Source organism: Sulfitobacter sp. THAF37 (assembly GCF_009363555.1).
In the GTDB taxonomy this organism is placed as follows: Bacteria; Pseudomonadota; Alphaproteobacteria; order Rhodobacterales; family Rhodobacteraceae; genus Sulfitobacter.
Map to the genome: position 1 here is coordinate 1231778 of NZ_CP045372.1, position 57171 is coordinate 1288948.

At 63.7% G+C, this 57171-nt stretch carries 48 protein-coding genes (1 of these 48 running past the window's edge); 23 read left to right on the forward strand and 25 right to left on the reverse strand.

What is annotated here, in order from left to right:
• The first annotated feature begins 65 nt into the window (after nt 1-65).
• Together FIU94_RS06160 and recQ are read left to right on the forward strand one after the other, a co-directional pair.
• Nucleotides 66-353 carry a YggT family protein gene (locus FIU94_RS06160; RefSeq protein WP_152464947.1) on the forward strand — a complete coding sequence of 96 codons (288 nt, stop codon included), beginning with the start codon at nt 66-68 and terminating at the stop codon, nt 351-353.
• 98 nt (nt 354-451) lie between these two features.
• Complete coding sequence (gene recQ / locus FIU94_RS06165; protein ID WP_152464948.1) at nt 452-2506, forward strand: DNA helicase RecQ; 2055 nt, start codon at nt 452-454, stop codon at nt 2504-2506.
• A gap of 6 nt (nt 2507-2512) precedes the next feature.
• On the opposite strand, the gene FIU94_RS06170 is transcribed toward recQ, so the two are convergent.
• Nucleotides 2513-3130 carry a glutathione S-transferase family protein gene (locus FIU94_RS06170; protein WP_152464949.1) on the reverse strand — a complete coding sequence of 206 codons (618 nt, stop codon included), beginning with the start codon at nt 3128-3130 and terminating at the stop codon, nt 2513-2515.
• Between the two features lie 169 nt (nt 3131-3299).
• On the opposite strand from FIU94_RS06170, the gene yaaA reads away from it, so the two are divergent.
• Nucleotides 3300-4079, forward strand: a complete 780-nt coding sequence (yaaA, locus tag FIU94_RS06175) for a peroxide stress protein YaaA (RefSeq protein ID WP_152464950.1) — start codon at nt 3300-3302, stop codon at nt 4077-4079.
• On the opposite strand, the gene FIU94_RS06180 is transcribed toward yaaA, so the two are convergent.
• Entirely contained in the window at nt 4064-6229 is a 2166-nt protein-coding gene (locus tag FIU94_RS06180; protein WP_152464951.1) for a response regulator, read from the reverse strand. The genes yaaA and FIU94_RS06180 overlap by 16 nt on opposite strands.
• Before the next feature lie 135 nt (nt 6230-6364).
• On the opposite strand from FIU94_RS06180, the gene FIU94_RS06185 reads away from it, so the two are divergent.
• The 4 genes from FIU94_RS06185 (at nt 6365) to FIU94_RS06200 (ending at nt 15476) form a co-directional block, all read left to right on the forward strand.
• Nucleotides 6365-11803 (forward strand): alpha-2-macroglobulin family protein, encoded by a 5439-nt coding sequence (locus FIU94_RS06185; protein ID WP_254702625.1) that lies wholly within the window; start codon nt 6365-6367, stop codon nt 11801-11803.
• Nucleotides 11800-13824 carry a penicillin-binding protein 1C gene (gene pbpC, locus FIU94_RS06190; RefSeq protein ID WP_152464952.1) on the forward strand — a complete coding sequence of 675 codons (2025 nt, stop codon included), beginning with the start codon at nt 11800-11802 and terminating at the stop codon, nt 13822-13824. Before FIU94_RS06185 ends, pbpC begins: the two co-directional genes overlap by 4 nt.
• Before the next feature lie 81 nt (nt 13825-13905).
• The gene (locus FIU94_RS06195) at nt 13906-14556 is read left to right on the forward strand and encodes a DUF1007 family protein (protein ID WP_152464953.1); all 651 of its coding nucleotides are present in this window, start codon (nt 13906-13908) and stop codon (nt 14554-14556) included.
• The gene (locus tag FIU94_RS06200; RefSeq protein WP_152464954.1) at nt 14541-15476 is read left to right on the forward strand and encodes a nickel/cobalt transporter; all 936 of its coding nucleotides are present in this window, start codon (nt 14541-14543) and stop codon (nt 15474-15476) included. The genes FIU94_RS06195 and FIU94_RS06200 overlap by 16 nt, the downstream gene beginning before the upstream one ends.
• Here the strand turns inward: FIU94_RS06200 and FIU94_RS06205 are convergent.
• The 4 genes from FIU94_RS06205 to FIU94_RS06220 are packed head-to-tail and all read right to left on the reverse strand — an operon-like array spanning nt 15473 to nt 22213.
• The gene (locus FIU94_RS06205; protein WP_152464955.1) at nt 15473-17518 is read right to left on the reverse strand and encodes a hypothetical protein; all 2046 of its coding nucleotides are present in this window, start codon (nt 17516-17518) and stop codon (nt 15473-15475) included. The genes FIU94_RS06200 and FIU94_RS06205 overlap by 4 nt on opposite strands.
• Nucleotides 17515-20304, reverse strand: coding sequence for a DUF4159 domain-containing protein (locus FIU94_RS06210; RefSeq protein ID WP_152464956.1), 2790 nt, complete (start codon nt 20302-20304; stop codon nt 17515-17517). Before FIU94_RS06210 ends, FIU94_RS06205 begins: the two co-directional genes overlap by 4 nt.
• Nucleotides 20301-21209 (reverse strand): DUF58 domain-containing protein, encoded by a 909-nt coding sequence (locus FIU94_RS06215; protein ID WP_254702626.1) that lies wholly within the window; start codon nt 21207-21209, stop codon nt 20301-20303. The genes FIU94_RS06210 and FIU94_RS06215 overlap by 4 nt, the downstream gene beginning before the upstream one ends.
• Nucleotides 21206-22213: a MoxR family ATPase gene (locus tag FIU94_RS06220; RefSeq protein WP_152464957.1), complete on the reverse strand. Its 1008-nt coding sequence runs from the start codon at nt 22211-22213 to the stop codon at nt 21206-21208. The genes FIU94_RS06215 and FIU94_RS06220 overlap by 4 nt, the downstream gene beginning before the upstream one ends.
• Nucleotides 22214-22282: 69 nt before the next feature.
• On the opposite strand from FIU94_RS06220, the gene FIU94_RS06225 reads away from it, so the two are divergent.
• From FIU94_RS06225 to FIU94_RS06235, 3 genes are read left to right on the forward strand one after another with little or no spacing between them, the layout of a single operon-like run.
• Nucleotides 22283-22867: a DUF1285 domain-containing protein gene (locus tag FIU94_RS06225; RefSeq protein ID WP_152464958.1), complete on the forward strand. Its 585-nt coding sequence runs from the start codon at nt 22283-22285 to the stop codon at nt 22865-22867.
• Between the two features lie 4 nt (nt 22868-22871).
• Complete coding sequence (locus tag FIU94_RS06230) at nt 22872-23627, forward strand: hydroxypyruvate isomerase family protein (protein WP_152464959.1); 756 nt, start codon at nt 22872-22874, stop codon at nt 23625-23627.
• A complete protein-coding gene (locus FIU94_RS06235; protein ID WP_152464960.1) occupies nt 23624-23851 on the forward strand; it encodes a DUF2798 domain-containing protein in 228 nt (75 codons plus the stop codon). Before FIU94_RS06230 ends, FIU94_RS06235 begins: the two co-directional genes overlap by 4 nt.
• A 19-nt stretch (nt 23852-23870) precedes the next feature.
• Here the strand turns inward: FIU94_RS06235 and FIU94_RS06240 are convergent, their stop codons facing one another.
• From FIU94_RS06240 to FIU94_RS06250, 3 genes are all read right to left on the reverse strand, one after another.
• Entirely contained in the window at nt 23871-25334 is a 1464-nt protein-coding gene (locus FIU94_RS06240) for a fused MFS/spermidine synthase (RefSeq protein ID WP_152464961.1), read from the reverse strand.
• A 74-nt stretch (nt 25335-25408) separates the two neighbouring features.
• Entirely contained in the window at nt 25409-28222 is a 2814-nt protein-coding gene (gene polA, locus FIU94_RS06245) for a DNA polymerase I (RefSeq protein WP_152464962.1), read from the reverse strand.
• Nucleotides 28223-28336: 114 nt separating this feature from the next.
• A complete protein-coding gene (locus tag FIU94_RS06250) occupies nt 28337-28516 on the reverse strand; it encodes a zinc-finger domain-containing protein (RefSeq protein ID WP_071973264.1) in 180 nt (59 codons plus the stop codon).
• A 206-nt stretch (nt 28517-28722) separates the two neighbouring features.
• On the opposite strand from FIU94_RS06250, the gene gpmI reads away from it, so the two are divergent.
• The 3 genes from gpmI to FIU94_RS06265 are packed head-to-tail and all read left to right on the forward strand — an operon-like array spanning nt 28723 to nt 32720.
• A complete protein-coding gene (gpmI, locus tag FIU94_RS06255) occupies nt 28723-30240 on the forward strand; it encodes a 2,3-bisphosphoglycerate-independent phosphoglycerate mutase (protein ID WP_152464963.1) in 1518 nt (505 codons plus the stop codon).
• Nucleotides 30237-31379 (forward strand): murein hydrolase activator EnvC, encoded by a 1143-nt coding sequence (locus FIU94_RS06260; protein WP_152464964.1) that lies wholly within the window; start codon nt 30237-30239, stop codon nt 31377-31379. Before gpmI ends, FIU94_RS06260 begins: the two co-directional genes overlap by 4 nt.
• Before the next feature lie 3 nt (nt 31380-31382).
• On the forward strand, nt 31383-32720 hold the full coding sequence (locus FIU94_RS06265; protein ID WP_152464965.1) for a S41 family peptidase: 1338 nt from the start codon (nt 31383-31385) through the stop codon (nt 32718-32720).
• Between the two features lie 244 nt (nt 32721-32964).
• Here FIU94_RS06265 and FIU94_RS06270 read toward each other — a convergent pair whose 3' ends face one another.
• The 6 genes from FIU94_RS06270 to FIU94_RS06295 form a co-directional block, all read right to left on the reverse strand.
• Entirely contained in the window at nt 32965-34578 is a 1614-nt protein-coding gene (locus FIU94_RS06270; protein WP_152464966.1) for a DUF1963 domain-containing protein, read from the reverse strand.
• A gap of 190 nt (nt 34579-34768) precedes the next feature.
• Nucleotides 34769-35140: a hypothetical protein gene (locus FIU94_RS06275; RefSeq protein WP_152464967.1), complete on the reverse strand. Its 372-nt coding sequence runs from the start codon at nt 35138-35140 to the stop codon at nt 34769-34771.
• A gap of 11 nt (nt 35141-35151) precedes the next feature.
• On the reverse strand, nt 35152-35925 hold the full coding sequence (locus FIU94_RS06280; protein WP_152464968.1) for a DUF6478 family protein: 774 nt from the start codon (nt 35923-35925) through the stop codon (nt 35152-35154).
• A gap of 112 nt (nt 35926-36037) precedes the next feature.
• Complete coding sequence (locus FIU94_RS06285) at nt 36038-36616, reverse strand: hypothetical protein (RefSeq protein ID WP_152464969.1); 579 nt, start codon at nt 36614-36616, stop codon at nt 36038-36040.
• A complete protein-coding gene (ilvD, locus tag FIU94_RS06290) occupies nt 36597-38363 on the reverse strand; it encodes a dihydroxy-acid dehydratase (RefSeq protein WP_152464970.1) in 1767 nt (588 codons plus the stop codon). The genes FIU94_RS06285 and ilvD overlap by 20 nt, the downstream gene beginning before the upstream one ends.
• 89 nt (nt 38364-38452) lie before the next feature.
• On the reverse strand, nt 38453-39172 hold the full coding sequence (locus FIU94_RS06295; RefSeq protein ID WP_152464971.1) for a YafY family protein: 720 nt from the start codon (nt 39170-39172) through the stop codon (nt 38453-38455).
• Between the two features lie 86 nt (nt 39173-39258).
• Here FIU94_RS06295 and FIU94_RS06300 point away from each other — a divergent pair, with 86 nt between their 5' ends.
• The 6 genes from FIU94_RS06300 to FIU94_RS06325 all read left to right on the forward strand — a co-directional run bounded on the left by FIU94_RS06300 (nt 39259) and on the right by FIU94_RS06325 (nt 46447).
• The gene (locus FIU94_RS06300; RefSeq protein ID WP_254702627.1) at nt 39259-39657 is read left to right on the forward strand and encodes a RidA family protein; all 399 of its coding nucleotides are present in this window, start codon (nt 39259-39261) and stop codon (nt 39655-39657) included.
• 192 nt (nt 39658-39849) lie between these two features.
• Nucleotides 39850-42957 carry an ABC transporter transmembrane domain-containing protein gene (locus FIU94_RS06305; protein WP_152464972.1) on the forward strand — a complete coding sequence of 1036 codons (3108 nt, stop codon included), beginning with the start codon at nt 39850-39852 and terminating at the stop codon, nt 42955-42957.
• Entirely contained in the window at nt 42954-43847 is an 894-nt protein-coding gene (locus FIU94_RS06310; RefSeq protein WP_152464973.1) for a CPBP family intramembrane glutamic endopeptidase, read from the forward strand. Before FIU94_RS06305 ends, FIU94_RS06310 begins: the two co-directional genes overlap by 4 nt.
• 58 nt (nt 43848-43905) lie before the next feature.
• A complete protein-coding gene (accD, locus tag FIU94_RS06315; RefSeq protein WP_152464974.1) occupies nt 43906-44880 on the forward strand; it encodes an acetyl-CoA carboxylase, carboxyltransferase subunit beta in 975 nt (324 codons plus the stop codon).
• Entirely contained in the window at nt 44877-46151 is a 1275-nt protein-coding gene (locus FIU94_RS06320; protein ID WP_152464975.1) for a folylpolyglutamate synthase/dihydrofolate synthase family protein, read from the forward strand. Before accD ends, FIU94_RS06320 begins: the two co-directional genes overlap by 4 nt.
• 107 nt (nt 46152-46258) lie before the next feature.
• Nucleotides 46259-46447, forward strand: coding sequence for a hypothetical protein (locus FIU94_RS06325; RefSeq protein WP_152464976.1), 189 nt, complete (start codon nt 46259-46261; stop codon nt 46445-46447).
• Between the two features lie 15 nt (nt 46448-46462).
• Here the strand turns inward: FIU94_RS06325 and zapE are convergent, their stop codons facing one another.
• Entirely contained in the window at nt 46463-47521 is a 1059-nt protein-coding gene (zapE, locus tag FIU94_RS06330; RefSeq protein ID WP_152464977.1) for a cell division protein ZapE, read from the reverse strand.
• Nucleotides 47522-47671: 150 nt separating this feature from the next.
• Between zapE and FIU94_RS06335 the strand changes: the two genes are divergently transcribed.
• Nucleotides 47672-48913, forward strand: a complete 1242-nt coding sequence (locus FIU94_RS06335) for an MFS transporter (RefSeq protein WP_152464978.1) — start codon at nt 47672-47674, stop codon at nt 48911-48913.
• Between the two features lie 35 nt (nt 48914-48948).
• Here the strand turns inward: FIU94_RS06335 and FIU94_RS06340 are convergent, their stop codons facing one another.
• From FIU94_RS06340 to FIU94_RS06360, 5 genes are read right to left on the reverse strand one after another with little or no spacing between them, the layout of a single operon-like run.
• Nucleotides 48949-49869: an ornithine cyclodeaminase family protein gene (locus FIU94_RS06340; protein WP_152464979.1), complete on the reverse strand. Its 921-nt coding sequence runs from the start codon at nt 49867-49869 to the stop codon at nt 48949-48951.
• Nucleotides 49866-50486: an HAD-IA family hydrolase gene (locus tag FIU94_RS06345; RefSeq protein ID WP_152464980.1), complete on the reverse strand. Its 621-nt coding sequence runs from the start codon at nt 50484-50486 to the stop codon at nt 49866-49868. Before FIU94_RS06345 ends, FIU94_RS06340 begins: the two co-directional genes overlap by 4 nt.
• Nucleotides 50487-50539: 53 nt before the next feature.
• Nucleotides 50540-50998 (reverse strand): YaiI/YqxD family protein, encoded by a 459-nt coding sequence (locus FIU94_RS06350; protein ID WP_152464981.1) that lies wholly within the window; start codon nt 50996-50998, stop codon nt 50540-50542.
• A complete protein-coding gene (gene fghA, locus FIU94_RS06355; protein WP_152464982.1) occupies nt 50995-51828 on the reverse strand; it encodes an S-formylglutathione hydrolase in 834 nt (277 codons plus the stop codon). Before fghA ends, FIU94_RS06350 begins: the two co-directional genes overlap by 4 nt.
• A 46-nt stretch (nt 51829-51874) precedes the next feature.
• Nucleotides 51875-52804: an AEC family transporter gene (locus FIU94_RS06360; RefSeq protein WP_152464983.1), complete on the reverse strand. Its 930-nt coding sequence runs from the start codon at nt 52802-52804 to the stop codon at nt 51875-51877.
• A gap of 114 nt (nt 52805-52918) precedes the next feature.
• On the opposite strand from FIU94_RS06360, the gene FIU94_RS06365 reads away from it, so the two are divergent.
• On the forward strand, nt 52919-53536 hold the full coding sequence (locus FIU94_RS06365) for a TetR/AcrR family transcriptional regulator (protein ID WP_152464984.1): 618 nt from the start codon (nt 52919-52921) through the stop codon (nt 53534-53536).
• 119 nt (nt 53537-53655) lie between these two features.
• On the forward strand, nt 53656-53937 hold the full coding sequence (locus tag FIU94_RS06370) for an I78 family peptidase inhibitor (RefSeq protein ID WP_152464985.1): 282 nt from the start codon (nt 53656-53658) through the stop codon (nt 53935-53937).
• 21 nt (nt 53938-53958) lie between these two features.
• On the opposite strand, the gene paaK is transcribed toward FIU94_RS06370, so the two are convergent.
• Complete coding sequence (gene paaK, locus FIU94_RS06375; protein WP_152464986.1) at nt 53959-55269, reverse strand: phenylacetate--CoA ligase PaaK; 1311 nt, start codon at nt 55267-55269, stop codon at nt 53959-53961.
• Nucleotides 55266-55706, reverse strand: coding sequence for a hydroxyphenylacetyl-CoA thioesterase PaaI (gene paaI, locus FIU94_RS06380; protein ID WP_152464987.1), 441 nt, complete (start codon nt 55704-55706; stop codon nt 55266-55268). Before paaI ends, paaK begins: the two co-directional genes overlap by 4 nt.
• 117 nt (nt 55707-55823) lie before the next feature.
• Between paaI and FIU94_RS06385 the strand changes: the two genes are divergently transcribed.
• Nucleotides 55824-56171 carry a DUF2794 domain-containing protein gene (locus FIU94_RS06385; protein WP_152464988.1) on the forward strand — a complete coding sequence of 116 codons (348 nt, stop codon included), beginning with the start codon at nt 55824-55826 and terminating at the stop codon, nt 56169-56171.
• Nucleotides 56172-56188: 17 nt separating this feature from the next.
• Here FIU94_RS06385 and FIU94_RS06390 read toward each other — a convergent pair whose 3' ends face one another.
• Entirely contained in the window at nt 56189-56980 is a 792-nt protein-coding gene (locus FIU94_RS06390) for an NlpC/P60 family protein (RefSeq protein ID WP_152464989.1), read from the reverse strand.
• Nucleotides 56977-57171, reverse strand: partial view of a M17 family metallopeptidase gene (locus FIU94_RS06395; RefSeq protein WP_152464990.1) — the 3' portion only. The gene runs 1188 nt beyond the window's last position; only the last 195 of its 1383 coding nucleotides appear in the window; its start codon lies beyond the right edge, outside the window — the gene reads right to left on this strand; it ends in the stop codon at nt 56977-56979. The genes FIU94_RS06390 and FIU94_RS06395 overlap by 4 nt, the downstream gene beginning before the upstream one ends.

A 57171-nucleotide genomic window follows, 5' to 3' on the forward strand; every position in this document is an offset into this window, starting at 1 on the left:
GCGGCACTCTTGAGTCTTTGACCGTCTGCGCTTACCTCTGCGTGAACGATTAAAGAGGGCCGCAGATGACTTCGTTGTTCCAGATCCTGATGTTGTTGCTGAACATCGTGTATTTCATCGTGATCGCCCATGTGATCATGTCCTGGTTGATCAACTTTCAGGTGCTCAATCTGCGGCAGCCGCTGGTGGCGCAGATCTGGGACGGTCTGAACCGGCTGCTGGAGCCCGTGTATTCGCGCGTGCGCCAGATCATTCCGCCGATGGGGGGGCTGGACCTTGCGCCCCTGATTGTGCTGATTGGTGTCGCGGTCGTGCGCATCATTCTCGTGAACAACGCCGCCGCGTTCTACTGACCCGCCGATTTGCGACCTTGTGCGGCTGATCGGGGTTGTCCCCCCTTTGCGGCTGTGGGATTCTGCAGGGCATAGCAAATCATCCGACAGGGTTCTTCATGACTGCCACCGAACCGGGCGCGGCCGCGCTGCTACGTGATGTCTTTGGCTTTGACGCCTTTCGGCCCGGCCAGCAGGAAATTGTCGAAGCTGTTACCGCGGGCGAAAACGTGCTGGCGATCATGCCGACGGGCGGCGGCAAGTCCCTGTGCTTCCAGATGCCCGCCCTTTTGCGCCGGGGGGTGACGGTGGTTATCTCACCGCTGATCGCGCTGATGCGCGACCAGGTCCGCGCCCTTCAGGAGGCCGGGGTCGGTGCCGGCGCCCTGACCAGCGGTAACACCCCGGAGGAAACGGATGCGGTCTGGCAGGGGCTGGAGGCGGGCACGCTGCGGCTGCTCTACATGGCGCCCGAACGTCTGGCGGCAGGGTCGGTGACCGGGATGCTGCGCCGGGTCGGCGTCAACCTCATCGCGGTGGACGAGGCACATTGCGTCAGCCAGTGGGGTCACGATTTTCGCCCCGACTACCTGCGCATCGGCGAGCTGCGGCGCGCGCTGGCTGTGCCGCTTGCCGCCTTTACCGCGACGGCGGATGCCGAGACCCGGACCGAGATCGTACAGAAGCTGTTCGATGGGCAGTCGCCCCGCGCCTTTCTGCGCGGATTTGACCGGCCCAACATTCACCTGGCCTTTGCCGCCAAGAACAAGCCGCGCGACCAGATCTTGAACTTTGCTGCCGCCCGGCCGGGTCAATCCGGCATCGTCTATTGCGGCACCCGTGCCAAGACCGAAGGCCTTGCGCGGGCACTGAACCAGGCCGGGCGCCGCGCGATCCACTACCACGGCGGGATGGAAGCGGAGGACCGCCGCATCGCCGAACGCCAGTTCCAGCAGGAAGACGGCCTGATCGTCTGTGCCACGGTCGCTTTCGGCATGGGTGTGGACAAACCCGATATCCGTTGGGTCGCCCATGCGGACCTGCCCAAGTCGATCGAGGCCTATTATCAAGAGATTGGCCGCGCGGGCCGCGACGGGGCCCCGGCAGAGACGCTGACGCTTTTCGGTCCCGACGACATCCGCCTGCGCCGGTCCCAGATCGACGAAGGGCTGGCCCCGCATGAGCGCCGCGCGGCGGACCACGCGCGGCTCAACGCGTTGCTGGGTCTGGCAGAGGCGCTGACCTGCCGCCGCAAAAAGCTGCTGTCCTATTTCGACGAACACGACGTGCCCTGTGACAACTGCGATCTCTGCGACTCGCCGCCCGAGGTCTTTGACGGCACCGTTGCGGTCCGCAAGGCGCTGTCGGCGATCCTGCGCACCGACGAATGGTTCGGCGCCGGGCATCTGATCGACATTCTGCTCGGTGTCGAAACTGACAAGGTACGGGCGCGGGGCCACAACAGCCTGCCGACCTTTGGCGTCGGCGGCGAATACGACCGTCGCCAGTGGCAGGCGGTCTTTCGCCAGATGATGGGCCACGACCTGATCCGCCCGGACCCGGAACGCCATGGCGCCCTGCGAATGACGGACGCCGCGTTGCCGATCCTGAGGGGCGAGGCGGAGATCATGCTGCGCCGCGATACCATTACGGCGGCAGGCGGTTCACGCCGTCCCGCGGTCAAAACCATGGTAAGCGAAGAGGACGCGCCGCTGTTGTCCGCGCTCAAGGCCAAGCGCCGCGCCCTTGCCGAGGCGGCCAAGGTCCCGGCCTACATCATCTTTACCGACCGTACCCTGATCGAGATGGCTGAGACGCGGCCCCGTGACCTGGACGGCATGGCACGTATCGCTGGCGTGGGGGCCAAGAAGCTGGAGAACTACGGCGCTGAATTCCTGCGGGTCATCAACGGTGAGGCCGAGCAGATGCATCCCACCCGGCGCAAGCTGGCGGGGCGCAGCGCGGGGTCCGTTTACGACAAGCTGTTGCAGGTGCAGGCCGACCTCGCGCGGGGTGAAGGTGGCACCGAGAAACCGATGAGCTGCTCGGCCTCTCAACTGGCCAAGGTCGCGCAGTTGCACAACCCCGACGACGCCGCTCTGGTACGCCTGCTGGGGGACCGCCGCGCCGAACGGTTCGGCGCGGCATTCCTCGATATCCTTTCGGAGAGGTAGTTCCGTTCAGGCCGCAGTCGGTACGTCGGGCAGGTCGCTCTCGTACGCCTCTAGCCGCGCGGTCGAAGGTCGATCCTGACACCGGTCGACCCAGTCGCGGATCGCCGGGATGTCGGGCACCAGCTGCGGCGCAAAGGTGAACGCGGAAACAAGCAGCAGGTCGGCGGCACTGAAATGATCGCCCATCAGGTAGGGTTGGTTGGTCAGCGCGTCGGTCAGCCGTTGGTACATCTCTTCCAACCCCCGGAAGGTCGCCTGAAGGGCCGGATGGTCGATCCCGGCGAAGTTGCAGAATAGCACCGGCTCCACCACATTGCCGTAATAGGCGAGCCAGCTCAGGTAGGAACCGCGCCTCGGGTCGCCGACTGAGACGCCGAGCGGGCTGTCGAAAAGGTCGGTGAGATAAAGAATGATAGCGTTGCTTTCGCGGATCAAGACACCGTCATGGACCAGCAGGGGCACCTTGCCCTCGGGATGCGGGTTCGCCGGATCCGGCGCGCCCTCGCCGCCCCGGCGGACAAGGCCGACAATGCGGACATCGACCCGGTCGAGGACATCCATTTCCATCAGCAGGCGCACGATGCGGGAGGACCTGGTGCGCGGTCCGTGGTAGAGGGTGAGCATGGTATTTTCCTTTCAGTTGCGCATTTGGTTGCGTCCTGCATTCCTCATAGCGCCCAGTCGCGACAGTTTCTGTCAGTAGGAGCCGCAGCGCGCCCGCGGAAAATGTCCGGTGCTTTCTGGACGTTCCGGCCACCGCAGGTTAGGTCCGGTGCAAACCAAGGGGGTGCCGATGCTTGTAGTGATTTCGCCTGCCAAGAGACTGGACTGGGACACGCGCGACGTGCAGACGACCGAACCCGGATTTCAGGAGGACGCCGTGCGGCTGGCCAGGACCGCGCGCAACCTGACGCTGGGCAAGCTGAAGGACCTGATGGATCTGTCTGACGACCTCGCGCGGTTGAACAGGGACCGTTTCCAGGCATTCGCAGATGCCCCGGCGGCGGATATCACGCGCCCCGCGGCGCTGGCTTTTGCGGGTGACACCTATCAGGGTTTGGAAGCCGGTAGCCTTGATGCGGACGAAATGGATTGGGCGCAGGACCATCTGCGCATCCTGTCGGGGCTTTATGGCGTTTTGCGGCCCTTGGATGCAATCCAGCCCTACCGCCTGGAAATGGGCAGCAGGCTGAAGACGCGGCGCGGGGGCAACCTGTATGACTATTGGCGCGATACCCTGTCAAAGGCGCTTAACGCGCAGGCGGAGGTCGTGGGGACCGACGTGCTGGTCAATTGCGCCAGCCAGGAATACTTCGGTGCGGTCGCCCCGAAAGCCCTGCGTCTGCGGGTGATCACCCCGCAATTCATGGAAGAAAGAGGCGACGGAAAAGGGCCGAAGATCGTAAGCTTCTTTGCCAAGAAGGCGCGGGGGGCGATGGCCCGTTTCATTATTCAGAACCGGTTGACCGACCCCAAGGCGATCCGTGACTTCGATACCGGCGGCTATGTCTGGCAACCCGACGCTTCGACGCCGGAAAAGCCGGTCTTCGTACGTCCCTACACGACCTCCTGATCCGGCAAGGGGGGCAGCATCCCCGGTCCATGTGCTGTGACGATCCGGGAGATGATGTCGTTCTTGCGCAGGGGCTTGGTCAGGTAATGGTCCAGTCCGGCTGCAAGGATCCCCTTGTCATCGCCTTCCATCGCGTGTGCCGTCAGGGCAACGATGGGCACATGCCCACCCGTCTCTGCCTCGATCCTGCGGATTGCCCGGGTCGCCTGTTTGCCGTCCATGCCGGGCATCGAGATGTCCATGAAGATCAGATCAGGTGCAGTCTTGCGATACAGCGCCACAGCCTCCTCCCCGTTGTTGGCAAAGGTCAGATCCAGGTTCAGGGTACCGGTCATCTTGCGAAAGACCAGTTGGTTGGTCCGGTTGTCCTCTGCCGCGAGAATGCGCATTGGGCGCAGCGCCGCCATCGCGCCGGGCGGCGGGCCCTTCGCGCTGAACGCGGCAAGCTGTGTGAGCAGTTCAGCCCTTGGCACGGGCTTTTGCAGCACCCCCTGGATCAATCCACGAGCGGGGTCCTGCTCCGCCTGGTCGGGGTTGGAGCTTAGCAGGAGGATCGGTCCATCGTAACCTGAGCCGCGAAGGGCGCGCGCCAGTTCCATTCCGTCCATGTCCGGCATGTTGTGGTCGGTCAGAACCAGATCGACCTGTGGCGTCATCCTTTCCAGGGCTTCGGGGCCGCTCGAACAGGCCGTTACCTTGATCCCCACCTGTCTGAGCTGACGTTCCAGGATGGTGCGGTTCGTCGCGATGTCGTCCACGATCAACACGTGACCCACATTCTGCGGCAGCCTGGCGACCTGATCCGGCGCGACCGATCCCGTCGGCATGGTCAGATCGAATCCGAAACAGGCGCCTTCCCCCTCCTGGGAAGTGACCCAGACCTTGCCGCCCATCATCTCGACCAGTCTCTGGCAGATGGTCAAACCAAGGCCGGTGCCGTCGAACTGTCGATTGCGTTCGTTTTCGACCTGGTGGAATTCGCCGAAGATATGCGCGATCTGATCCTCCGCGATGCCTATCCCGGTATCCTCCACGGTGATGTGAAGGCGGTTCGCCTGCCCGTCCGGATCGGGCACACCCGTCACGCGGATCAGCACATGGCCGGATGGCGTGAACTTGATTGCGTTGCCGACCAGGTTCGTCATCACCTGCCGGATGCGCCCCGGATCACCAACCAATTGGGTGGGCATGAAGATGTCGTAATCCAGCACGAGGTTCAGCCCCTTGGCGCGCGCTTGTGACTGCAACAGCATCATGACCTCGTGGATCGCCCGTTCCAGATCGAAAGGTTCCGGGTAAAGGTCAAGCTTCATCGCCTCGATCTTTGAATAATCCAGAACGTCGTTGATGATGACAAGCAAAGCCTCGCCGGAACTCTTGATCGTCTGGACGTAGAGGCGCTGTTCCTCTGTCAGTTCCGTTTCGCTCAGGACATCCGCCATGCCCACGACGCCGTTCATCGGGGTGCGGATCTCGTGGCTCATGTTGGCAAGGAACGAAGACTTGGTCCGCGTCGCACTTTCCGCCTCGGCGCGGGCTTTCTCCAGCTGCTTTTCGTATTGAATCGTCGCGGTGATGTTGAGGCCCAGCGTAATCATGTCGCCGCCCGCGCCACGCTGGTCCAGAAGCTTGATATACTCGTTGTTCCACAGGCGGATCACCTTGGGTTCAGGCGCCGGGTCCTGCAGGCGGGCAGTCATCATCCGGCGCCATTCCAACGGTGACAGACCTTCGGTGTTCACGATCCCCTCATCCGTCAGAACCTGCAGAATCGTGACGTAGTTCACGCCGGGCGCCACAAGGTCCAGTCCGTCGAAGATCGACAGATAGGCCTGGTTCGCCATGATCAGCTCGTTGTCGCCGTTGAACAGGGCGAACCCGTCGCTGATGGTTTCGATGGACTGCCACAGCCGCCGTTCGGTCAGCGCGATCTTGCGGTTGGCCGCAAAGAGGTCGGATTTGACGCGCTGGTTTTCGCCTCTGATCGTCTCCACCTCCGCGCGGGTCTCGACGATCTCTTCCGAGAGCTGCTGGGCATGCAGGCCCAGCTTGCGATTGGCGGCGAAAAGTTCCGCCTGTTTGAGTTCGAGCTTCCGTTCCGCCGCAAGGCGGTTGCGCCGCTCTTCGGTCAGTTTACTGGCAAGGTTCATCTGCAATCCGAATGGCCTGAGTCCGGGTCTGACGTAATCTGCGCAACCTTGGTGAACATCGGGCTAACGAATGCACAGCCTTGCCGGGAATCGGATGCCATGCGACCATGTCCCTATTTCCAATAGGAGTTTGTCATGTCGATTTTTCGCGTCCTGCGTTTGTCCTTTGTGATGCTATGCCTGATGGTCGGGCAGCTATCGGCCCAGTCGACCGTGCCGGAGCACAGGTTCCTGTTTTCGCGCGACGTGGATTTCTACGGCTCTGACCTGACAAACCTGTTCGATACAACTCAGGACGCTTGCCAGCGTGCCTGTTCGGCGCAGCAGGCATGTGTGGCCTTTACCTTCAACGCGCGGTCCAATTCGTGTTTCCCGAAGTCTGCCGTTTCGGACCGGCAGCCCTACGATGGCGCGATGTCGGCGCGCAAAATCGTGACGGACCCTGCCGTTCTGGCCGGCGCCCCGACGCGCGCCGCGGATCTTTCGTTCCTCGACCCAAGCGATTTCGACGACGCCCGCGCATTGGTCTTCAGCAACGCGCGCCGCTTTTCGTTTGACTCCGAAACCGCCGATGACCTGATTGCCGCCATGGCCTCAGCGCAGCAGTCCGGCGATATTGAACGGGCGCTCGGCTGGGCGGGCAAGGCTGTTGCCGCAACCGATCGCGCCGATCTGTGGGCCCGTTTGGGGCGGCTGTCCTTGACCCGGGCGGAGCAATTGCGCGGCGCCGACCGGACCGAGCGCAGCCGCGTGGCGCTGCGCGCGGCGACGAACGCCTATCTGCGCGCCGATACCCCGGCACTGCGGGCCGATGCCCTGACGGTGATGGCGCAAGCTCTGGAGGAAAACCGTCGCGGCCGCGACATGATCCCGGCACTGCGTCTGGCGCTCGCCGCGGCCCCGCGTGAAGAACTGGAGACCGCGCTTGACGATGCCATCGGAAAATACGGCTTCCGCATCACCGAGCATCGGGTCGACAACAACGCCGCCGCCCCGCGTATCTGTGCGGAATTCTCCGAGAAACTGGTCCAGGCGGGGCAGGACTACGAACCGTTTGTCCGCATCGACGGACGCGGGCTGGCAGTGCAGGCGGAGAACAACCAGCTTTGCATAGATGGGGTCGAGCACGGCGCGCGCTATGAAGTGACCTTTCGTGCTGGCCTCCCGGCGCAGAGCGGCGAGACACTGCACAAGGATGTGCGACTGGCGCTCTACGTGCGTGACCGCGACCCGCTGGTCCGATTTCCGGGCCGCGCCTATGTTCTGCCCCGTGCAGCCGATGCGGCGCTGCCGGTCGAGACGGTCAACGTCACCGAGCTGGATCTGGTGTTGCACCGGGTCAGCGACCGCAACCTTGTGCGCACCATCCGCGAGAACTATTTTGGCCGACCGCTCAGCCAGTATGAGGCACGACAGTTCTCAACCGAACTGGCACAGGAAATCTGGCGCGGCAAAGGCGAGACCCGCAACGAGCTGAACGAAGACATGACCACGCGCCTGCCAATGGGTGATGTGCTGATGGGCCAGCCTGCGGGCATCTATACGCTCAGCGCCTCTGTGCCCGGGCAGGACCCTTATGACAATCCGGCGGCGACGCAGTGGTTCGTGCTGTCCGACCTGGGCCTGTCGAGCTGGTCGGGCGTCGATGGGATGCAGGTCGCCGTGCGCAGTCTGGCCGACACGGCCCCGCGCGGGGGGGTCCGGCTGAACCTGATCTCGCGCGCCAACGCGGTGCTGGGCGAGGCAGTAACCGATGAAAATGGGTTTGCCAGCTTTGCCCCGGGTATCACTCGCGGATCCGGTGCCGCGGCACCCGCACTGCTGATGGCCGAGGATGGCGCTGAGGATATCGCCTTTATGCCGCTGACGGACCCGGCCTTCGACCTGTCCGACCGCGGCGTGGAGGGCAACCCGCCCGCCCCACCCATCGACACCTTCCTGACCACCGATCGCGGTGCCTACCGCGTGGGCGAGACGATCTATGCCACCGCACTCACGCGCGACGGACAGGCGGCGGCCATCACCGGTCTTCCGGTAACTGCTGTCCTCAGGCGACCCGACGGTGTGGAGTATTCCCGCCACCTCAGTCAGAACCCGATGGCAGGCGGCCATGTCTTTGCGCTGCCCCTTGGCGGTGACGTGCCACGCGGCGCCTGGCGCATCGACATCATGTCCGATGTGGACGCCCCTGCGCTGGCGAGTCAGACCGTCTTGGTAGAAGACTTCCTGCCGGAGCGTCTGGATTTCGAAATGACGCTGCCCGATGTGCCGTTGCGCCTGCGCAGCGCCCCGCCCCTGCGGGTCGAGGTGCGGTATCTTTTCGGTGCCCCGGGCGCCGACCTGCCGATGCGCGGCGACCTGCGTCTGCGGGCCACGCGATCCCTGCCGGGGTGGGACGGCTACCGTTTCGGCCCGCATGACGCGTCCTTCGGCACCCGCACAACGGCGCTGGAGGATACGGTGACGGACGCGGCCGGCACCGCGACCCTGCCGCTTGCCTTTCCTGCGCTCGACGAAGACCCGGTGCTGCCGCTCGAGGCCGAAATCATCCTCCAGGTTTCCGAGGGTTCGGGCCGTCCGGTAGAACGGCGTCTGACCAAGCCCGTGACGCCAGAGGCGACGATGATCGGCATCAAACCCCGGTTTGAGGGCACGTTGCCCGAGGGCGCGGAGGCAGCATTCGACCTGATCGCCGTCGCGCCCGATGACAGCGCCGCTCCGATGCAGGTGCGCTGGACCCTGAACAAGGTCGAGACCCGCTATCAATGGTACCAGCAATACGGCGATTGGCAGTGGGAGCCGACGGTCCGCCGTATCCGTGCGCAAACTGGTGACGCCATGCTGGGCGCCGACCCCATCCAGGTCAGCGCCCCGACCCAATGGGGCGAATACGAGCTGGTCGTCGAACGCACCGACGGGCCATACGCGGTGTCCTCGGTGCAGTTCACTTCGGGCTGGTATGGCGGAGATGGAGAGATCGACACGCCCGACCGGCTGGAGATGTCGCTGAGCGGCGAAACCTTCGCGGTCGGCGATCCGGTGAATGTCCGCCTGCTGGCAGGTGGCGACGGTGTTGCGATCCTGACGGTGCTGTCCAACCGCGTGATCGACCGCAAGGTTGTCGCCGTGACCAAGGGTGAGAATACCGTGCCCCTGACCGTGACAGAGGACTGGGGCAGTGGCGCCTATGTGACGGCATCGGTCCTGCGCGGCATGGATGTGTCGGCGGGGCTGAACCCGGCCCGCAGTCTGGGCCTCGTCCACGCGGCGGTGGCACCGGGGCCGAAGAAACTGAATGTCGGTTTCGACGCGCCGGATGTGGTGGATGGCCAGGCCGGGACCCTGCGCGCGACCGTGCTGGTTGAGGGCGTGCAACCTGGCGAGACGGCATATGTCACGCTTGCCGCCGTGGACCAGGGGATCCTGAATCTCACCCGCTTTGACCCGCCGGACGTGGCTGGTCATTACTTTGGCCAGCGCCGGCTGGGTGTCGAAATGCGCGACGTCTACGGCCGTTTGATCGACGGCATGAACGGTGCGATGGGTGCGGTCCGCTCGGGCGGCGATGCCTTTGGCGGCACGCAGGTGCAATCACCCCCGCCGACCGAGGACCTGATGGCCTTTTTCGCCGGGCCGGTGCCGGTTGGGCCCGATGGCCGGGCAGAGGTCGAGATCATCAAGCCGTCCTTCAACGGCACCATCCGTCTGATGGCCGTGGCGTGGTCGGAAACCGCGGTGGGCGATGCCGATACCGACGTGGTCGCCCGTGATCCCGTGGTGGTCAGCGCATCCTTGCCGCGCTTTCTGGCGCCGGGTGACGACAGCCGCCTGTTGCTCGAATTCGTCCATGCCGAAGGGCCGGCGGGCGACATGCCGCTGACGGTGATGGCCGACGCCGCTGTGTCACTGGGCGAGGTGCCCCAGACTGTCAGCCTGTCGCAGGAGGGCGCAACTCGCGTAGAGATCCCCGTCACAGGGCGGGAAATCGGCGATCCGCTGATCACCGTCAGCCTTCAGACCCCGCAGGGGACCGAGTTGCGCAAGGTCCTGAACATGCCGGTGCGCGACAACGACCCGGAAACCGCGATCACCCGCAAGTTCGCTTTGGGCGTGGGTGAGACATTCACCTTCGACAGCAATGTCTTTTCAGGGCTGCGCCCCGGCACAGGTGAGGCGACGCTGACTGCCGGACCGCTGGCGCGCTTCAACGTGCCGGGTCTGCTGCGCCAACTCGACAGTTATCCTTATGGATGTACCGAGCAGGTGACGTCGGCCACAATGCCGCTGCTCTACCTGTCCTCCATGGCCGAGGCCGCAGGTCTGGGCGAACCGGAGCGCATCCGCGCGAAGATCGACAGCGCCATTGCACGGGTCCTGACCCGGCAGTCCAGCAACGGCGCGTTCGGTCTCTGGCGGGCGGCGTCGGGCGAATTCTGGCTGGACGCATACGTGACCGACTTCCTGTCCCGGGCGCGGGCCGAGGGGTACGACGTGCCGGATCAGGCATTTGGCCTTGCCATGGATAATCTGCGCAATCGCATCGCCTATGCGCCCGACTTCGACAACGGGGGCGAGGATGTGGCCTATGCGCTTCTGGTGCTGGCCCGCGAGGGGGCGGCCAACATGGGCGACCTGCGGTACTATGCCGACACCAAGGCAAACGACTTCGGCACACCGTTGGCCGCGGCGCAACTGGGCGCGGCGCTTGCGGCCTATGGCGATCCGCTGCGTGCCGATGCGATGTTCCGCCGCGCGGGCGTGTTGCTGCTGCGCGACCGGGACGGTCGGCCGACCTATCGCGCCGACTTTGGCACCGGCCTGCGGGACACTGCCGCCGTCCTCAAGCTGACCGCCGAGGCGGGCAGCACTGCGGTGGAACCCGCGACGCTGATTTCCTGGGTCCAGAACGGCGACACGCGCCTCTCGACGCAAGAAGCAGCGCAGGTCGTCATGGCGGCCCATGCGCTGGCGTCTCCCGATGCGGTGGCCACCTTGCGCGTCGACGGACAAGAAGCGCGCGGTCCCGTGGTCAAACGGCTGAGCGACCGTCAAGCCGGCCTGTCGGTGATCGAAAATATCAGCACCGCGCCGGTCGACATCACGATGACGGCCTATGGGGTGCCAGAGGTGCCTCCCGCGGCGGACGGTTACGGTTACGCGATCGAACGCAGCTATTTCACTCCTGAAGGTACGCCAGTGACCTTCCCCGTCACCTCGGGAGAGCGAATGGTGGCTGTCATCACCGTGACCCCTTTCGAGGATGTCGGCGCGCGGCTGATCGTGGATGATCCACTGCCCGCGGGTTTCGAGATCGACAATCCCAACCTGCTGCGTGGCGGCGAAATCGGCAGTCTCGACTGGCTGCAGACGACAGAGGCCGAAAATGCCGAATTCCGCAGCGACCGGTTCATCGCGGCGGTCAACCACCGCAGCGCCGATTCATTCCAGCTGGCCTATATGGTGCGTGCGGTGACGCCGGGCACGTATCACCATCCTGCCGCGACCGTGGAGGATATGTACCGTCCCGAATACCGCGCCAATACCGATACCGGTGAGGTAACGGTCATGCCATGATCCGGCGTTTCGGCCTTTTCGCCCTTGTCGTGGTGCTGGGGGTGGCCGCCGGGCTGCGCGACGGGTTTGACCGTTGGGTGAGTGATACGGTGTTGCCGCCGGTGCTGGCCGAAACCTCGGTCGAGGTGCGCGACCGCAACGGTGCGCTGATGCGGGTTTTTCCGGTTGAGAACGGTCGCATCCGGCTGGCACTGACGCTCGACCGGGTGGACCCCGCCTATCTCGATATGCTTGTCACCTACGAGGACAAGCGTTTCCATCGTCACGCCGGGGTCGACCCCATCGCACTGGCGCGTGCGGCGATGCAGGCGGTACTGAGGGGCAAGATCCGCTCGGGCGGATCGACCCTGACCATGCAGGTGGCAAGGCTGCTGGAAAACTCCGGTACTGGCCGCTGGCCCGGCAAGCTGCGTCAGATCCGTTTGGCCCTGGCGCTGGAGCGTCGGCTGACCAAAGCGCAGATCCTGGAGCTTTACCTGAACCACGCGCCCTACGGTGGCCCGCTGGAAGGCTTGCGGGCGGGGACGCTGGCCTGGTTCGGCAAGGCGCCGACACGTCTGACGCAGGCCGAAGCGGCCCTGATGGTGGCGCTGCCGCAGTCGCCTGAAACCCGCCGCCCCGATCGCCACCCCAAGGCGGCCCGCGCCGCGCGCGATCGCGTTCTGGCGCGCGTCAAAGCGCCCGAACGGGACCTGAAGGCGGCTGTACCCGATGCGATGAAGCCGATCGTGTGGCTGGCCCCGCACCTGACCGACACGCTGAGGCAGCAGGACCCGCAGGCCCCGCGCCACGATCTGACGCTGGATGCGACGCTGCAACGTCAGGTGGCCGATCTGGCGCGCCGCGCCGTTGCCGGACAGCCGCGCGGCGTCTCTGCCGCCATCGTAGTCGCCGACCACCGCAACGGCGAGGTTCTGGCCTCTGTCGGGTCGCCAGCATACGCGGCGACAGGCGGGGCGTTGGGGTTCGTCGACATGACCCGCGCCGTACGGTCGCCCGGATCGACCCTGAAGCCGTTTATCTACGGACTGGCTTTCGATCAGGGGCTCGCCCATCCCGATACGCTCATCGACGATTCCCCGGTGGCTTTCGGCGGCTACGCGCCGCAGAATTTCGACGGTCTCTATCGTGGCGAGCTTACGGTGCGTGAGGCGCTGCGGATGTCGCTGAACATTCCGCCGGTGTTGCTGACGCATGAACTGGGACCGGCACGACTGATGGCCAGCTTGCGGCAGGGCGGGGCCGAACCCCGACTGCGGGGCAAGCCGGGGCTGGCGGTGGCACTGGGTGGAGTGGGCCTGACCCTGAACGACCTCGTGCAGCTCTACGCCAGCCTGGCCGCAGGCGGACAGGCCCGGCCGCTGGTCTGGCGCCGTGGAACAGAGGCGCCACCGGGTCAGCGTATGATGTCGCGGGCGGCGGCCTGGCAGGTTGGCCATATTCTGGCCGGTATCGCCTCGCCAGCGGGGGCTGCGACGCGGTCCGGTCAGATCGCCTACAAAACCGGGACATCTTATGGGCACCGCGACGCCTGGGCGCTGGGGTTTGACGGGGCGCATGTGGTCGGCGTCTGGTTGGGGCGTCCCGACGGGACGCCGGTGCCGGGGGCTTTCGGCGGCGATCTCGCCGCGCCGATCCTGTTCGAGACGTTTGGGCGCCTGGCTGCCGCGCGCACACCCCTTCCGGTGCCGCCGCCCGAGACGCTGATCCTCAGCACTGCCGCGCTGCCGAAACCCCTGCAGCGGTTTCGTGGCCGAGGCGCGGTATTCACTGGCGACCAACTTGCGCCCACCGTGACCTTCCCGCCCGATGGCGCGACCCTGCGACAAAGCGGCGAGGGCATTCCGCTGAAATGGCGTTCGGGCGTCTTGCCCATGACGGTGCTGGTGAACGGTGCACCTGTGCTGACGGAGGTGCGGCGGCGGGATGCCATCATTCCCGGCCTGGGGCCGGGATTCTCGCGCATTCGCGTCATCGACGCGACGGGCCGCGGCGCAGAGGTCGAAGTCCGGCTGGACTGACCCTGCCAGATCGGCCAACGCCTGCCACAGTCGTTCCGACAGCATTGCTGGCCCGCGCGGCATAGGCTAGGAGTGGCGACGATGAAACGCCTGGCTGCCATCCTGTTTCTCTGCCTGTCGGCCCCCCGGCTGATCGCCCATCCGCATGTCTTCGTGGACACGGGGCTGACACTGCACTTCGATGCCGAGGGCCGTCTGGCCGAGGTGGAAGTGACCTGGATGTATGACGAACTCTATTCCCTGCTCGTTACCGAGGACATGGAACTGGACCAGGACTTTGACGGCAAGTTGACGGACGAGGAACAGGCAAGGCTGACCGGGTTCGACATGCAATGGATCGAAGGCTTCAACGGTGATCTGGAGATTTCGCAGGGCGGTACCGAACTGCGGTTGTCCGGGCCTCGCGACTATACCGGTGTGCTTGAGGACGGCCGCGTGATCACCACCCATTTTCGTAGTGTCGACGGCGCTGCGGCGGATGGCCCCCCTTATGAAGTCAGACCCTATGACCGGACCTATTACACCGCCTACGATGTGACGCTGCCCGTCACCATCGAGGGGCGGGACGGATGCCGCAACCGGGTCGAAATGCCCGACCTGACCAAGGGCTTGGCGGCAGTACGCGATGAACTTGCGGCGCTTGATGCCGAAACCGACCCGGAAGATGCGGGACTGCCGAACATCGGTGCCGATCTTGCCACGACCGTGATCGTTACATGCGACGCCTCCTGACGTTTGCCGCGCTCGCGGTGCTGCTGGCCTTGGCGGCGATCTGGTATCTCGGTGGGTTCGATCAGTTGAGCCTTTGGGCGGCGGGATTGCAGCGGTCGTTTCAAAACACCATAGCAGGTGCTTTGCGTGCCACGCGGGCCGGGGATGACGGCGCGGTGCTGGCGTTGCTGGGGGCCTGTTTCGCCTATGGCCTGGCCCATGCGGCGGGTCCCGGTCACGGCAAGGTGCTGATCGGCGGCTATGGCATGGGCAGCGACGTGCCCATGCTGCGCCTGTCCCTCATCGCGCTGATGGCGTCGCTGGGGCAGGCGGTGACAGCCGTTCTTCTCGTCTATGCCGGGGTGCTCCTGCTCGATCTGGGGCGCGAGGCGCTGGTGGGCGTAACCGAAGACATCATGGCGCCGGCCAGCTACGCCGCGATCACCGCCATTGGCCTGTGGCTGCTGTTGCGGGGGGCGCTCAAGGTGCGGGCGGCTGTGGTCGTAGGCGCAGACCGCGCCCATGATCATGCGCACCATCACCACCAACACGCCGACGTCGACGCTGACGGGGTCTGCCAGGATTGTGGTCACGCCCACGGTCCGACGCTTGATCAGGTGCGGCAGGTGCATTCTCTGCGCGCGGCGCTGGGCCTGATCCTGGGTATTGCCATCCGGCCCTGCTCCGGCGCGCTCTTTGTTTTGGTCATCACCTGGCAAATGGGCATCGCGGGCCTTGGCATCGGTGGTGCGTTTGCGATGGCCCTCGGCACCGCCCTGGTGACTGTCGCCGTGGGGCTTGCAGCTGGCGGCCTGCGCGGCGGCCTGCTGGCGGGCATCAGCGGGTCCAAGCGACTGGCGAATATGGCCGCAGTCCTCGAAGTTCTCGCAGGGATCGTCGTGGTTTTCCTGGCCGGTGGGCTGCTGATCCGGTCGCTCTAGCGCCGACCCTCGCGCAGCCAGGCGCCTGTGATCAGAACCGCCGAGAGAAGCAGTACCAGCCACCCCGGTAACAGCGGTGTCTGGGTGACATCGCGCGTCTCGTAGGCGTCGCGCGGGGTCAGGCCCAGCCAGCCGCGTCCTGCGGCGGGCCTGCCGGGGCGTACATCGCGCAGGCGTGGCAGCCCTTCTTCAAGCCGCGCCACCCCGCCGCGCAGGCTGTCCACCAGCGGACGCATGACCGTGTCGCTCGCGATCGTCTCGACGAATTCACGCGGCGCGGCAGGACCCAGGCCGATCACCGCGTTCTGTTCGCCGTTCGCCAACCGGTAGAGCCCGATTTCAGGACCTTCGAAGACGGTTTCGAACACACCGGGCGAAACTTCTTCCAGCGTCAGTTCCACAGTGTTGCCGTCGGGGGCTGTCACCGTGACCGGCGGCACTGTTTCGTCCAATGTCCGGCGGCGGATGCGCATGGTGCGACCTTCGGCGGTGGCGGTCAGCGCCTCTTCCTCCAGCTCCGGCTCTTTCATCATCCAGTGCGCGAGGCGGCGCAGCAGTTCCAGTTGCGGGCCGCCGCCCTCGTAGCCGCGGTTCCACAGCCACGCGTGATCCGACGCCAAAAGCGCCACCCGGCCTTCGTCCACCCGATTGAGCACCAGCAAAGGTCGTTCGTCCACGCCTTCCATCACCACATTCCCCTGCGGGTCGGTGACGTCGATCTGGCGCAGCCAGCGGCCCCAGTCCCCGGCAGAGGGCAGGCCAGCGGTCACGGGGTGTCGTTTGCCGATGTCCGTTACCTTCGGCAGGTAGGGTTCCTCGATGACCCGTGCGGTCGTCGGCGTCGCGGGCAGCACGGCCCCCAGCGGAGAGCGGAACAGGCTGTCGGCGGTCGCGAAATCCGGCCCTGCCGCAACCAGCACGGCGCCACCCTGGCGGATGTAGTTCGCGACGTTGTCCAGGTAGAGCGATGGCAGAATCCCGCGCCGTTTGTAACGGTCAAAGATGATCAGGTCGAAATCCTCGATCTTCTCCATGAACAGTTCACGCGTCGGGAAGGCGATGAGAGACAGTTCGTTGACCGGCACGCCGTCCTGTTTTTCCGGCGGACGGAGGATGGTGAAATGCACCAGGTCGACCGAGCTGTCGGATTTGAGCAGGTTCCGCCAGGTGCGGCCGCCCGGATGGGGTTCGCCGGACACCAGAAGCACCCGCAAACGGTCGCGCACGCCGTTCATCTGGATCAGCGCCGTGTTGTTTCGGTCGGTCAGCTCGCCCTCGGCCTCTGGCAGGGTGAACTGGATCACGTTGCGTCCGCCGTGGGGCAAAGTCACCGGCAATTCCAGATCTTCGCCCACAGGCACCTGGAAGCTTTGCGGTTCGTCCCCGTCGATGGAGATATCGAGCTGGACCAGCGTATCATTGGCCGGGGCCGCGCCCAGGTCGTCGATCCGCAGGGTCAGGGTCACAGGCTCGCCGATGATGGCAAAGGCGGGCGCGTTGCGAACCGACAGGCGCCGGTCCCAGTCGGTTTCCTCTCCGCTCATCAGCAGGTGCAGCGGCGCGGGCAGGTCGATCGGCGTGTCGGCGTCGTGGATACGCCCGTCCGAGATCGCCAGGATGCCCGCGATGCGCGCGCGGGGTTCCTCGGCCATCGCGTTCGACAGAGCGGTCACAAGCTCGGTGCCAGCGTCTCCCGCGCCATCGGGCACGGTGATGCGGCGCAGTTCCGTGTTCGGGCGGGCGTTGATGCGCGCGGCCAGCGCAGTGGCGGCTTCGCGCGACTGTGCGGCGCGGTCGCCCAACCCCTGGCTGGCGCTTTCGTCCTCGACCAGGAAGACGATGTCTGTCAGCGGTGCTCGGTCCTCCTGCTGATAGGACGGATTGGCCAGGGCCCCCAGCACCACGAGCGCCGCCGCCGCGCGCAGACCCCAGCCGTTCAACCCCCGCAAGATCGCGAGGATGACCGATATCGCGGCGACAATGGCCACCACGAGGAGCAGTGCCATCGGCACAAGGGGGTCAAAGACGATTGATGCGCTCATTGGCCCAGCCGATCCAGTAGGGCAGGCACATGGACCTGGTCCGACTTATAGTTTCCGGTCAGCACATGCATGATCAGGTTCACGCCGAACCGGTTCGCGATTTCCCGCTGTCGTTCTCCGGCATAACCGCGACCGATGGGCAGCAGGGGGGCACCGTCGCTGCGCACGGCCCATGCCGCGGCCCAGTCGTTACCGCCGATCACCACGGGTGTTACACCGTCGTTGAGATTGCGGAACGGCATCCCTTCGATCTGTTCCGCATCGGGCGGAGAGGCTTCCACCCAGACATCGCGGCTGTTGTAGCGGCCAGGAAAGTCCTGAAGCAGGTAGAAGGTGCGCGTCAGGACATGATCGGCGGGCAGTGTCTCCAGCGGGGGAATATCCAGCGGTGCGGCGAGTTCCTGCAGCTTGCGGCCATTCTGGCTGGTGCCGCTCAGGCCCGCGATGTCGGCGTCGCGCGTGTCGAACAGGATCATTCCACCGGACCGCAGGTAGGTGTTCAGCTTGGAATAGGCTTCGGACGAGGGGCGCGGCTGATTCGGTGTGATCGGCCAGTACAGCATCGGGAAGAATGCCAATTCGTCGGTTTCAAGGTTTACAGCGGTGGGGGGCGCTGGCTCGACCGAGGTGCGAAAGAACAGCACATCCGACAGCCCCTGCAACCCGGCCGCAGCAATATCGTCCACTTCGCTGTCGCCGGTGATGACATGCGCCAGCGTGACCTCGTTTGTCGCCGCGAGGGCGAAGTCTTCTTCTTCCGTCGTCTGGGGGGGCGTAGTCTGCGCGTCCGCCGGGGCCAACGGCAAACACAGTGCGAGGATCGCCGCGCCTGCAACCGCCCCGCTTTTGCGTCCCAGCAGGCGTCCCGACAGGGCCAGCGATGCCACCACATCCGCCAGGAGCAGCAGGATCGCAAGGCTCAGAAGCCAGCCCGCGATGGGCTGTTCGGGTGGCACGGCAAGCCCGCGCAACGGCACACCGGCGGGCCAGCTCGCCGGGGTCAGAGTGCTGTCGGCGGCAAAGACGTTTCGGGCGAGCCGTCGATCCGCATTGCCGTAGATACCCGGTTGAAGGTCCGGCCCTGCCGGTGCGCCGATCAGATCGGGGCCGTCCACACCCGGCAGCGTGCCCGCGTCCGACAGCACCCCGTATCCATCCATGATCCGCAGCGGTGTCCAGGTCGTGCCTTCAAGGTCGCCCGCGTCGGGCTGCGCCGCGGAAGAGGAAACCGCCAGCCGTTCCATCATCTGCACGAAAAGGCCGGAAAGGGGCAGTGTGGACCATTCCGCGGTGGCGGTCACATGGAACAGCACGATCTGCCCTTGCCCGACGGTCTTGCGCGTGACCAGTGGGGTGCCGTCACTCAGCGATGCGATGACACGGTCGGCGAGGGTCGGATCAGGCTGGGCCACGACTTGGGCTGTCACGGTCACGTCATCGGGCACCGGCAGGCCGTAAAAGGGGGAGGTGTCGCGGAATGCCGCCAGCGACTTCGGCTCTCCCCAACTCATCGCACCGCCCACGCTGCGCCCGCCCGCGCGCAGGCGGACCGGCATCAGGGGGTCTTCGTCGACGCGGCTGACATCGCTGGCGGCGATCCGCGGTCCGGCAAAGCGCACCAGCATCCCGCCGTTTTCGATCCAGTCGGTCAGCGGTTCGGATTCGGCCGCAGAAAGGGTCGCGATATCGGCCAGCACGATGACATCCGGGTTTGCTGGCAGCACATCGGTGATCGACCCGTCGATCAGGTCCGCCGTCGGCGCCAGCGCCTGTTCGATGTAGTGGAGAGGCGACAGCAGTTGTAGTCCCTCGCGGTCGTTGCGACCGCCGATCAGCGCAACTTCACGGCGGCGCAGGGCGTCGTCCACCAGCGTCACCGCCCCGGCAGAGCGTTGACCGGCGATGACGAAACCGGTGATGCGCGACCGCAGTTCGGCGGGCAGCGACACCTCTGCGGTGGCCGTGGTCTCGCCTTCGGCGAAAGTGCCGGTCGCGGTGGCAAGGATACGGGCATTCCCGGCGGGATCGCGGCCCTCGGCCTGGATCGTCACGTCGCGCGCGGGACCGGGGGCCGCGCGGGCCACCTGCAGGTTCACCACGCTGTCCGCATAGGTCGCGGGGCTGATCGCCAGCACGTTCGCCGCCGTCTGATAGACCTCCACGTCGCCCCGTGACTGCAGCGTCTGCAGCATTTCGCCGCGGCCCTCAAAGTCCAGCCCGTCGCTGAACCACAACGTATCAAAGCCATCCATACCGTCGACGATGGCCGTCGCGCGTTCAATATCCGCCGAAGACGGCTGCCAGGGCGCTGGCGCGAATCCGGCGATCCGGCTGCGCCACACGTCCGCGGCCTGGAATGCCGGTTCTTCCGGGCGGGTGAGGGTCAGCATTGCCACCGTCCGATTTGCGCGGGCGGCGCGCGAAAGTTGCGCCTCCACCGCCTCCATCTGCTGGGGCCAACGGGTCGCCCCGGCCCAGGTGCCGTCCAACACGATCAGCAGTGGCCCGTTGCCCCGCGCCTGATCCTCTTGGGGGTTCAGGACCGGACCGGCAAGGCCCAGAATGATCGCCGCGACCGCCAGCATCCGCAACAGCAGCAGCCACCAGGGCGTGCGGTCAGACACGCTTTCGTCGTCCTTCAGCCCCAGCAGAAGCGCCACGCCAGGGAACCGCCGCCGGATGGGCGCGGGCGGCACCGCGCGAAGGATCAGCCAGAGGATCGGCAGCGCCGCCAGCGCGGCCAGCAGCCAGGGGGCCGTGAACCCGATTCCGCCCAGAACCGTCATGCCGCAACCCCCGCGCGGGCATCCAGCGCCGAATAGAGCCACAGAAGGGCCGACTGCGCTGAAGCGTCCGTATGATGCACACCGTAGCGCCAGCCGGTCAGGGCGCACAGGCGCTGAAGCTCGGCCTTGCGCTCTGCCAGCCGCGCCAGATAGCGGTCGCGCAGGTCGTTTGCCTTGAGCGTTTCATGTCTGAGCGTGCCGCCGACGCTTTCGAATATGGTGCGGCCTCGGAAGGGGAAGGCCTCTTCCGAGGGGTCGAGTACGTGGTAGAGCACACCGCGCACTCCGCGATCCGCCGCTTTGGTCAGTGCAAGCTGCACGCCGCTCATGTCGCCCATGAAGTCCGAGATGAAAACGGCGCGGGCATGGGGAATCATCGCCCGGTGCTCCGGCGGGCTGAAATCCGCCGGGTCGTCTTCGCAGAACACCTGTGCCAGCCGCAGAAGCTGTGGGTTGCCGCTGCGGGGCGGCAGGCGTGTGCCGGTCAGGCCGACCCGTTCACCCCCCCTGAGCAGAAGGATCGCCAGCGCAAGGCCCAGCACACGCACGCGGTCGGCCTTTTGCGGCAGATTGGGATCGCTGGAAAAACGCATCGATGCGCCCTGATCTATCCACAGCATCACTGACTGCGCGATCTGCCATTCGCGCTCGCGGACAAATTCCTGATCACCCATGGCGCTCCGCCGGTAGTCGATCATGCGGCGGCTGTCACCGATCTGCGCGGGACGATATTGCCAGAAATCATCGCCGGTCCCGGCGCGCCGACGCCCGTGGGCGCCCAGCAGGACCGCGCCCGCCAGATGCTCGGCCCGGGCCAGCAGGGCCGGCAGACGTGCGGCTTCCTCCTCGGCACCGGCCCGCAGTGTCGTGGGGGTATGGTTGCCGGAGATCGGGGTTTCGGTCACGCTGCCGCCTTGGTTCCGGAAAGACTGGCGGCTGTTTCCTCTATAAGGCCCTGAAGGCTGTCCCCCCGCGCCCGCGCGGCGAAGTTGAGCGCCATGCGGTGGCTCAGAACCGGACGGGCCATGTCGATCACGTCTTCCGCGGAGGGGGCAAGCCGGCCCTGCAACAACGCCCGCGCCCGGACCGCCAGCATCAGAGACTGCGCTGCGCGCGGACCGGGACCCCAGGCGACGGTTTCGCGCACGCGTGCGCTGGCGCCTTCCTCTTCCGGGCGGAAGGCCCGCACGAGGTCGAGGATCAGCTCGACCACCGATTCGCCCACCGGCATCCGCCGCAGCAATCGCTGTGCGGCCAGTAACTCGGCCGCCGTGAAGACCTGGGAAGATTGTTCCTCCGTCTCGCCCGTGGTGGCCAGAAGGATATCGCGTTCGGTCGCGCGGTCGGGATAGGCCACGTCGATCCGTACCAGGAAACGGTCCAGCTGCGCCTCCGGCAGGGGATAGGTGCCTTCCTGTTCTATCGGGTTCTGTGTCGCCAGCACGTGGAACGGTACGCCCAGCGCGCGGCTTTGCCCCGCGACGGTCACGGTCTTTTCCTGCATCGCCTGCAACAGCGCGGATTGCGTCCGCGGGCTGGCGCGGTTGATTTCATCTGCCATCAGAAGCTGACAGAACACCGGCCCCTCGATAAAGCGAAAACGGCGCGATCCGTCCTCTGCGGTGTCCAGCACTTCTGAGCCGAGAATATCGGCGGGCATCAGGTCCGGCGTAAACTGCACGCGGTTGCCATCCAACCCCATGACTGTGCTCAGGGTCTCCACCAGCCGTGTCTTGCCAAGGCCGGGCAGTCCGATCAGAAGTCCGTGCCCGCCGCACAGGAGCGCGGTCAGGGTCAGTTCGACCACCCGTTCCTGACCGATGAAGCGCCGCGTGATGGAGTCCTTCGCTTCGGCCAGTTTGACGCCCAGCGTCTCGATCTCGGCGACCATGTCTTCCGCATCACTCATGACAATCGCGTTCCTTGGATTATATCGGTTAGTCTAAGTGTATCTCTCAAATCGGGAATGGCAAAAGCAATGAGTGGACAAAAAACCGTGACCCCCTCGGCGGAAAGCCTCGCAGAGTCTGCAAAAGCGGCAAAATCGCGCGGAATGCCCCCGCTGGAAAAATGGGACCCGCCGTTTTCCGGAGATATGGACATGCAGATCCGGCGCGACGGAACATGGATTCATGAAGGCACGCCCATCAACCGACCGGAACTGGTCAAGTTGTTCGCATCGATTCTGTGGCGCGAGGGGGATGACTATTTCCTGAAAACGCCGGTGGAAAAATTCGGCATCACGGTAGAGGACGCTCCCTTCATCGCCATCGACTTCGAGGCGGAGGGTGAGGGAGAGGATCAGTCCCTGCATTTCGTGACAAACGTGGAGGATCACGTGACCGCCGGGCCGGACCATCCTATCCGGGTCGTGCGCGACGACCAGACGGGAGAACCCGCACCCTACGTTCTGGTGCGCCGCAATCTGGAGGCGCTCATCGACCGCAAGAGCTTTTACCGCCTGGTGGAGATGGGTGTGCACCGGCAAGGGTGGTTTGGCCTGTGGTCAGGCGGCAGGTTCTTTGGCATGATCCCGTCCGAGGAATTGCCGCAGGGCCAGTGATACCGTGAAATTCGCCGCCAACCTGAGCCTTCTCTGGCCTGAGCTGCCGTTTCTCGACCGGTTCGATGCCGCGGCAGCGGCGGGCTTCGACGCGGTCGAGATTCTGTTTCCCTACGATACGCCCGCTCCGGAAACGCAGGCGGCGTTAGGCCGCAATGGTCTGTCGCTGATCCTGATCAACGCGCCCCCGCCCAACTACACCGGCGGCCCGCGTGGGTTTGCCGCGCAACCCGATGCGGTGGACCGGTTCCGTCACGACATGCGCCGTGCCTTTCGCTATGCCACGGCGCTGGGCGTGCCGATGATCCATGTCATGGCCGGAGAGGCCCAAGGCGATGCGGCGCGCGCTACTTTCATCGAAAACCTGCGCTGGGCTGCGACGGAGGCACCCAAGGGCATCAGCCTGACGATCGAGCCGCTGAATCCCGTGGCGATGCCCGGCTATTTTCTGAACGACTACGCTTTGGCCGCCGAAATCCTGGCCGCGGTCGCGGCCCCCAATGTCGCGCTGCAATACGACAGCTACCACGCGCAGATGATCCACGGCGACGCGGTGGCGGTGCTGGATGCATATCGCGACATCATCGCCCATGTGCAGATCGGCGACAGCCCCGACCGCAGCGCGCCGGGCAGCGGAGAGGTGGACTTTGACCAGCTTTTTGCCCGGCTCGAAGCGACGGAATATCAGGGGTATGTCAGCGGTGAATACCACCCCGGCGGTCCCACCGAGAAAACCCTGAACTGGACGAAGCGCCGATGATCCCCGCCAGATACGCCCCGATCCTCTTTGGCCTGATCCTGTCGGGGCTGATGTCCAGCATGGTCTCCGGCATTGCCACACTGCGTGCCGCCGGGCTAGGCGAGGGGGTATTCCTGCTTTGGATGGGCGCATGGATGACAAGCTGGGCCATCGCCTTTCCGGCGGTCCTGCTGGTCGCGCCGCTGACCCGCCGTCTGGTGGACCGGCTGGTGCGCCAAGGATGACGGGCGGCAGCGCGCCGGTCTACCGGTGCCCGACCCAGCCGCGATCGTCGGTAAAGGCGCGGGCCTCCGCGATGCGGGCGGGTACATAACCGCCAGGCACGGGATCCAGAGGGTCAAGCGGTTGGGGAGACGCGGCAAACAGGACGTTGGTGCGTCCCCGCGCGTTCACCTCACCGCGAACGACCTGGATATGCGGATAGACCTGGCGCAGGATCGCCTGCACGCCGCGCGCCAAGGGGCCATCGGGCGCGTCCAGAAGGTTGACGTAGACCGGCCCGTCGACGATTTCGCGCAGTCGGGCAAAGGTCTCTACCGTGACAAGGTGCGCCGGAACCGAGCCGGAGGAAAACGCATCCATCACCGCGGCATCGAAGCGGCGGTTCGTCTCGTTCAGCAACACCCGTCCGTCCGCGTGGACGATCCCCAGCCGATTGCCGCCTTCCGGTTCTTCGTTAACCACATGGCCGGTCCCTGCGATCATGTCCGAGGCGTGGGGCATGTGCATCCGCACCACCTTTGTCACCAGCGGGTCAATCTCTACCGCCAGCGCGCTGGCTTCGGGGCGCGAAGACAGCAGCTTTGTCGGTAGGCTGTATCCGCCGCCGCCGACGAACAGAACCGATGTGTCCGGCCCCAGATCGCGGTCCATGCGTGCCCAGATCCAGTCGGTGTAGCTCAACGCCAGATCAACGGCACCATCTTCCGCCCCGGTTGGCGGCAGACGTTCCGCAGCCTGGATCGTGCCGTCCGAGATCAACCGCACTTCCGGGCCGCGCTGGGACACATGCAGGCAGGACAGCCCGGATTCGTACTGACAGGCCGGTGCGCCCGCGACGCCGGCAAAGGCAACGAAACCCGCAGCCGCCAGTGTAACGCCGCGCGTGCCTGTATCCCCGCCGCGCAGGAACGGCAGGCACAGCAATGCCGAGGCGCCGCAGGCGGCGAAAGTGGCGGTGGAGCCGATCAGCGGCAGGGCCACGAAACCAGCGAGGATGGCACCAAAGATGGCGCCTACGGATCCGGCTGCCAGCACAAAGCCCAGCGAAGACCCTTCTCGTCCCGGCCGCGCCTCTATGGCGAGTTTGGCCAGCAGGGGCGAGGGGATGGTGACACAGACCGAGGCAGGGAAGAACACGACGATCACGCTCAGCATCATACCGCCCGTGCCGCGTGCGCCCCATGCGTGGATCAGGCCCAGCAGTGTGGGCGATACAGCCATCAATACGGCAGTCGCGACCAGCGCGCCGCGTACGTCGCGCAGGGCTTTCGCGCGGGGGCGTTCCGCCACGATGCCACCCAGCGCACTGCCAAGCGAGAAGCCACCCAGAACTGTCGCGATCACCGTTGTCCAGGTCAGCAGTGAGGTGCCGAAAAACGGCGCAAGCACGCGGCCAGCAGCAATTTCATAGGTCAGCCCCACGGCGGACAGGGCGAGGATCAGGGCGATGATGATTGAAAAGCGGATAACGCTCTCCTGTGACATGTCCGGGCGCATCACCCGCGTGAACGAGGAGGAAGCGACGCGGTCAGGGATCGTCGTTCCGGTGACGGAGGCGCCTAATGCGCTTCCGCCCAGTTGCCACCCTGCCCGGCATCCACCGTCAGCTTCACGTCTAGTTTCACCACCGGGTCGTTGGCGGTTTCCATGACGTCCCGGGCGGTGGTGATCAGGGTTTCCTCCGCGCCCTGTTCCACTTCGAACAGCAATTCGTCATGGACCTGCAGCAGCATGGTTGCGGGCAGGTCGCGAATGGCCTCGGGCATGCGGATCATGGCGCGGCGGATCACGTCGGCGGCGGTGCCCTGTATGGGCGCGTTGATCGCCGCGCGCGCGGCAAACCCGGCGCGCGGACCCTTTGCGCCGATTTCCGGTGTGTGGATCTTGCGCCCGAACAGGGTCTGCACATAACCGTGTTTCTTGGCGAATGCCTTGGTGTCATCCATGTAGGTGCGGATGCCGGGGAAGCGTTCGAAATAGCGGTCGATGAAGCCCTGTGCCTCTGCCCGCGGGATGCGCAGGTTGCGGGCAAGGCCGAAGCCGGAGATGCCGTAGATCACGCCAAAGTTGATCGCCTTGGCCTGGCGCCGGATGTCCGGTGTCATCTCGTCCAGCGGGACATTGAACATCTCTGACGCGGTCAGGGCGTGAATGTCGATGTCATCGGCAAAGGCCTGCTTCAGCTCGGGAATGTCGGCGATATGGGCAAGGATGCGGAGTTCAATCTGGGAATAGTCGAGGGCCACCAGCGTCTTGCCCTCTTCGGCGACAAAGGCCTCGCGGATGCGGCGACCTTCTTCGGATCGGATCGGGATATTCTGCAGGTTCGGATCGGTGGAGGCGAGCCGCCCGGTGGATGCTCCGGCGATGGAATATGACGTGTGAACGCGTCCTGTGTCCTTGTTGATGTGATTTTGCAGCGCGTCGGTATAGGTCGATTTCAGCTTGTCCATCTGCCGCCAGTCGAGGATCCGGCGCGGCAGGTCGTGCACGGTGGCCAGGTCCTCAAGCACATCGGCACCGGTGCTCCAGGCCCCGGATTTGCCCTTTGCGGGCTTCTTTCCATCCGGCAGGTCGAGGTTCAGCTCGTCGAACAGGATTTCACCGATCTGTTTGGGCGACCCCACGCTGAACTTGCGGCCCGCAAGTCCGTAGATTTCGTCCTCAAGCCCTGCCATCTTCTGAGAGAAGGCGTTGGACATCCGCGAAAGCGTGTCGCGGTCCACCTTGATGCCGGCACGCTCCATGTCCGCAAGCACGGGGACCAGCGGGCGTTCCAGCGTTTCGTAGACCTTCGTCACCTGCGCGGCATGGAGCTGCGGTTTCAGCAGTTTCCACAACCGCAGGGTAATGTCGGCGTCTTCCGCCGCGTATTTCACCGCGTCTTCCAGTGGCACCTTGTCGAAGGTAATCGCGGATTTGCCGGACCCCAGCAGCGGCTTGATCGGGATCGGCGTATGGTCGAGATAGCGTTCGGACAGCGTGTCCATGCCGTGCCCGTGCAGGCCCGCGTGCTGGGCGTAGGACATCAGCATGGTATCGTCGATGGGCGCAACCTTGATGCCGATCTGGGCAAAGATCTTGGCGTCGTATTTCATGTTCTGCCCGATCTTCAGGATGCTCGGGTCTTCCAGCACCGGCCTGAGCATGTCGAGACAATCATCCAGCCCCATCTGTCCCTCGGCCAGATCGTCCGAGCCGAACAGGTCGTCGCCCCGGTTCGCCTTGTGGATCAGCGGGATGTAGCAGGCTCTGCCCGGTTCGACCGCAAGCGAAATGCCGACCAGTTCGGCGGTCATTTCATTCAGGCCGGTGGTTTCGGTATCTATCGCCACATGGCCGACCTCATAGATCGCGTCGATCCATGTCTTCAGCGCCTCTGCATCACCGACCTGCTCATACTTGTCCGTGTCAAACGGGATATCGTCGATTTGCGGTGCATCGGGCAGGGCGGGGGTGTCCTCGATCGTGGGCATTTCCCGGCCCATCTTTTCGGCCACGCGCTTGGTCAGGGTGCGGAATTCCATCTCGGCGAGGAAGGCCAGCAGCCTGTCGGAATCCGGTTCGCGCACGTCAAGATCGTCAAGGGTAAAGTCCAGCGGGGTCTGGTCGTCCAGCAGGACCAGCTTGCGGCTCAGCCGGATTTGGTCTTCGTGGTCGATCAGGGTCTGGCGGCGTTTCGGTTGCTTGATCTCTTCCGCTCGCTCAAGCAGTGAGTCCAGATCGCCATATTCATTGATCAGAAGGGCTGCGGTCTTGATCCCGATACCGGGGGCACCGGGCACGTTGTCGACACTGTCACCCGCCAGCGCCTGCACATCCACCACACGGTCCGGGTACACGCCGAACTTGTCGAAAACGCCGTCGCGATCAATGCGCGTGTTCTTCATCGCGTCCAGCATTTCGACCCCGTCACCGACCAGCTGCATCAGATCCTTGTCAGAGCTGATGATGGTGCAGCGTCCCCCGGCCTCCCGCGCTTGGCGCGCCAGGGTCGCGATGATGTCGTCGGCCTCGTACCCTTCCAGTTCCTTGCAGGCGATGTTGAACGCTTCGGTCGCCTGGCGGGTCAGCGGAATCTGCGGGCGCAGGTCCTCTGGCATGGCCTCGCGGTTTGCCTTGTACTGGTCGTACATGTCGTTGCGGAAGGTGTGGCTGCCCTTGTCAAAGATCACGGCCACATGTGTTGGCGCATCGGGGCCGCTGTTGTCTTCAACCATCTTGAAGATCATGTTGCAAAAGCCCGACACCGCCCCGATGGGCAGCCCGTCGGACTTGCGCGTCAGCGGCGGTAGTGCGTGATAGGCGCGAAAGATAAAGGCCGAGCCGTCGATCAGGTGCAGGTGGTGGCCTTTGCCGAATGTGCCGGACATGGATGCGCTCCCCTCAGGTTTGCACACTTGTGCCACGAAGCTGGTGGGCCTGCCAGCGGGCAATCAGACCTACCGGCAATTGGTGGCCGTAACGGGCGGCCGGACGCCGCGCCGTCAGACCTTGCCTTCGAAATCGCTATGAATGAACTTGCAGTCGCAGTAGCCGCATTCGACCCAGCCGGTGTCGCGTGGGATCTGCAGCCAGACACGCGGATGGCCCAGCCCCCCTTCGCCCCCGTCGCAGGCAATGCGATAGGTGTTCACGATCCGGGTTTCGGGCGCAGGCTGGCTCATTGGGGGCGGTCCTTGGTCAAAGGGCTGTTGCAGGGCCTGTTATGCCCAAAGCGCGGGGCGGGAACAAGACCCGCCGCTGCGATGGCCCCTCCATGTTCGGTCAGCCCGGTCCGATTGCCGCGCATCGTGAGATTGTGAGAGGAAAGAGGTTCACGGCAGGCATCACAACGGCTAAAAGGCCACAAAACAAGTTGGAGCAGCCCCAGATGAACGTCCCGAAGCCCGTGGTCCTGTGCATCCTCGACGGTTGGGGTGTGCGGGAGGATCGGACCGGCAACGCGCCCGCGCTGGCGCGAACGCCGACCTTCGACCGCATCATGGCGACCTGTCCCAATGCCACCTTGATCACCCACGGTCCCGATGTCGGTCTGCCCAGCGGCCAGATGGGCAACTCCGAAGTCGGGCATACCAATATCGGCGCGGGCCGGGTGGTGGCGATGGACCTTGGCCAGATCGACCTGGCCATCGAAAACGGCGACTTTGCCCGCAACCCGTCGCTGCTGTCGTTCATTCGCGCGATGAAGGACAGCGGCGGCACGGCGCATGTCATGGGCGTGGTGTCGGACGGCGGGGTGCACGGCCACGTCAGCCACATGATCGCGGCGGCTGGTGCGCTCTGCGCGGCGGGCGTGCCGGTTGTCATCCACGCCCTGACGGACGGGCGCGATGTCGCCCCGCGGTCCGCGCTGGCGTATTTCGAGACCCTGATCGCGCATTTGCCGCAAAATGCGCGTATCGGTACCGTCACGGGACGCTATTACGCCATGGACCGCGACAACCGTTGGGACCGGGTGCAATCCGCCTTCGACGCCATCACCCAGGGAAAGGCGGCGCGGGCGGACAGCCCGCAGGCGGCGGTCGAAGCTGCCTATGAGAATGGCACGGACGATGAATTCATCCCTGCCACGATCATCGGCGATTATGCCGGGGCGGCGGATGGCGACGGCTTCTTTTGCCTGAATTTCCGCGCCGACCGCGCGCGTGAGATCATGGCGGCGCTGGCTGATCCGCAGTTCGATTCCTTCGACGCGACGGCGCGGCCCCGGTGGGCGGCCTGCATGGGGATGGCGCAATATTCTGAGGCCCATGCGGCCTATATGACTACCATGTACAAGAAGCCCGAGCTGCCGAACACGCTGGGGGCCTGGGTGGCGCAGCAGGGCAAGCGCCAGTTTCGGCTGGCGGAAACCGAAAAATACCCCCATGTCACCTTCTTTCTGAACGGGGGCGAGGAAACGGCGTCGCAGGGCGAGGACCGGTACATGCCGAAGTCCCCGAACGTAGCGACCTACGACCAGCAGCCTCAGATGTCGGCGGGCGAGGTGACAGAGCATTTCGTGCGCGCGATCAGGGAAGGCTACGACCTGATCGTGGTGAACTATGCGAATCCTGACATGGTAGGCCATACCGGCGATCTTGATGCCGCGATTGCCGCCTGCGAAGCTGTGGACGCGGGGCTGGCGCAGGTGATGGATGCGCTGGAGGCAGCGGGCGGCGCACTGATCCTGACTGCCGACCACGGGAACTGTGAAACCATGATTGACCCCGACACCGGCGGCGCGCACACGGCGCATACGCTGAACCCGGTGCCTGTGGCTGTGGTCGGTGCCGGGCCGGATGCGCGGTTGGCCAGTGGCCGTTTGGCCGATCTTGCGCCCACGGTGCTGCACCTCATGGGATTGCCGCAACCCCAGGAGATGACGGGGAAAAGCCTGCTGTCATGATCCGCGCGTTTGCCCTTCTGCTGCTCATCTGGCCCTGGGCCGGTTTCGCCCAGACAGCCGCGATGACCGAAGCGCGGGCCGCTGCGAAGGAGCTGGAGGCCGCCGCGGCGATGCTGGACAAGGCAGAGGGCGCCCGTGACCGTGTGCAGGCATTGACCGAAACGATCCAGGCCTATGAAAAGGGCCTCGGCGCGATGCGCGACGGGCTTCGGCAGGCCGCCATCAACGAGGCGCAGCTGTCGAAAAAGCTGCAGTCGCGCGATGGCGAGGTCGCTCAGCTCTTCGGGGTTTTGCAAAGCATCGGAGGCAACCCGTCTCCGACCGCTTTTCTCCACCCGGACGGGCCGGTTGGGACCGCCCGCGCGGGCATGCTGCTGGCCGAGCTGTCTCCGGCGCTGAACCGGCAGGCCGATGCGCTGCGGCGTGACCTTGAGGATGTAAAGACCTTGCGGTTGCTGCAGGTGGACGCCGCGGAGCGTCTGCAGAACGGGTTGACCCAGGTGCAGGCGGCGCGGACCGAGCTGAACCAGGCGATGGCCAACCGGACGGACCTGCCCATGCGGTTTACCGCCGACCCGGTGCGCACCGCGATCCTTATCGCGTCCACCGAGACATTGGACGGTTTCGCATCGGGCCTGTCCGAGATCGTGACCGACGAGGTCGAACCGGCACCGGTGAGCCTGAAAGGCCGGATCGGTGAGCTGGCCTTGCCAGTGCAGGGGCTGATACTGCGCCGTGCCGGACAGGCGGATGCGGCGGGGGTGAAGCGCCCCGGCATCATCATGGCCACCCGTGCGCGTGCGATCGTCACCAGCCCGACCGCCGCCACCATACGCTATACCGGACCGCTTCTGGATTTCGGCAATGTCGTGATCCTCGAACCCGAAGCGCGGACATTGTTTGTGCTTGCCGGGCTTGAAGTGGTCTATGGCGAGGCGGGCCAGGTCATCGCCGCAGGCACGCCGATCGGACTGATGGGCCAGACGGGTGCGGGCGGCGCGACGGAAAGTGGAGCGCAATTGTCACCCGATCGTGATGCCTCTGGCACTGACCGCACTGAAACGCTCTATATAGAAGTAAGACGAGACAACATTCCACAGGACCCAGAAGCGTGGTTCCGGACCGAGAAGGATGAATAGGCAATGAAGAAATTTCTGATGGCCGCCCTTGGCGGCACGGTTGCAGGTGTGATCGCCACAACTCAGATCGCGGCGCCGCTGCTTGCCCAGGAGGCGGCCAAGACCGAAAACGTCTACGAGCAACTGGACCTCTTCGGCGACATTTTCGAACGCATCCGCGCCCAGTATGTCGAGGAAGTGGAAAGCAGCGAGCTGATCGAAGCTGCGATTAACGGCATGCTGACGTCGCTGGACCCGCATTCGAGCTATCTGTCACCCAAGGACGCCCTGAAGATGCGCGAACAGACCCGCGGCGAATTCGGTGGCCTGGGGATCGAGGTGACGCAGGAAGACGGATTCGTCAAAGTCGTCTCGCCCATCGACGGAACGCCTGCGGATGAGGCCGGTGTCGAAGCGGGCGATTTCATCACCCATGTGGACGGCGAGAGCCTGCTGGGCCTCGGGCTTGACGATGCGGTTGAACTGATGCGCGGCCCGGTCGGCTCGGAAATCGTGATCACGGTGGTCCGCGAGGGCGAGCAGGAGCCTTTCGACGTGTCGATCGTCCGCGATACCATCGAGCTGACGGTCGTCCGGTCCCGGATCGAAGGCGATACGGTTGTGTTGCGCCTGTCGACCTTCAACGAACAGACCTATCCCAAGATGAAGGAAGCCATCGAGGACCAGATCGAAAACGCAGGTGGGATCGAGGCCGTAAATGGCTTTGTCATTGACCTCAGGAACAATCCGGGCGGTCTGCTGAATCAGGCCATCGCAGTCTCGGACGCCTTCCTTGAAGAAGGCGAGATTGTCAGCACTCGCGGGCGGGATGCCGGTGACGGGGACCGGGTGAACGCGACACCCGGCGATCTGAGCATGGGCAAGCCGCTGGTCGTTCTGATCAATGGCGGTTCCGCTTCGGCGTCCGAAATCGTGGCGGGCGCCCTTCAGGATCACCGCCGCGCGGTGGTCATCGGCACCAAGAGCTTTGGCAAAGGGTCGGTACAGACCGTGATGCCGCTGCGGGGCGAAGGCGCGATGCGCCTGACGACGGCGCGCTACTACACGCCCTCGGGCCGCTCAATTCAGGCGCTCGGGGTGTCGCCCGATATCATCGTCGCACAACCCCCGGTCAAGCCGGAAACCGAGGAGGAAGAGGACACGCCACGCCGCCTGCTGCGGTCCGAAGCCGACCTGCGCGGGAGTCTGAACAACGACAGCCTGACCGAGGATCAGATCAAGCAGATCGAAGAAGACCGTGCCAAGGCCGAGAAATCCGCCGAATTGCGGGACGAGGACTACCAACTGGCCTATGCCATCGACATCCTCAAAGGGTTGTCGGCCCTTGGCCCCAACGACTGATTTTCAGTCTGTCCTGAAATGCACAAGGCCCGCCGGTCCCGGCGGGCCTTGTTGCGTGAATGACGCGGCTGGGATCGCCGCGCGGCCTTGCTGGCATGACGCCAAAACGATCGGCAGCACCCGAAAAATTTTCGGAAGCTGTCTGCGATGGGTGTCGACCAGGCGGGACAAAGCGGGCGTTCAAACCGTATGCCTGAATGTCAGCTTGCGGGATAAAATGTTCCTCTGAAACAGCCTCTATTCTTCAATGCCCCTCAATCCATGCTTCGACATGTTCAAATCGACTTTTCCGTAAGTCGCCCTCAGAGATCGTTACGTAGAGAGCGCCGACATCGCCCCACATCCACCCCATCGCCCGGTCGCTTGCCAGTTGAAAAAGCAGCTGATCGTTTTGATCAATGGCGTCACTTTGGACGAGATCAGGCAGTCCTCCCATTCGATGTGGCAGGCCCGGTTCGATGTATCTTGCAGACGCTGCTATGGTTTCAAGCATATCCCGTGGGAGCGTCTCTGGGGCATTATTGTCATGTGTATACAGGTCAAGGAGATCTTCGCGAATTGCCATCCTGACGTGTTTTTCCATGTCAATGCTACGGGAGTTTTTGGCCAGAACTTCGCCGCTCTTGACCCAATACTCAGCGGAGGTTTCACAAAATGCAGTGGTCAGCTCTTCCCAGTCCAACGCGCTAATGGGCGTCTGAGGATCTTGCGATTCTATTTTCTGCATGGCGGCCTTTGCCCCGTCAGCCATTCGCTTGCCCCAGGTCAGATAGGCCCGGCCAAGGCGCCCTATTTCTTCTGTTAATGCCGCCTCAGGATCGGGACCGGGATATTCTGCGAGCGTTTCGTCCAGAGATTTGCGATATCCCACATAGCGATCAAGGTTCCACAGCACCCCTTCCAATGGAAGACTGACGCTGCCCTTTCTTGCTAGCGAGTCTGTCCGTCCCTCTGCATGCGCTTGTTCAAGCTCGGCCTTCATGGCGGCGAATTCGGCGATTTCCGCATCAAAACACGCGTAAGCCCGTTTGACCCATCCGGTGCAACGATCGGCACGCACCTCGGTTTCAATACGTTCGAAAAGAGCCCTGTATCGACCAAATTTGTTGATAGGCCCGCCTTGGTAGTCCGGGCTTTGCATGGCGCGCTTGCTTATCTCTTCCATTAGCCCGCTATGGTCGAATTCAGGCGCGCTCAGTAATCCGCTATTCCCGACAAAATTGCGCTCGAACTGATCAGGTTTCAGATCTCTCAGAACTCCTTCGACAACATAGCGTGCGCCACGCCATGTCAGAGGGCGATTTAGTGCGGAAGAAATCTCATCAAAGCTGTTCTGCGCCACAGGTGCTTCGTAAAGGTCTTCACCCTGAACCGGGGGAGGGCCACCCTCTTCAGGGCCAATCTGGTTAAATTCAGACTCTTGTACAACGATATCGATGGGCCACCTACGCCAGAACTTCGGGACACCTGGCCTGATCTTGGGCGATGTATAGTCGATATAGTCGGACATCGAGTGGCGGACGGTCGGCGCATCATCTGGTGGTTGGCGCTCGGCGCCCAAGCGAGGGGTGTGTAAGACCTGCACGGCATTGTTTTCGGCGTGATCCTCAAGCTTCAGGGTCTCCACAAAGAGCAATAGCCAACCTTTGCGCGGCCCCAAACCATTCCAGAGAGTTTGGGGTAGATCACCGCTGCAAATCTGTGCAACGAAGTGCAGTGGAGCACCCTCATCGTCGCGTGGCCACTTGGTGTGACTTGGCATCATTGGAAGCCCACCCAGCCAAGATCGAGGCGCTTCATCGAAACGAATGGGAACCTGACGTTTCAGAACAACAGAAGTTTTCTTCAAAGTATTCACCCATTGCTCTAAAAATCTATGGTTTCATGGCTCAAAGGTCGACATCAACAGGTCTGCCAACGCAGACATTCACGCAGCCTGCGGCATCGGTCAAGTTCGGCTCGAAGCTGCCATTCGCCGTGGTACATCATCTGATACGACCGGCTAAACGGCCTGCGGACCTTTCCCTGAGGCGGCGCATTTGTGCGGTTCAGGTTGTCTCGACGCAGTGCCGACGGAACGCGCGTTTCAGCATGTCCAGTTCCGCGCGCAGCAGGTCCACTTCCGCCCGGATATCGTCGCCCAGCACCTCTCCGGCCATCAGCGTGATGTGCCCGATGTCGGTGTCAGCGGCGCAATCGCGGATCACCAGGGTCTGCATCCCGTCCGATACGGCTTCGGGCGGAATGGTGATGGACAGCAGCCAGTGGTCTGCCTTGTCATTGTGCACCAGTTCGAAACTGTCCACGGCGCGTTCTTGGTGTGTGACCTCCAATTTGGGTGTCTCGGCGCCTGCGCCGGTGATCACGCCCTCCCAGACGCCCTGGCGCATCTTGGTCTTGGTCAGTTCCAGTGTGGACATGGAAATACTCCCTAAAGCTGGGCGCGCGGACGGCGCGAGAACGTGAGGTCGCGCAGGATCACTTCGTTCATCTGCGGACCTTCAAAGATCACGTCGATCCAGGCCCGTTCCACCCGTTTTTCGTTCAGGTTGGAATACGCCAGGTCGAATTCGACCCGGTGATGTTCTTCGTTCAGGGGTAACTCCCGTACGATCTGTTCGGTATTCGGCCCATGCCGGATGTTAAGCCGCGCGAAGATTTCCAGCGGTTTTTCCATCTCCACGATGGCATCCATGCGCAGCAGGTGCGTGCGTTTCAGCCCGAGCACGCCCTCGTCCGGCAGGTCGATGACCAGCGAAAGAAAAGAGCCGTCGAACCGGAACACGTCCAGCCGCAAGCCGTAGGGGGCCAGGTCCTCCTCGCGCAGGTTGCGCATCTGGCGCAGCGTCAGTTCCGAATACGCGCAGTCGTGAAACAGCGTGACCTCGTCGCCCAGCTGGCTTTTCGTTTGAACCGAGCTCAACCCGGGTGTCGGCAGTGGCCCCCGCCAGAGTTCGGGCCGCCAGGCCCAGTCGGCGTTGTGGGGTTTGGGAAAGCTGGTCGACCCGATCATCGGCAGCGCCAGCCGCTCATCCGCGGTGTGGATCAGTTTATCGAGGTGAAACTTCAACACCCGCGCCCGGTTCCGTTGACGACGCAGCTGCGGCAGATCCGTCTTGCCCGCCATACGTGCCGCGCGTGCCCAACGCTGAATGTTGCGCGAGAAAACCTTGCTATCAAGGAAGCCGAAACCAAGTTTGGACATCTACACGAAGCCTTTGTTTTTTGGCACCTTACCCAGAGGCAGAGCATCGTTCAAACAAATTGGCCACAATCTCGCGCGGCTTGCCGCGGTGTTTCCGGTGCGGAAACAATTGTCAGGTCGCGCCGCGCGTTCGTTCGAGCAGCGCCGAAATCACGTCGCGCCCTTCCTCCTGTGTCTCGGCGTCGCCCTCCGGCCCATAAAGCGCCACGCCCAGCATCTGCCCATTGATCAACGCGGTGCCGCGCCAATGCCTGCTGTCCAGCGCGCCGGTCGGGGCTGGGCCGGTAGCGCGGAAGATGACGCTGTTGTCGTCACCTGTCACCGCCGAGATCGCCGTCAGGCCATGCGCCGTGCCCGTGGTTTGCGGATCGGGCAGCGGACTGCCGGGGTCGGCGTTGGACAGGCTGACGGTGATGACGCCGAGAGGCGCGGCACCTGCGGCGGACGGCGCGCCAAGCCTGTCGCACCGCGCCATGAGGGCGAACCGGCTCTTCAGGCTGGCGCTGTCTATGCAAAAGCCCGAAGGCGCCACCAGGGTGACGGCCCCTCCGGCCATATCCGCCTGGGACAGCGGTTTGGGGTCCGCCGTCAGCGTACCGGCAAAGAAATTGGCGCCCTGGCCGCCTTCGCAGGCGGACAGGGCAATCATCGACATCGCGGCCAGCGGCGCCTTAAAGGTCCATGTAGTCATGGGTTTCTGCCTTGGCACCCGGATGGGTCACGGCTCCGAGGTAGGTCGGACCGACCAGTTGCGCATATTTCCACAGCGCACCAGAGGCGTAGTTCGTGGGCCGCGCGCCTTTCCATTCGGACTTCCGCTTGGCGAGTTCCTCATCCGTCAGATCGACGGTGATCGACCCCTCGATGGCATTGAGCGTGATCATGTCACCGTTCTTGAGAAGCGCGATCGGCCCGCCATGCGCGGCTTCCGGTCCGACGTGCCCCACGCAGAACCCCCGCGTCGCGCCGGAAAAGCGGCCATCGGTGATCAGCGCGACCTTCTTGCCCATGCCCTGACCGGACAGGGCGGCGGTTGTCGCAAGCATCTCGCGCATGCCCGGACCCCCGGCGGGGCCCTCGTTGCGGATGACGAAAACGTCGCCTTCGGAATAGCTGCGGTTCTGCACTGCCTCGAATGCATCCTGTTCGCATTCGAACACCAGCGCGGGGCCGGTAAAGACGATGTCGTCTTCGCTCATCCCGGCGATCTTCACGATAGCGCCCTCGGGGGCGAGGTTGCCCTTGAGGCCCACGACGCCGCCGGTCTTGCTGATCGGGTTGGCGACCGAATGGATCACCTTGCCGTCCGCCTCGCGCGTGACCTGATCCAGAACCTCGCCGATGGAATAGCCGGTGGCGGTCATGCAGTCGAGATGGATCAGCCCGGCCTTGCGCAATTCGTTCATCACGACCGGCACACCGCCTGCCTCGTAGAGATCCTTGGCCACATGCGACCCGCCGGGTTTCATGTCGACGAAGTAGGGGGTGTCGCGGAAGATTTCGCAGACGTCATCAAGGAAGAAGTCGATGCCCGCCTCATGCGCCATCGCGGGCAGGTGCAGGCCCGCGTTTGTGGACCCGCCCGTACAGGCGACGATCCGCGCTGCGTTCTCGAACGCCTCACGGGTGCAGATGTCGCGCGCGCGGATGTTCTTTTCGATCAGGTTCATCACCGCCGCGCCCGACGCCTTGCCATATTCATCACGGGATTCGTAAGGTGCTGGCATGCCCGATGAGTTGGGCAGCGCAAGGCCGATCGCCTCGGACACGCAGGCCATGGTGTTGGCGGTGAACTGGCCGCCACAGGCGCCGGCGGACGGGCAGGCGACCCGTTCGAGGATTTCCAGCTCGGCCTCGGTCATGGTGCCGTTCTGGAAGTTTCCGACCGCTTCGAACATGTCCTGAACCGTCAGGTCACGCTCGGCAAAGCTTTCGGGGACCTTCGCACCGCTGGGCACCTTGCCCGGCAGAATCGACCCGCCATAGAGAAACACCGAAGGCACGTTAAGCCGCAGCATGGCCATCATCATGCCCGGCAGGGATTTGTCACAGCCCGCAAGGCCCACGATCGCGTCATAGCAGTGGCCGCGCATGGTCAGTTCCACGGTATCGGCAATCGCCTCGCGCGAGGCGAGAGAAGACCGCATGCCCTCGTGGCCCATGGCGATACCGTCGGTCACGGTGATGGTGGTGAATTCGCGCGGCGTGCCCTGTTCGGCTTTCACCCCCAGTTTGACGGCCTGAGCCTGCCGGTTCAGCGCGATGTTGCAGGGGGCGGCTTCGTTCCAGCAGGTCGCGACGCCGACCAGTGGCTGATGGATTTCCTCGTCCGTCATGCCCATCGCGTAGTAATAGGACCGGTGGGGCGCGCGCGCCGGACCTTCGGTCACGTGGCGGCTGGGCAGTCTGGATTTGTCAAATCGCTGGTTGCTGGACATCTGGTGGCTCCCTGAAACTTATTCGCAACCGGAATAGTCCTGCAAAGTCAGCCCTGCAAGCATCGAACGCCATTGGCCAGCCAATGCAGCTATCGCGCCAGCTCCCGATAGGGGCAGACATCATCCTCGAACGGAACACGGCGGCGGTTGAACCGCGTGCCCTCGATGGCCTCCGGCCCGCCGATGCGGTCCATGCGGAAATGCCGGAAATCCCCGCGCGTCGGATCCCAGGCCACCAGGTACCAAAGCGGCGGCAGGATCAACATGGCCTGAGGTTCCACCAGCCGCCGGGTCGCGATGCCTTTGGCGTCACGGTAGTCGAACCGGATCAACCGTCGTTCCAGAAAGGCGGTCTCGAAAGCGGGCAGTAACGCGGGGTCCATCGGCCCCATGTCGGACAGGTCCTGCAGAGGGGACAGCTTGCCCACATGCAGGCAATCGAGAAAACGGCGCAAGTCGCGCATTTTGTCCGACGGCAAGGCTCTTTCGATCCGGGCAAGACCCGAGTCGGCCAGTGCCGAGAACGGCAAGTGTCCTGCCGCCCGCATCGACGCGACGCTGATCAACAGGGCGAACACCTCGGGCACGGAAAGCCGTGCGGTGGTCTGCATCGACTGAGGGTCAAGCCGAAGCCCGCCACCGCGCCCCACATCCGAGTGAATGACGTATCCCTCATCCCGCAAGGCGCACAGGTCCCGCAGCACGGTTCGGCGGGAGGCTCCGACCTCTGCGGCCAATGCATCCACGGTTGTCGCACCACTGCGTCGCAGGCTGCGGACGATGTCTTCCTGTCTTGCTCGGGCTGTCATGAGACAAGCATAGCATGAATGGTGACAGGATATGGCACTATTTCATTCCATACCGATCACATCAACCCGCAACAAAGGATTTCAGAATGATGCAACGACAGGCCGTGAACCCCAGCGATTGGTCGGTGAAACTGGGATACAACCAAGCAGAACTGATCGAGGGCGTGACCCGCCAGTTGATCTGTTCGGGTCAGACCTCCGTGGATGACGGGGGAAACCTGCAGCACGACGGCGACATGCGGGCGCAGATCGGCCTCGCGCTCGACAATCTGGAAGCTGTGGTGAAAAGGGCGGGAATGACCCTCGCCAACGTGACCCGATTGGGCATCTATGCCACGGATGTGGACGCGGCGCTGCAAAATTTCGACTTGCTCGGGTCACGTTTTGGCGGCCAGGGCGTCGCACCGCCCATGACCCTGCTGGGGGTCACGCGGCTTGCGCTTCCCGGCATGTTGTTCGAGGTCGAGGCGACGGCAGCGGTCTGAGACACGCACCAAGAGCGGTCGCGCGCGCCCAAGGTTCGCGACCGCATCTCTTGAAGCCCCGGTCTGGGTTGCCCTGTCATTGGGTGGTGACAGGGCGGTGAACAGGTGCCGTCGATGTTGTAAAAACCCGGTCTGACGCATAAGTTGCGGCGATCCCGTCGGCGCGATGGGTCCCCAGCGAAAGTCCGGTGCATGGAACCCAGCATTTTCTCGTTTATCTGGAAGTTTTCCCGCCGCGATCAACTCTACCTGCTGGCCTTCACGCTTTTCACGTTTCCGTTCCTCTACGCCACGCTTGAACTGCCAAAGCGCATCATCAACGATGCCATCGGCGCCGAGAGCGACACTGTCAGCCTTTTCGGGTTCGAAATCACGCAGGTTCAATTTCTGCTGGCGCTGTGTTTTGCCTACCTCGGGGCGGTGATCGTTCATGGCATCCTCAAGATGCATCTGAACACGATGAAAGGCGTGCTGGCCGAACGGCTGTTGCGCCGCTTTCGCTATCAGCTCATCAGCCGCATGATGCTGTTTCCGCGCAGCTATTTTCGCAAGACGTCGCAGGGTGAACTGGTCAGCATGGTAACATCGGAAGCGGAGCCGATGGGGGGCCTGATGGGCGATTTCGTCGCGCAACCGGTTTTCCAGGCGGGTCAGATGCTGATCATCGTGATCTTCCTTTTCCTGCAGAGCTTTTGGTTCGGATTGGCGGGGGTCGCCCTGATCCCTCTTCAGGCCTGGATCATCCCGATGCTGCAGCGGCAGATCAACGAATTGAACAAGGTCCGGATCAGGGAGGTGCGCCAGTTCTCGGCAGAGATCGGCGAAACGGCGGCAGGTATCGGGGATTTGCGCAGCAACGGCGGCTGGCGCTACCGGCTGTCCGCCTTTACCGACCGGCTGGGGCGCCTGTTCGAGGTGCGGTTCCGGATCTACCAGAAGAAGTTCTTCATGAAGTTCCTTAACAACTTCATTACCCAGCTGACACCTTTCTTCTTCTACGCCGTCGGCGGGTACCTTGCCATTCAGGGCCAGATCACGGTCGGTGCGCTGGTCGCGGCGCTGGCCGCCTACAAGGACCTGTCGAGCCCCTGGAAAGAGCTGCTGACCTACTACAACCAGACCCAGGATATGGCTGTCCGCTGGGACGTGGTCATTGAACGGTTCAACCCACCGCGCATGATCAACCAGCAATTGCTGATCGGCAATCCCGAAGAGATTCCGCATCTGCGGGGCGATATTCGCTTCGACAAGGTCGTTCTGCGGGACGAGGACGGATCGACCATTCTGCACGATCTCAGCTTCACGATCCCTGCGGGCAGCCGCGTGGCGATCGAGGTCAAGAACCAGTCCGAACGGATGGCGCTGGCCGATGTGCTGACCCGCGAGGTGATCCCGACGCGGGGCCGTGTCGTGATGGCGGGGCACGATCTGACAGGTCTGCACCAGGCGGTCATCGCCGCCCGCATCGGCTATGCCGGGGCGCAGCCCTATCTGTTTCAGGGCACGGTAGGGGACAACCTGCTGATGCCGCTGATGACACAGCCCGCCACCGTGCTGTGGGACCCCAAGAAGATTGACCGCGCCACGATAGAGGCCCGCAGGTCCGGCAACAGCCCCGACAGCACAAAGGCCGAATGGCTGGACCCCGCGGTGGCGGATCTTCAGACCCGCGAAGAGGTGTTCGATTTCTGGTACAAGATCACCTCGGCACTGGGGACGGCGGATGTAATCTTCCTCAGCATGCTGGATTCACGCATGGACCCGGACAAACACCCGGAACTCGCGCGCCGCATCGTCGCCCTGCGCGACGAGGTTCATCAACGGCTCAAGTCCGACGATCTGGACAAAGCCGTGTACCGGTTTGACCCCGAAAGCTTCAACCCCGCGGTGCCTCTGGGTGGCAACCTGATGTTCGCCGCCCCCCGCCGCGCGATCAGCCAGAAGGGACTTGTCGAAGAGGGCGGCTTTCTGAGCATGATCATTGACCAGGGCCTGGCCGAACAGGGCATCGCCATATCGCAGACCCTGATAGAGACCCTGCACGACACCTTTGGCCGCGACGGCACGGATCACCCCCTTTTCACGTCCCTCGGGATCGAGGAAACGCTCTACGAACAATTGGTGGATATCGCCCAGCGCCGCCGCGACAAGGGAGACGCCTCGCTCACGGCAGATGAGTTCGCCCTTTTGCTGACGGTGCCTTTCGCCTTTACCGCCGAACAGATCGGACCCGGCTTTCCGGAAAGCTTCAAACGGGAAATCCTGGCCATCCGCAAGTCGCGCGGTGCGCAGCTGCGCGAACAGGCGGCTGACCTGTTCATCGAAATCGCGCCGGATAATTACCTGCCACGGCTGACCATTCTGGAGAACGCGATCTACGGTCGCTTTTCCGGCATGGCGGGTCTGCAGGCCGATCTTGTTCGTGACGCGGTCGTCGATGTGATGGAGGCGCACAACCTCAAGCAGATGGTATCGGTCAATCTTTTCGACGTGCCCACGGACATCGGCGGGGCAAACCTGCCGGCCCAGTTCCAGGAACGGGCGGCCTTCGGTCGGGCGGTGATCAAACAACCCGACGTGCTGGTCTTCAATCAGGTCCTTGCGGGATCGGATGCCGAGACGCAGAAACGGATCAGCGACCGCCTGAGCGACCTTCTGCCTCACACCACCCAGATTTTCCTGAATGACAGCTTCGCCGACGTTCAGGCCTATGACATGCACATGGAAATCCACCACGGCCGCCTGAATGGCACTTCGGAGGCCGAGGATGCCGAAATGAACGAGGATGCCTCGGACGATCTGCGCCGCAAATTGCGCATCATCGCGCGCAACAGCCTGTTCAGCACGCTTGAATCCCGGCAGCAACGCCTGCTGGCCTTTGCCGCACAATGGTACAGCGCCGAACAAGGGCAGGTCATATTCTCGATGGGCGAGCGGGCCGACGCGGCCTATCTCTGTTTGTCCGGCAAGGCGGAAATCGTGTGGTCCGGCGAGGATGGCACAAGCCATCATGTCGCAGACGTGGAGCCGGGCCGCCTGATGGGAGACCTTTCCATCATTCTGGACGAACCGCGTCAGATGAACCTCGTCGCAATCGAACCCTGCCAGTTCCTGCGCATCGGTGCCGAGCAGTTCCGTTCCGTGCTTGAAAGCGACAAGGCACTGCTGCTGACGCAACTGCGGACCGTGGCCGGACACCTGGCCGGGGCTGCGGAAGTCCTTCGCGCTGCCGGGCTGGACGTGCCGCGCGAGTACGGCCCGCCAACCCCGCCGACCCTTGCGGAAGAGCAGGCGCGATGACCGGCGCCTATGCGGGGCTGCAGGTCTTTGCCGCACCGGCGCGCCCAAGGTCTGAGCTTTGGCGTTTCGCGGCGGGTCTGATCCTGGCCTTCGTCGCCTACCTCGCTTTGAATCAGCTGTTCTTTGCGGCAGTGTACCAGATCGCCGGAAACCGCAGCGCGGCACTGTATGACGCGCTTCTGGACGGTTCGACACCCCTGGCGATGCTGCTGTTGCTGGCCAGTTTCCTGTGCATGACGCTGAGCGTGGCTGTCGTCGTGCGACTGTTGCACCGCCGTTCCCTGCGCAGCTTGATCGGACCGTCGAATCTGGTGTGGACGGATTTCCGCGCCGTGACGATCTTGCTTGTGGCACTCAGCGTCGTGATCGCACTTCTGCCGCCCCCGACCATGGGAGAAGACTTCGTCCCCAACCTGCCACCGGGCCGGTGGCTGCTGCTGTTGCCGCTGTCCCTGCTGGCGGTTTTCGTTCAGGCCAGCGCCGAGGAAATTGTCTTTCGCGGCTATGTCCTGCAACAGTTGGCGGCGCGGTTCCGCTCTCCGCTGATCTGGATGATCGCGCCCTCCGTTCTCTTTGCGCTGGGGCACTACCTGCCCGACGCGGCGGGGGAAAACGCGCTGCTCATCGCACTCTGGGCCGGGGTATTCGGGGTGCTGATGGCCGACCTGACGGCGCGGTCGGGTTCTCTGGGGCCGGCCATCGCGGTGCATTTTTGCAATAATGTCTCCGCCATCCTGATCGTGTCTCTGCCCGATGACCTGTCGGGGCTCGCGCTCTACCTGGCGCCTTTCGGCCTGGACGACACCGGGATGGTGGCGGCCTGGTTGCCGGTGGACTTCCTCCTTATGATCGTCTTCTGGCTGGCCGCGCGGGTCGCGATCCGCCGTTGATTGCATTTGCCGTCTGTGCGGCTTATCTGGTGGGCAAACATGTCGTCAGGGGCCTGATATGAACTGGATCACAAACTATGTCCGCCCGCGGATCAATTCGATCTTTTCGCGTCGCGAAACGCCGGACAACCTGTGGACCAAATGCGATGACTGCGGCACCATGTTGTTCCACCGCGAGGTTTCGGAGAACCTGAACGTCTGTACCAATTGCGGTCATCACATGCCGATCACACCGCGCGACCGTTTCCGCGCCCTGTTCGACGGTGGCGTGTTTACCGACATCAAGGTGCCGGTGCCGCCGACCGACCCGCTGCAATTCCGGGATCAGAAACGCTATCCCGACCGGTTGAAGGCGGCCCAGCGCGAAACCGGTGAAACTGAAGCGATGCTGGTCTCTACCGGCGAGATCGGTCGCACTCCCATTGTTGCGGCCTGTCAGGACTTTTCCTTTATGGCGGGGTCCATGGGAATGTATGTGGGCAACGCGGTGATCGCCGCCGCCCAGGAGGCGGTCAAGCGGAAGTGCCCGCTAATCCTGTTCTCGGCCGCCGGTGGCGCGCGCATGCAAGAGGGCATCCTGAGCCTGATGCAGATGCCCCGCACCACGGTTGCGGTCCAGATGCTGAAAGAGGCCGGTCTGCCCTATATTGTTGTGCTGACCCACCCCACCACCGGCGGTGTGACGGCCAGCTATGCCATGCTGGGTGACGTTCAGATTGCCGAACCGAATGCGCTGATCTGCTTTGCCGGTCCGCGCGTGATCGAACAGACCATCCGCGAGAAACTGCCAGACGGTTTTCAGCGGGCAGAATACCTGCTGGACCATGGCATGCTGGACCGTGTGACCCCCCGCACCGAACTGCGGGAGGAAATTATCAACATTACGCGCATGCTTTTGGGTCTGCCGCCCGCCGTGCGCGGTGATCTGCCCCCGCCCCAGGAAGGCGGCGATCTGGCCCATGCCTTGACTGATGCCGAGCCCCAGCCGAAGGCTGCCCCAAAGAAGGCTGCGCCCAAAGCCGAGAAGAAATGACCGGCCCTACCTCTGACGCCATCCTTGCCCGGATGATGGCGTTGCACCCCAAGATCATTGATCTCACGCTGGACCGGATGTGGCGTCTGCTGGAGGCTCTGGGCAATCCCCAGAACGACCTGCCCCCGGTCATCCACCTCGCCGGAACCAATGGCAAGGGATCGACACAGGCGATGATCCGCGCCGGGCTGGAGGCTGCGGGCAAACGTGTACATGCCTATACCTCGCCGCATCTGGCCCGGTTCCACGAACGCATCCGGGTGGCTGGCGACCTGATTTCCGAAGACGCGCTGACCGCGGTGCTGGACGAATGCTATGCTGCGAACGATGGCGGCAATATCACGTATTTCGAGATCACGACCGCGGCGGCGTTGCTGGCGTTTTCCCGGACCCCAGCCGATTACACCCTGCTGGAGGTGGGGCTGGGCGGTCGCCTGGACGCAACGAATGTCATCGACGATCCCGCACTCTGCGTCATTACGCCGGTATCGGTCGATCACCAGCAGTACCTCGGCGAAACGCTCGCCCTGATCGCCGGTGAAAAGGCAGGCATCATCAAGCGGCGCGTGCCCTGCGTCGTCGGTCCGCAGGAAGAGGCCGCGCTGGACGTGATCGAGGCGCAGGCGGCCCGGCTGGGTGCGCCTGTACTGGCCTATGGCCAGCACTGGCACGTGGGCCAGGAAGCAGGGCGCATGGTGTACCAGGATGAGAACGGGTTGCTGGATCTGCCGCTGCCCAACCTGCCCGGCGCGCATCAGGTGATGAACGCGGGCGCGGCGCTGACCGTTCTGCGACATCTGGGGATCGGCAACGAGGCCTGCGAGGCGGCCGTCAGCCACGCGTACTGGCCTGCGCGGATGCAGCGGCTAAGGAAGGGGCCTTTGGTGGAGATCGCGGGCGACGCCGACCTCTGGCTCGACGGCGGTCACAATCCCGCCGCAGGCGAGGCGATCGCGGGGCATCTGGCAGAGGGGCCATCGCGGCCCACGCATCTGATCTGCGGGATGCTGAACACCAAGGATATCGGTGGCTACCTGCGCCCGCTTGCCGCACATGCGACAACGCTGCACGCCATCTCGATCCCCGGAGAGGCGGCGACGCTGCCTGCCGCCGACACGGCCCGCGCGGCCCGCGCCGCCGGGATGGAGGCCATCGAAGCGCCCGACGTGGCAACTGCCCTGGCCGATATCGTCAGCCGTGACCCCCACGCGCGGGTCCTGATCTGTGGGTCACTCTACCTTGCCGGGGTGGTGTTGCGCGAAAACAGCTAAACGTCGATATTTTGTTGCCGGTGCTCTATCTGCGGCCAGATATGGTATGGTCTGAGACATATCGTGTGCAGTCACGTCATTCAGAAAGACCGCTTCGGAGCAGCACCTTGGCACATCATTCCAATTCCGTGCCCACAACGGCAAAAAACGACAAAACCTTGTCGCAGGCGATTTTTATCATCGTGGGCGTGATGATCATCGCCGGTGGCCTGTGGTTCCTGTACCAGGACACCGCGCCCTACCATCCTGACGTTTCCGGCGCAGAGGGTGAGCTTTACCTGTCCGACGACAGCTGAGGTCAGCGCAAGCGTCTAGCGTCCCCAATCCTCGGCCTGCATCTCGCGCAGGCGCGACGCGGTACGCTCGAACTCGAACGTGCCTTCGCCTTCGACGTAGAGCATTTCAGGCGGCGCGGCAGCCGAGCAGATCAGCTTGACCCGTGCCTCATAAAGCGCGTCGATCAGTGTCACGAACCGCTTTGCCTCGTTAAAATTGCTGCGGCCCAGGGTCGGAATATCGTCGAGCAACAGGACGCGAACGGCGTCGGCCAGCGCGAGATAGTCCGCGGCGCCCAGCGGCTTGCCGCACAGCGCGTGAAACCCCGCCCGCGCCATGCCATTGCGGTAGGCCGGTATCTCTACCTCACGGCTTTTGACCTTCAGCACCAGCGGCTCGCCGGGTCCGCCCGCAAGGTCATCCCAGACAGCGTTCATTGCGGCGCGGCTTTCCGCGTTCACGGGCGTGAAATACACTTGGTTTCCGGCCAGCCGATCCTGCCGGTAATCCCGCGGGCTGGCCAGTTCGTGGATGACCATTCGCTCTTTGATCAAGTCGATGAACGGAACAAAGATCTCACGGTTGAGACCGTTCTTGTACAGGTCATCCGGCACCCGGTTGGAGGTGGTGACAACCACGACGCCCGCCGCGAACAGCGCCTCGAACAGCCGACCCACGATCATCGCATCGGTGATGTCGGTGATCTGCATCTCGTCAAAGGCCAGAAGCCGCACGGAGGCCACGACGTCCGCCGCGACAGGCGCAATGGCGTCGTCCACGCCGGTTTTGCGGGCCTCGTGCATCGCGTTGTGGATTTCCTGCATGAACGAATGGAAATGCACCCGTCGCGCCGGGATGCCGTCCAGATGTGCCACGAACATGTCCATCAGCATGGACTTGCCCCGGCCCACGCCGCCCCAAAGGTACAGCCCCTTCGGTGGCTCCGGCGCCTTGCGGAACAGGCCTTTCTTGGCGGGTTGCAACAGGGCCTTTCGAATGCGGTCGAATTCAGGCAGGACCGCCTCTTGCGCGGGGTCAGCGGTCAGCTTTCCCTTGGCGATCAGATCATTGTAGGTCTCTTCGAGCGTGGCCATGTCAGATTTCTTACAGGGCAATCAGAGCGATGGAAAGCAGGCTTGCGGCAGGTCGATATATCAATAACCGAGAGTGTATCGACACATTTGATCATTTGACGCATGCCGTCATTCGGATAATTTGTCCGCAACTTTGACGGCGGACCACTCATGCAGGAACGAACCCCCATCTTCACGCCCGTTCTCATCGTCGGGTGCGTCATCATCATGGCCAGTTTTGCGGTCAGGGCGTCGTTCGGCGTTTTCCAGATTCCGATTGCGGAGGAGTTCTCGTGGCTGCGCGCGGAATTCTCGCTGGCCATTGCAATTCAAAACCTCGCCTGGGGCATCGGACAGCCGATCTTTGGCGCTGTCGCGGAAAAGATCGGGGATCGTCGTGCGATCATCATCGGCGCGGTCGTCTATGCCGCAGGGCTTCTGCTCTCGGCGAACTCCACAACCCCGCTTGAACATCAGGCCTACGCCTGGCTGGTCGGCTTTGGCATCGCGGGCACCGGGTTCGGTGTGATCCTGGCGGTCGTGGGCCGCGCCGCGTCGGATGACAACCGGTCCATGTCGCTGGCCATCGTGACGGCGGCGGGGTCGGCGGGGCAGGTCTTTGGCGCGCCCGCGGCGGAATGGTTGCTGACATTCCTGACCTGGCAAGCCACTTTCGTGGTCTTTGCCGCCGTCATCCTTTCATTGATCCTGCTGTTGCCCGCGATGTGCGCGCCCGCGATGGCCAGCAGGGCGGAACTGGAAGAAAGCCTAGGCCAGATTCTGGTCAAGGCGTTTCGGGACCCGTCTTATACGCTGATCTTCCTGGGGTTCTTTTCTTGCGGGTATCAACTGGCCTTCATCACCGCGCATTTCCCGGCTTTCGTGACCGAGATGTGCGGCCCGATCCTGGCGGGTGGGGTGCTTCATAATATCGGGATCACAACCACATCGGCATTGGGTGCCGTGGCGATTTCGCTGATCGGGCTCGCGAATATCGCGGGGACCCTGGCCGCGGGCTGGGCGGGCAAACGGTATTCAAAGAAATATCTGCTGGCGGGCATCTACGTTGGCCGCACGGTGATCGCGGCACTGTTCATCATGTTTCCGATCACTCCGGCGACGGTGATCCTGTTTTCGGTCGGTATGGGGGCGCTCTGGCTCGCGACAGTGCCGCTGACCTCGGGACTTGTCGCGCATATCTACGGGCTGCGCTATATGGGCACGCTTTACGGCATCGTGTTCTTCAGCCACCAGCTGGGAAGTTTCATGGGCGTCTGGCTGGGCGGACGCATGTACGACGCCTATGGCAATTACGAGGCAGTCTGGTGGATCGGTGTCGCCGTCGGCGCCTTCAGCGCGATCGTGCACCTGCCGATCCGCGAGAAACGGCTGGAGGGGCTGGTGACGGCGTAGGGCCGAGGCCACCACCGGAGTCGGCGGCAGCCGGATCAGCCCCTGGCGTTCCACTGGTCAAGGATATAGCGGCTGGTCATCAGGTCCAGATGCGCCCCCCCGCCATTCTTGAACAGGGTGATCTCGTCGTCGCGTTCACGGGCAAAGCGGGCGAGGTCGTAATAATCGGACACAAGCGCCTCTCGCGTGATGGCACCGGAATTCAGGGGGATGTCGATTTCCCCGATGTGACCGACGGTGGTGTCCAGGCTGTCAACGAAAACCCGCGCGCGTTGCAGGGCGGCATCGTCCGCTTCGCGCATGTCCGGGCGGTAGGCGCCGATCAGGTCGATATGCTGGCCGGGTTGCAACCAGTCGCCCTTGATCAGCGGTTCGGTCGACATGGTGGCGCTGGTGACGATGTCGGCAGCGCGCACCGCCGCTTCAATATCCGTCGCCACCGCCAGCCCTGGCCGTTCGCCCGCCATCTCCTGCGCGTTCTTCTCCGTCCGGTTCCAGACGGTGAAGGTCGCGTCGGGAAAGGCCGCTGAATAGGCGTCGTGCAGCGCCCGACCTTGCGTTCCGGCCCCTACGATCAAAATCTTGCGGCTGTCGGGGCGGGCCAGCCTGCGGGCGGCCAGCAGACTGTCGCCCGCCGTCTTCCATTTCGTAACGAGGTGAAAATCGATGATCGCGGCCAGCTGGCCGGTGTCGTCCGCGTAAAGGCACAGCCCGCCGTTTACCATCGCGCGGCCCTGGGCGGGGTTGCCGGGGAACACCGTGGCCGACTTCACCGCGATGCCCAGCCCGTCGATCCAGGCGGCCCGGTTCAGCAGGGTGTCCTTGCCCCGGTAGAGAAACGTATCGCCGATCTCGGCCTTGGGCAGGTCGTGGCCCGCCGCGAGGGCATCGGTCAGACCGATCCAGTCCAGCAGCGCCTCTCCGGCGTCGAAAGGGATGTTCGGCGCGTTGGTCAATGTGCTTCCTCCTTGGTCAGCAACTCTTCCTTTACCAGCCTGTCTGCCCAGCCCTCGGGGCCATCGAAGAGATGCGTCTGCCAGCCCCGCTTTGCCGCCGCCGCGATGTTTGCGGCGCTGTCGTCGGTAAAGAGCAGCGCGGCAGGGTCGATGCCGCTGGTGTCTTCCACATGGGCGAATATCGCCGGGTCCGGCTTTATCATCTTCAGATGTCCCGAGATGAAATCGCGGTCGAAGGCCCGCATGAAGGGGTAATGCCCGGCGGCCAGTTCGTAGGTTTCGATCCCGAAATTGGTCAGAGAGAAAACCGGGATGCCCTTGGTCTGCAATGCCTGCATCAGCCGGACCGAATGGTCGATCGCGGGGCTGGCCATCTCCATCCAGTGCTTCTGCCAGAGCATGATCTCATCCCGCCAGTCGGGATGCGCATCTGCCGTGGCACGGACCAGTGCGGCAAAGGGTTCGCCCAGATCCACCCGGCGGTTCATGTCGAACAGGTCGACGGCGTCAAACAGCACCTGCCGACGCGCCGGGCCGATCAGGCGGTCGTAGACCGGCAGGGGGTCCCAGTGGATCAGCACGTTCCCGATGTCGAAAACGACAGCTTGCGGTTTCATCAGTTTTCACTTTCCGACCCGAGCCACCTTCCACCGGTGGGCGCGGCCTACAATTAAGTCTGCTGTTTTGCCGCCGCCCGCAGGGTGCGCTCCAGCGCATCCAGAAAACGGGAGCGGTCAGCCTTTGTAAAGCTCTTGCCGCCGCCCTGACGAAACGGATCGGCGGCGCGCAGGTCCGCCATCAGGTCGCGTGTGGCCAGAGTATTGCCGATGTTGGCGGCGGTCATCGCCTCGCCATTGTGTTTGAGCACACTGGCCCCTGCCGCGACGCATTTTGCCGCCAGCGGGATGTCGCCCGTGACGACGACGTCGCCCGCGCCCGCCCGTTCGGCGATCCACATATCGGCCACGTCGGGGCCGTCGGGGACGATCACCGTCTCGACCAGCGGGTTCTGCGAAGGGCGCAGGCCCCCGTTGGAGACCACGAACATCCGAACGCCGTGGCGCGTTGCCACGCGTTCGGCCTCTGCCTTGACCGGGCAGGCATCGGCGTCGATGTAGAGCGCCGTCATGCCGACCAGAGTGCCTCTGCATGGAAGGTCACGTGGTCCTCCATGAAGGTCGAAACAAAGAAATAGCTGTGATCGTAGCCAGGCTGCATCCGGAAGGTCGCCTGCTGACGCTTCTCGGCGATGGCGGCGGCCAGTGCTTCGGGCTTGAGCAGGTCGAGGAACTGGTCCGATGCGCCCTGGTCGATCAGCACGGGCCCGTCGAACCCCTGTTCCGCCATCAGAAGGGTCGCATCGTGGCGCGCCCAGGCGGCCTGATCGTCGCCCAGATAGGCGCCCAGCTGTTTCTTGCCCCAATCGCTGGCACTTGGGTTGGCGATAGGCGCAAAGGCAGAGACGGAACGGAAACGCCCCGGCAGGTTCATCGCCAGCGTCAGGGCGCCGTGCCCGCCCATGGAATGCCCGGTAATCGCCTGCCGGTCCAGATCGACGGCGAAATGTTCGCCGATCAGGGCCGGCAATTCCTCGGCGATGTAGTCCCACATGCGGAAGTGCGGCTTCCAGGGGTCCTGCGTCGCGTTCACGTAAAAGCCCGCACCCTTGCCCAGGTCGTAGGCCTCGTCGTCGGCCACGTCATCGCCCCGCGGCGAGGTGTCGGGAAAGACCAGCGCGATGCCCTGTTCGGCGGCCCAGCCCTGCGCGCCCGCCTTGGTCATGGCATTCTCGTGCGTGCAGGTCAGGCCGGAGAGATACCACAGCACGGGCACCGGGCCATCGCGTGCCTCTGCGGGCAGGAACAGGCCAAAGGTCATGTCGCAGTCGCAGGCGGAAGAGGCATGCGTATAGACGCCCTGTGTGCCGCCGAAGCAGGCGTTTTCCGAGATCGTTTTCATGTGTTGTCCTTTCGAAATGTCGGTTCCTTTGGGGAACGTCAGAGGTTCAGAGCTGGCCGACCCACCCCACCACCAGGCTGACCGTCAGGATGCTGAGCGCGGTGGAAATCAGGATCGCGGTGGAGGCCCGGATGGCGGCGACGTTGTAGTGCTGCGCCAGCATGAAAACGTTTCCGGCCACCGGCAGCGCGGAAACGGCGATCAGCACACCGGCCTTGAACGGGTCCACGCCGAACAGGAACAGCGCGGCGAAGCCGACGAACAGCGGGTGAAGCACCAGTTTGCAAAAACTGAGCCAACCCGCGATATGAAGCTTGTCAGGCCGGGTCAGCGCCAGCGAGGCGCCAATGGCAAACAGAGCCCCCGGCGTGGCGGCACCACCCAGAATGGCGAGGAAATCGTTCATCGGTGCGGGGATCGGAATGCCCAGGCCCGACCAGACAAAGCCCATGACAATGGCAACGATCATCGGATTTCGCAGCAGCCCCAGCCCGATGGGTTTAAGCGTTTCCAGCGGTTTCAGTCCGCCGCGTGCGCCGGTGATCAGGATCACGATCAAACTGGAAAATACCACCAGGTCGATGGTCAGCGCCAGCAACATCGGGCCAATCGCCTCGGCCCCCAGCAGGAGGGTCAGCATGGGGATGCCCAGAAAACCGGTGTTCCCGATCGCCGCGCACTGCGCCTCTATTGCCGTCGTCGGCACATCCAGCCCCCGCAGGAAACCGACCAGCGTGGCGACCCCATAGACAAAGCTCGTCCCCCACAGATAGGCGACCACCAGCCGGGTGTCCCAGACCTCGGCCAGTGACAGGTTTGCCGAAAATCGGAACAGCATGGCCGACAGGGCGAAGTAGAACACGAACTTCGTCAGATAAGCCGTCGCCTCGGCGCTGAAGAACTTGCTGCGCCCGGCCCAGAAACCCACCCCGATCAGGGCAAAGAAGGGGAGGGTTTTCAGGAAGATCGCCAGCATAGTGCAAGGGGTATCCAGCAATAGACCCCGGCGCAAGCATCGCAATCATCGGAAATACGACTTGGAACTGTACGATACGGTTTATATTGTGACACCTCAGCAGTCGGAGCAGACATGACCGCCATTCCCCCCAAGGTCCGCAAGGGTCGAAAATACGACCAGGTTCTGGAGGGCGCGCGCACCGTGTTCATGGCAGACGGCTTTGAGGGGGCCAGCGTGGACGAGATCGCACGTGTCGCGGCGGTGTCAAAGGCAACGCTTTACAGCTACTTCCCCGACAAGCGCCTGCTGTTCATGGAGGTCGCGAGCGCAGAGTGCGTCCGCCAGAGCGAAGTGGCGATCAAGAGCATTGATATGCAGGCTCCGCCGCCCGAGGTGCTTGGGCAGGCGGGGCGGCATCTGCTGGGGTTTCTCACGTCGACCTTCGGCCAGCAGGTTTTCCGCATCTGTGTCGCTGAATCCGACCGGTTTCCCGAACTGGGTCAGAAGTTCTATAACACGGGTCCCGCCGTGATCCGGGCGGAGATGGTCGGCTATTTCAAGAGCGCGACGGCACGGGGCGAGCTTAAGATAGAGGATTTCGCCCTGGCTGCCGATCAGTTTGGCGAGCTGTGCAAGGCGGACATCTGGCCGCGTCTTGTCTTTGGCGTGATAAAATCGGTATCCGAGGCCGAGATCGACCGGGTTGTGAACGGCGCTGTCGAAACCTTTCTGGCCCGATACGCTGTCTGATGCCGGTCGCGCAACTTTTGGCTGGTGCGTCCTCGCGATGACAGGAACGATGGCGCCAGCTTGTACCCAGGGTCCGATCCGGCCGGATGGCCGCCGGACCGCAAACAACGGAGTGGTATATGAAAACAGGAATAGCACTGATCGCCGCCGCCGCGCTCACGGCTTGCGGGCCGCAACCAGACGGCGGAAGTTCCACCGGCGGCAGCACGGATGGGCCAGACACCTGCAACGCCGCATCTTATGCCGGTATGATCGGGCAGGATGCCGTCGTGGCCTTGTCGATCCCTGACCCGAAACGGCAGTACCGCCTGGGCGACCCCGTCACGATGGATTTCAACGCCCAGCGCGTGAACATCGTTCTGGACGAAACCGACACGATCATCGACATCAAGTGCGGCTGACCTGAATGGGCCTGGCGGGGTCTAGGCCTTGGGCCGCTTGTCCACGATGCGCACCGCCTTGCCTTCGGATCGGGGGACGCCGCCCACATCTGCGACCTCCACGGTGACGCTGATTCCGACGGTCTGCTTGATCTGCGCCGACAGCGTCCTGGCCGCCGCCGCGCGCTGATCGTCCGACACGGACCCGTCGGCGCATTCGCACAGGATGCGCATCTGGTCCATGCGATCGGGGCGTGACAGTTCGATCTGAAAATGCGGGGCAAGTCCGCTGGTCGCCATCAGCGCCTCTTCGATCTGGGTGGGAAACACGTTCACGCCGCGCAGGATGATCATGTCGTCCGATCGGCCCGTCACCTTTTCCATCCGCCGCATCGTGCGTGCCGTTCCGGGCAGGAGGCGGGTCAGGTCGCGCGTGCGGTAGCGGATGATCGGAAAGGCTTCCTTTGTCAGTGAGGTAAAGACAAGTTCGCCCTGTTCTCCGTCGGCCACCGGCTGGCCTGTTTCGGGGTTTACGATTTCGGGGTAGAAATGGTCCTCCCAGATGTGCAGGCCATCCTTGGATTCGACGCATTCCATCGACACGCCGGGCCCCATCACCTCGGACAGGCCATAGATATCGACCGCATGCATGTCGAACGCCTGTTCGATTTCCAGCCGCATGGCGTTGGTCCAGGGTTCGGCGCCAAAGATGCCGACTTCGAGCGAACTGGCGCGGGGGTCGATGCCCTGTGCCGCAAATTCATCGAGAATCGACAGGGCGTAAGACGGTGTGACAGTGATCCCCTTTGGCTTGAAATCCTCGATCAGACGTACCTGTCGCGGTGTCATCCCGCCCGAGATCGGATAGGTCGTCAGCCCCAGCGCATCCGACCCAAGGTGAATGCCCAGCCCCCCGGTGAACAGACCGTAGCCATAGGCGTTGTGCAGCATATCGCCCGGACGCATCCCCGCGGCGCGCAGGGACCGCGCCACAACGCTGGCCCAGTTGTTCAGGTCGGTCTGGGTATAACCCACCACCGTCGGCTGCCCCGTGGTGCCCGAGGAGGCGTGGATGCGGGCCACCTGTTCCCGAGGGACGGCGAACATGCCGAATGGATAATTGTCGCGCAGGTCGGTCTTTACCGTGAAGGGAAACTTCGCCAGGTCGGCCAGCGATCCCAGATCATCGGGATGCACGCCTGCGGCATCGAAGCTGGCCTTGTAAAAGGGCACATTGTCGTATGCGTGGCGCAGCGACCATTTCAACCGATCCAGTTGCAGTGCCTCGATCTCGTCCCGGCTGGCCACCTCGATCGGATCGAGCGTAGATCTCTCTGGCGTCAGGTCTTTCATCCGCGGGTCTCCTCCTCGGGAAAATGCTGGCCTTTGACGCTGCGCGACAGGCCGCGAAACAGCGCAACGGTGCGCCCGTCCTCGCCGGTAACAGTGACATCGTAGATGCCCGACCGCCCGGATTTGGACGTCTCCACGGCACGGGCGGTCAAAACCTCGTCAGCCCGACCGGGGCTGAGAAAGGTGATCTGGTTCTGCTGGGCGACAACCAGTTGATTGTAGCTGTTGCAGGCAAAGGCGAAGGCGCTGTCGGCAAGGGTAAAGATGTACCCGCCATGACAAATCCGGTGCCCGTTCAGCATGTCGGGCCGGACCTTCATGGACAGGGTGGCCTGCCCCGGTGCGACAGCCTCGATCCGCATGCCCAGACCGGCAGACGCCCGATCGGCGGCAAACATGATCTCTGTCGATTTCTCCGCGCGTTCCTGCGGTGTCATTTGTCCGGCTCATTATGTTTCATCAATCGAACCTTTTGCATAATTTTGTAACGCTTTCAACGATTATCCTGAGATGGGGCACTTGATTTGGTCGGCCAAGGGCGCAACTGTAATTTCATGACAGTGCAAATCCCACCAAGTGTCACCCCCTTTGAACGCCCTGTTGAACAGGTGGCGTTCCACCGCACCGAACTCTCGCAGATCCTGTCGCTCTACGGGCGAATGGTCGCCGCAGGCGAGTGGCGGGATTACGGTATCTCCTGCCTGCGTGAAGTGGCGGTGTTTTCCGTCTTTCGCCGCACGGCCGAGTTTCCGCTGTATCGGATCGAAAAACGGCCCAAGCTGCGCAACAAGCAGGGCATGTACGCGGTCATCGGCGCGAACGGCCAGATCTTGCGGCGCGGGCACGAGCTGAAGGCCGTTCTGCGGGTTCTTGAGCGCAAGTTGATCCGCGCCGTCGAATAGGCCTGTTGGGCCGCGTCTCAACCGGCGTCCGGAACAAGCCGCCGGTGTGCCGTGACAGGCCCGTCGCCCTGTTTCCCTATCCTCAGGATCGCTTCCGAAATCGGCTCATGCACTGTCAGCATGGTGTGGGCGTTGGCATGAATCAGCGTTTCCGGATCGCTGACCAAAGCCACGTGACCTTTCCAGAACAGAAGATCGTTGCGCCGGTAAGGGGGCTTGGCGACGTCGCCCAGGATCAATTGCTGGTCGCTGTCTCCGGGGCAGGGGACGCCGCACGCCAGCAGCGCCGCCTGTACCAGCCCGGAACAGTCGATGCCCCATCGGCTGTTCCCGCCCCAGAGATAAGGGGTGCCGAGGAAAAGCGCCGCAACCGCCGCCGGATCGTCGAAATGCTGGGTCTTCTCACGCAGGTGTTTCAGGGGGATGAAACCTTCGGGCGTCACGGCATAGTTTTCGGTCGTGCCGGTGACGGTGACACGGCTCCCGAAGGAGAGGCTGCAAATCTCGGGCGACTTGAAGGTCGCATCCGAATAGATGTGCGTGGCGGGAGCGATGACCCAATGGGTCCCAACCTGCGCTTTGCCCAGCGCGTCGGTGCGGATGTGACCGCAATAGCCGTCCTTTTCAGCCTGAACATAGGTGTAGCCCCCCGTGTCCGGGCCAAGCTGTGTCAGGCTGTCGCCGAACAGGAGCTGCCGGTCCCGTGGGCCGCCCGGGCTGCGGCAAAGGTCGGCCACCGGCACCGTGATGCGGGCGGGTTCGGACCGGGTCGTCAGCGCCGGGATCGGCGTCAGCCGCGGATCGCTCATCGTTTCAGCAGTGGCAGGACGGCGGCGTGCAGCGCGCGGGTGGCCTGACCGACACCGCCCTTGGGCCGGGCGGGGGCGGCATTGGGCTGCCAGCCGTAGATGTCGAAATGTGCGTAGGGGCTTTCGGTGACGAAACGGCGCAGGAACAGGGCGGCGGTAATACAGCCTGCGAACCCACCCTTGGGCGCGTT

Excerpts from the sequence above, each read along its gene's own strand:
- FIU94_RS06160 (WP_152464947.1), top strand. The coding sequence starts at position 66 with ATGACTTCGTTGTTCCAGATCCTGATGTTGTTGCTGAACATCGTGTAT.
- recQ (WP_152464948.1), top strand. The coding sequence starts at position 452 with ATGACTGCCACCGAACCGGGCGCGGCCGCGCTGCTACGTGATGTCTTT.
- FIU94_RS06170 (WP_152464949.1), bottom strand. The coding sequence starts at position 3,130 with ATGCTCACCCTCTACCACGGACCGCGCACCAGGTCCTCCCGCATCGTG.
- yaaA (WP_152464950.1), top strand. The coding sequence starts at position 3,300 with ATGCTTGTAGTGATTTCGCCTGCCAAGAGACTGGACTGGGACACGCGC.
- FIU94_RS06180 (WP_152464951.1), bottom strand. The coding sequence starts at position 6,229 with ATGAACCTTGCCAGTAAACTGACCGAAGAGCGGCGCAACCGCCTTGCG.
- FIU94_RS06185 (WP_254702625.1), top strand. The coding sequence starts at position 6,365 with ATGTCGATTTTTCGCGTCCTGCGTTTGTCCTTTGTGATGCTATGCCTG.
- pbpC (WP_152464952.1), top strand. The coding sequence starts at position 11,800 with ATGATCCGGCGTTTCGGCCTTTTCGCCCTTGTCGTGGTGCTGGGGGTG.
- FIU94_RS06195 (WP_152464953.1), top strand. The coding sequence starts at position 13,906 with ATGAAACGCCTGGCTGCCATCCTGTTTCTCTGCCTGTCGGCCCCCCGG.
- FIU94_RS06200 (WP_152464954.1), top strand. The coding sequence starts at position 14,541 with ATGCGACGCCTCCTGACGTTTGCCGCGCTCGCGGTGCTGCTGGCCTTG.
- FIU94_RS06205 (WP_152464955.1), bottom strand. The coding sequence starts at position 17,518 with ATGAGCGCATCAATCGTCTTTGACCCCCTTGTGCCGATGGCACTGCTC.
- FIU94_RS06210 (WP_152464956.1), bottom strand. The coding sequence starts at position 20,304 with ATGACGGTTCTGGGCGGAATCGGGTTCACGGCCCCCTGGCTGCTGGCC.
- FIU94_RS06220 (WP_152464957.1), bottom strand. The coding sequence starts at position 22,213 with ATGAGTGATGCGGAAGACATGGTCGCCGAGATCGAGACGCTGGGCGTC.
- FIU94_RS06225 (WP_152464958.1), top strand. The coding sequence starts at position 22,283 with ATGAGTGGACAAAAAACCGTGACCCCCTCGGCGGAAAGCCTCGCAGAG.
- FIU94_RS06235 (WP_152464960.1), top strand. The coding sequence starts at position 23,624 with ATGATCCCCGCCAGATACGCCCCGATCCTCTTTGGCCTGATCCTGTCG.
- FIU94_RS06240 (WP_152464961.1), bottom strand. The coding sequence starts at position 25,334 with ATGTCACAGGAGAGCGTTATCCGCTTTTCAATCATCATCGCCCTGATC.
- polA (WP_152464962.1), bottom strand. The coding sequence starts at position 28,222 with ATGTCCGGCACATTCGGCAAAGGCCACCACCTGCACCTGATCGACGGC.
- FIU94_RS06250 (WP_071973264.1), bottom strand. The coding sequence starts at position 28,516 with ATGAGCCAGCCTGCGCCCGAAACCCGGATCGTGAACACCTATCGCATT.
- gpmI (WP_152464963.1), top strand. The coding sequence starts at position 28,723 with ATGAACGTCCCGAAGCCCGTGGTCCTGTGCATCCTCGACGGTTGGGGT.
- FIU94_RS06260 (WP_152464964.1), top strand. The coding sequence starts at position 30,237 with ATGATCCGCGCGTTTGCCCTTCTGCTGCTCATCTGGCCCTGGGCCGGT.
- FIU94_RS06265 (WP_152464965.1), top strand. The coding sequence starts at position 31,383 with ATGAAGAAATTTCTGATGGCCGCCCTTGGCGGCACGGTTGCAGGTGTG.
- FIU94_RS06275 (WP_152464967.1), bottom strand. The coding sequence starts at position 35,140 with ATGTCCACACTGGAACTGACCAAGACCAAGATGCGCCAGGGCGTCTGG.
- FIU94_RS06280 (WP_152464968.1), bottom strand. The coding sequence starts at position 35,925 with ATGTCCAAACTTGGTTTCGGCTTCCTTGATAGCAAGGTTTTCTCGCGC.
- FIU94_RS06285 (WP_152464969.1), bottom strand. The coding sequence starts at position 36,616 with ATGACTACATGGACCTTTAAGGCGCCGCTGGCCGCGATGTCGATGATT.
- ilvD (WP_152464970.1), bottom strand. The coding sequence starts at position 38,363 with ATGTCCAGCAACCAGCGATTTGACAAATCCAGACTGCCCAGCCGCCAC.
- FIU94_RS06295 (WP_152464971.1), bottom strand. The coding sequence starts at position 39,172 with ATGACAGCCCGAGCAAGACAGGAAGACATCGTCCGCAGCCTGCGACGC.
- FIU94_RS06300 (WP_254702627.1), top strand. The coding sequence starts at position 39,259 with ATGATGCAACGACAGGCCGTGAACCCCAGCGATTGGTCGGTGAAACTG.
- FIU94_RS06305 (WP_152464972.1), top strand. The coding sequence starts at position 39,850 with ATGGAACCCAGCATTTTCTCGTTTATCTGGAAGTTTTCCCGCCGCGAT.
- FIU94_RS06310 (WP_152464973.1), top strand. The coding sequence starts at position 42,954 with ATGACCGGCGCCTATGCGGGGCTGCAGGTCTTTGCCGCACCGGCGCGC.
- accD (WP_152464974.1), top strand. The coding sequence starts at position 43,906 with ATGAACTGGATCACAAACTATGTCCGCCCGCGGATCAATTCGATCTTT.
- FIU94_RS06320 (WP_152464975.1), top strand. The coding sequence starts at position 44,877 with ATGACCGGCCCTACCTCTGACGCCATCCTTGCCCGGATGATGGCGTTG.
- zapE (WP_152464977.1), bottom strand. The coding sequence starts at position 47,521 with ATGGCCACGCTCGAAGAGACCTACAATGATCTGATCGCCAAGGGAAAG.
- FIU94_RS06335 (WP_152464978.1), top strand. The coding sequence starts at position 47,672 with ATGCAGGAACGAACCCCCATCTTCACGCCCGTTCTCATCGTCGGGTGC.
- FIU94_RS06345 (WP_152464980.1), bottom strand. The coding sequence starts at position 50,486 with ATGAAACCGCAAGCTGTCGTTTTCGACATCGGGAACGTGCTGATCCAC.
- FIU94_RS06350 (WP_152464981.1), bottom strand. The coding sequence starts at position 50,998 with ATGACGGCGCTCTACATCGACGCCGATGCCTGCCCGGTCAAGGCAGAG.
- fghA (WP_152464982.1), bottom strand. The coding sequence starts at position 51,828 with ATGAAAACGATCTCGGAAAACGCCTGCTTCGGCGGCACACAGGGCGTC.
- FIU94_RS06360 (WP_152464983.1), bottom strand. The coding sequence starts at position 52,804 with ATGCTGGCGATCTTCCTGAAAACCCTCCCCTTCTTTGCCCTGATCGGG.
- FIU94_RS06365 (WP_152464984.1), top strand. The coding sequence starts at position 52,919 with ATGACCGCCATTCCCCCCAAGGTCCGCAAGGGTCGAAAATACGACCAG.
- FIU94_RS06370 (WP_152464985.1), top strand. The coding sequence starts at position 53,656 with ATGAAAACAGGAATAGCACTGATCGCCGCCGCCGCGCTCACGGCTTGC.
- paaK (WP_152464986.1), bottom strand. The coding sequence starts at position 55,269 with ATGAAAGACCTGACGCCAGAGAGATCTACGCTCGATCCGATCGAGGTG.
- paaI (WP_152464987.1), bottom strand. The coding sequence starts at position 55,706 with ATGACACCGCAGGAACGCGCGGAGAAATCGACAGAGATCATGTTTGCC.
- FIU94_RS06385 (WP_152464988.1), top strand. The coding sequence starts at position 55,824 with ATGACAGTGCAAATCCCACCAAGTGTCACCCCCTTTGAACGCCCTGTT.
- FIU94_RS06390 (WP_152464989.1), bottom strand. The coding sequence starts at position 56,980 with ATGAGCGATCCGCGGCTGACGCCGATCCCGGCGCTGACGACCCGGTCC.